We start from the raw sequence: 50731 nt of genomic DNA, 5'->3' as shown, positions 1-50731 counted from the left end.
GTGGTGAGCGCGCCGCGGGTGTGGTCGATTTCACCGTCGAGGTAGGCATGGGCCTGGCGGTGGTCGTAGGCGCGGATATTGACCTGTTTTTCGACCACCCGGTGGCTGGCCTGCAGTTGCCAGACGGCGTCCTGCTCGCCGCTGCTCAGGCCCGACGGTGACAGCAGCGGCAGTTCGAGGCCGAACTGGTAGTGGCGGGTGTCGTCGTGGAACTCGACCACTTCGATGCGCAGGCGGTCGTCGCTGCTGAAACGGTACCAGATGCCGACCTCGGCCAGCAGCCGGCTGATGAAGGCCAGGTCGCTTTCGCCGTACTGCATGACCTGTTCGCGCCGCGGGTATTCGCGGGCCAGGGTGAAGAGGAAGTCCTCGCCGCGAAAGTCGTGGCGCTCGCGCAGGATTTTTTCGACGATCTGCGGCACCGACTGGTCCTGGTAGATACGGTACTGGCGGCCGAGGCCGAGTCGGGCCAGGCGTGGTTGCAGGGTGACCTGGTAGCGGGCCTCGTCACGGGAGGCGGACAGGCGCTCGAAGGCGCCGATCACCCCGTAGCAGGTGCGCAGCGGTTTGATCTCGGGTTCGGGCAGGCCCAGGGACGGTAGCTGTTGCGGCCGCGGTTGCAAGCTGAAGCAGGCGCTGCGGCCGAGCAGTTGCTCGGCGGCCAGGTCCAGCTCGGGGCAGGTGAATTCGATCTGGTAGCGGTACGGCTGGCTCAGGTGCTCCTTGCCGTCGAAGGCCAGCACGTCGAGTGCGCTGTCGAGGCGGGAGACCTGGAGGCGGTGGCGGTTGTGGTCGAACAGCAGGCCGATGGCGGTGGACACGGTGGCGAGCCTCCCTGGCAGGCGGATTTACAGGGGGCGTGGTTTCCACCCTGGTCACGGTGCCGGGAAGCCTTGCATGGCGTTACTTTGAGTGGATATGGGAAATATCCTGTGTTGAAGTAGGGCGTTTCTTTGATGGCAATATCGACTCGAGCGTTGAAAACGGAATTCCCTTGAACCTCACAGAGAACACCACCATGGTCACCTGCTACCTGCGCTACGTCCTCGACCCCTACAAACTCGCCGAGTTCGAACACTACGGCAAACTCTGGATCCCCCTGGTCGAGCGCTTCGGCGGCCAGCACCATGGCTACTTCCTGCCCAGTGAAGGCGCCAACAATATCGCCCTGGCGATGTTCACCTTCCCGAGCCTGGCCGAGTACGAGCGCTATCGCCAGGACTCGATGAAGGACCCTGAGTGTCTGGCGGCCTTCCAGTACGCCCAGGACACAAAGTGCATTCTCAGCTACGAGCGGTCGTTCTTCCGTCCGGTATTCGGCAAGGACTGATCCACCGGCAAGGCGCTGGTGGTCAACACCACTGGCGCAGCCCCCACCGTCAGCAACCCCTCGTCGCCTTTTGACAGGATTTTTCCCACTGCGTGGGAATCCTGTTTCACCCTTTGGGAAAACCCTGTGCACCATGGTCACAAGGAGCCCAAATGAACTACACCACCCCGACCGATCGCCTGCTGCAGATTCTCGTCGCCCTCGGCCAGGCCCATGAAGCCGTGTCGGCCAAGGAGCTGAGCCTGCAGCTGGAGCAGCCCTTGAGCAGCACCTACCGGCACCTCAAGACCTTGCTGCGCTGGGGCCTGGCCGAAGACAACGGCCATGGCCGCTACCTGCCGGGGCCGGCGTGCCTGCAACTGGCGAAGAAGTTCGACCGCGAGGCGTTGCTGGTGTCGCAGGCCAAGCCCGAGCTCAAGCGCCTGGCCGAACTGAGCCAGGAAAGCGTGGCGCTGATGGTGCCGAGCAATGGCCAGGCCATCTGCATCGAGCTGATCGACAGCCCGCAACCGCTGCGCTGCTGCTATCAGAAGGGCCTGGCCCAGCCGCTGCTGGTGGGGGCTTCGGCGCGGGTGCTGCTGGCTCATATGGAGCCAGAGCGGTGCCAGGCGATCCTCAGCGAGCACGGCGTGGACGCCGAAGGCTATGAGGCCTACCAGCACAGCTTCATTGCCATTCGCGCCCAGGGCTACGCCGTGAGCCTGGGCGAAATCGACGACGGCATCTGGGGCGTCAGCGCCCCGGTGCTCGACAGCCGCAACCGCCTGCATGGCGCGATCAGCCTGATGGCCCCGGCCGTGCGCGCGGCCCAGAACAGCGAGCGCCTGACCCGCTGGACCCGTGAAGTCGCCCTGCGCGTAGGGGCGCGGCTGGACTGAATCAACCTGGAGTACCTTGCATGAGCACCAACCTTTCCTTGCCGATCTGGCAGGGCCGTATCGATGCTGCCGAAGGATCGTCCGCCCTGCGCTGGCATCAATGGGTGCAGCCCTACGATAGCGAGCAACCGGCCGGCACCGCGCTGGTGGGGCTGGCTTGCGACGAAGGGGTTACCCGCAACCAGGGCCGCAGCGGCGCCCGCCAGGGGCCGCCGGCGCTGCGCAAGGCGCTGGCCAACCTGGCCTGGCGCGGCGAGCGCCCGGTCTACGACAGTGGCGATATCGTCTGCCTCGGCACTGACCTGGAGGGCGCGCAGCACGCCTATGCCCGTCGTGTCTGCCAGTTGCTCGACCAGGGGCATCTGCCCCTGGGGCTGGGCGGCGGTCACGAAATCGCCTATGCCAGCTTCCTTGGCCTGGCCGAGCACCTGCGCAAGCACGAGGCACGTCCGCGCATCGGCATCCTCAACTTCGATGCTCACTTCGACCTGCGCCACGCCGCGCAGAGCAGCTCCGGCACACCGTTCCGGCAGATCGCCGAATACTGCGAGCAAGCGGGCATGACCTTCGACTATTGCTGCCTGGGCGTGAGCGAGCTGAACAACACCCAGGCCCTGTTCGACCAGGCCGAGCGCCTCAAGGTGCGCTACCGCCTGGACCGGCAGATGCAGCCGTGGACCATTCCGGCCCTCGAAGCCTTTGTCGATGAGTTCCTCGCAAGCATCGACCACCTGTACCTGACCCTGTGTCTGGACGTGCTGCCCGCCAGCCAGGCCCCCGGCGTCAGCGCGCCCTCGGCCCATGGCGTCGACCTGATGGTGGTCGAACACCTGGCCCGGCGCGCCAAGGCCAGCGGCAAGCTGCGCATGGCCGACGTCGCCGAACTCAACCCCGGTCTCGACCAGGACCAGCGCACCGCCCGCATAGGGGCGCGGCTGCTGGCCAGTCTGGTCGACTGAAACCCCGAACCAACGCTCACCCGTATAAAAACAAGAGTGCTTACCCATGCTGACCCTGCAACTCGATGCATTGACCACCGTCGCCCTGGCATTACTGCTGCTGGCGATGGGCGCGAAACTGAAAAAGCACAGCCACTGGCTGCGTCAACTGTGCGTACCGGCCCCGGTGATCGGCGGCTTCGGCTTTGCCCTGGCGGTGTGGCTGCTGCGTGACCAGCAGTGGCTGGACATCAAGCTCGACACCGCCATGCAGACCCCGCTGATGGTGTTGTTCTTCACCACCGTGGGCCTGGGCGGCAGCCTCGGCCTGCTGCGCCAGGGCGGCAAGATCCTGTTCATCTACCTGGGCGCCTGCTGGGGCCTGGCGCTGCTGCAGAACGTGGTTGGCGTGAGCATGGCCAAAGTGCTGGGCATCGACCCGCTGCTGGGGATCATGGCCGGTGCCGTGTCGCTGGAAGGCGGCTTCGGTGCGGCGGCGGCCTTCGGGCCGATTGCCGAAAGCCTCGGCACCGCCGGCGCCACCACCGCGGCACTGGCTTCGGCGACCTTCGGCATGGTCGCCGGCGGCCTGCTCGGCAGCCCCCTGGCGCGCTACCTGATCGACCGCAAGAAGCTGGTGGTGCAGACCGACCAGGCCGATTCCCTGCAAGCCCTGGAAAAAGCCAGCGAAACCCTGAGCGTGCCTCTGGACGCCAGCGTATTCCTGCGCCTGCTGACCTGCATGCTGGTGATCATGGTGATGGGCTTCTGGATCGGTGATGCCCTCAAGGCGCACCTGGGCATCGTTTTGCCGGTGTATGTCGGCGCCATGTTCGTCGCCATCGTGCTGCGCAACTTCAACGACCGTGCCCGCCTGATCGAGATCCCCGACAATGCGGTGAGCACCATTGGCGACATCAGCCTGGGCATGTTCCTGACCATGGCGATGATGAGCCTGAAGTTCTGGGAGCTGGAGCAACTGGGCCTGCCGCTGCTGGTGATCCTGGTGGTGCAGGTGGCGATCATGGTACTGCTGTGCGTGTTCGTGCTGTTCCGCCTGTTCGGTGGCAACTACGACGCCGCGGTGCTGTGCGCCGGCTACATGGGCCACGGCCTGGGCGCAACGCCGAACGCGGTGGCCAACATGGGCGCCATCTGTGACCACTACAAGGTGTTCTCGCACAAGGCCTTCATCATCGTGCCGCTGTGTGGCGCGGTGCTGATCGATATCGTGGCCTTGCCGTTGATTACCTGGTTCATGAACGCGTTCAGTTGATTGAAGGGTGTGGATCGCGGGACAAGCCCACCCACCAAGTTCGGGCCATGCCGAGAATCATTGTGGGAGCCGGCATCGCCGGCGATGGGCTGCACTGGCAATCGGGGATGGCGATCGCTGCGCGGTCGATCGCAGGCTTCGCCAGCTCCCACAAAGACGGTACCTCCTACCTGTGTGGGAGCGGCGGTGCGATGAATCGATTTGCCCCGCGATGGGTCATACCGGATTACGCGCCGTACGCTTCTCCAGCGCGCCGCGCGACAGGCGATCGAGCAACAGCGCCACCGCGACGATCGCCAGGCCCGCACGCAGGCCCAGGCCCATCTCCATGCGGGTCAGGCCACGGGTGACTTCCGCGCCCAGGCCACCAGCCCCCACCAAGCCGGCCAGTACGACCATGGCCAGCGACAGCAGGATGCACTGGTTGAGCCCCACCAACAGGGTGGGCATGGCGCAGGGCAGCTCGATCTTGAGCAGGATCGTCCGTGGCCTGGCGCCCGTGGCCTGGCCCAGCTCCAGCAGGTCCTTGGGCACCTGGTTGAAGGCCAGGGTGGTCAGGCGCAGCATGGGCGGGATGCCATAGATGATGGTGGCGATGATCGCCGGCACCTTGCCCAGGCTGAACACCATCACCGCCGGAATCAGGTAGACCCAGGGCGGCACGGTCTGCATGACGTTGAGCACCGGGCCGAGAAAGGCCTCAAGGCGTTTGACCCGCGCCGCGACGATACCCAGCGGGAAGGCGATTGCCACGGAGATCAGCACCGACACCGAGACCAGCGCAATGGTCTGCATCGAGGCGGTCCAGAAGCCGCTGATCCAGCAAAAACCCAGCATGCAGGCGGCCAGCAGCCCGGCGCGGCGACTGATGAACAGGGCCGTGACGCCGGTGATCAGGACGATCATGGCCCAGGCCGGCAGGGCCAGCAGCCCCCCTTCGATAGCCCCCAGCGCCGCCTCGATAAAGCGGCTGATGGCAGCGAACAGCGGGTGCAGGTTGGCGTTGAGCCAGTCGACTGCCGGGGCCAGGTAGCTGCCCGGGGAGAAGGTGATGTCAGTGAGTGTCATGGCCAACCCTCCGGGTGGTGCGCGTTGTGCTTTGTGCCAGGCGATCGAGGATCAGGGTGAGGATGACGATGGCGATCGCGGCATTGATCGAACGGGCGATATCCAGGGTGCGGATGGCGCCGTAGATCACTTCGCCCAGGCCGCCCGAGCCGACGATACCGGCGATCACCACCATGCCGAAGGCCATCATCAGGCTCTGGTTCACACCGGTCATGATGCTCGGCAGGGCGAAGGGCAGGCGGATCTTGAAGAACTGTTGCCAGGCACTGGTACCGCTGGCGTGGCCCAGTTCGAGGAAGACCTTGGGCGTCATGCTGATGCCCAGCGCGGTCAGGCGCAGCACCGGTGGCACCGCGACAATGAACGTGGCGACCAGGGCAGTGGCGGTGCCATAACCGAGCAGGGCGATGGCCGGCAGCAGGTAGATGTAGGGCGGAAGGGTCTGGATCAGGTCCAGTACCGGTTCGAAGAGGCGCTTGAGGGGCGCCGACAAGCCCGCCGCGACGCCCAGCGGAATCCCCACCGCCAGGGCCAGGAGGGTTGCGGTCAACACCAGTGCCAGGGTGCTCATGGTCTCGGCCCACAAGCCCATTACCGCGCACAGCCCCAGGGCCAATGCCGCGCCGATGGCAAAGCGCAGATGCCGGGTCAGGTACCAGGCCAGCAGTCCGATCAACAGCGCCATGACCGGGAAGGGCGCCAGGCTGAACAGCCAGTACACGGCCTGGTACAGGCCCTTGAGCAGCTCATCGAACAGGTCGAACACAGCGGCCCCATTATCCGACAGCCACTCCAGCGCGCCATCGACGTGGGCGTCGAAGGCGTCGGCAAAGTCATCAGGGTTCATAGCGACTTCTCCAGCTGCGTGACAGGCTGATCGAGCCCTTCGTGCTCGGACGAGCCCTGCACCCCGCGCAATAGGTCGCGCTGGGTGACGATGCCGACTACCACGCCCTCCTGGACGATGCCCAGGGCATCCTGGCCGCAGCGCACCATCAGGTTGATCAAGGTGTCGAGATCGCTTTGCGGGCTGGCGCTGGCGAGGCTGGCCAGATCGACCTCGGGATGCGCGGCGCGGTAATCGGCCGGCGAGGTCATGATCGAGTGCGCCTTGACCAGGTGCAGCCGGGAGATGCCGGCGACGAATTCCGCCACATAGTCATCGGCCGGGCTCAGCACGATCTGTTCGGCGGTGCCTTCCTGGATGATCACGCCATCCTTCATGATCGCGATGCGGTCGCCGATGCGGATCGCTTCCTCCAGGTCATGGGTGATGAACACGGCGGACTTGCCCAGCGACTTGGTCAACTGGCGGAACTCGTCCTGCAGTTGCCGACGGATCAGCGGGTCGAGGGCGCTGAAGGGTTCGTCCATGAGGATGACCTCAGGGTCGGAGGCAATCGCCCGGGCCAGGCCGACCCGTTGCTGCATGCCGCCGGACAGTTCGTCCGGATAGCGGGCAGCCCAGTCGCCGAGGCCGACCTTGGCCAGTGCCCGCTCGGCCACGGCGTGGCGTTCGGCCTTGCCCACGCCTTGCACCTCAAGGCCGAACGCGGCGTTTTCCAGCACCGTGCGGTGTGGCAGCAGGGCGACGCTCTGGAACACCATGCCGATGTGCTTGGCCCGTACCTCGCGCAAGGTCGCGGTATCGAGCTTGGCGATATCCTTGCCCTTGACCAGCACTTCGCCGGCGGTGGGGGTGATCAGCCGGTTGAGCAGGCGGATCAGGGTGGACTTGCCACTGCCCGACAGGCCCATGATGCAGAAGATCTCGCCGCGGCGTACCTGCAGGCTGACGTCCGAGACGCCGACCACACAACCGAAATCCTGCAGGATCTGCTTCTTCGACAATCCCTGGTCGCGGTAGGCCTGCATGGCGGCAGGGGCCCTGTCGCCAAACACCTTCCACACGGATCGGCAATCAACCAGTACTTCTTCAGCGTTATTCGTATTCATATCGCACCCGACGAACCAGAGGTTTCTGGTTTGTTCTTGTCAGTTCAAGTTCGGCAGTGGCTGTAAAAGGACAACTCAGTACTTTTTAATGTTGTTCCAGCGCTTGAGCAGCTCGGCGTGGCTGTCGGTCCAGTCCTTGATCGCCTGGTCCATGGACTTGCCATCCTTGACCGCGCCATTGATGGCGGTGATGTCGGCCAGCGGCACATACACGCCGGCAATCACTTCACGCGCCTGCGGGTTGTTCGCCGAGAAGCCTTTCTGGCCGATCCAGTAGTAGCCCTGGGGCGGGGCGAAGGCGCCCTTGGGGTCCTTGAGGAACTTGACGTCGAACTTCTGGAACATCCACGACGGTTCCCACAGGGTCACGGCGACCCATTCCTTGCGGTCAACGGCCGACTTCAGGGCGGCGGTCATGGCTGCGGTACTGCCTTCGAGCAGGTTGAGTTTCAGGCCGTATTCTTTGACGGCCGTTGCGGCTTCGCTCATCAGCCCCGAACCGGGCTCGATGCCGACGATCTTGTTGCCGAACTTGTCAGCCTGCTCGTTGAGCTGCTCCAGCGAGTCGATGGTCACGTACTTGGGCACGGCGATGGCCTGGTAGAGGCCGTGGGACACCGGTGAGATCTTCTCCAGCTTGTTCTTGTTCTTGTTCCAGTAGTCCTGGGCCACATAGTCGATCTGCGAAGCGAGGACCTGCACATCGCCCTTGCTCAAGGCGGCGTAGGCGATGCCCCATTCGGAGAAGGAGGTGACATTGACTGTGTAGCCTTGATCTTCCAGGGCTTTCTTGGTGATGCCGGTGATCGGGGTAAGGTCTTCCCAGGACAGGGTGCCCATGTTGATGACCTTTTCCTCGGCCTGTACCTGGGCGATGCCCAGGCCGACCAGTGCCAGTGTGCAGAGTGCCTTGCAAAAGCGATTCATAATGAAGCTCCTGTTGTGGTGTCGGTTGGGGCCTGCAGGCCCCGTGTTGTTATTGAATTTCACCTGCCTGCGCCGAATCCGGCGCAGGGTTCACCCCGCAGGCTTCTTGCCGCGTACCGTGCGTGACTCCTGTCGTCACCGGTTCAGAAAAAGGTGGCTGCGCTTTCAGCCAAACCTGTCATCGATCAGTGCGTCGGCATTGATGGACTCGGGCGCGATGAACATCTGCATGTTTCCCCGCGACAGTTCCCAGTGCTCGAACACCAGGTCGACCACGGCAGACTCATCGTGTTTGCCGAAGGCCTCGATAAAGGCGTCGTGATGCTCGACGGCCAGCACCAGGTGCTGTTCCATCTGTTCGTTGCGCGGGCGGAAGAAGGTATGGCCGATGCGCGCATGGTCGATCAGCAGGCGCCCCAGGCTGGGCTCCAGATAAGGGTTGCCGGACATCTCGCCCATGATCTGGTGGAAGCGGTTGTTCTCCACCACCATCGACAGCGCGTCGTGGCCCAGGCTTGCGCGACGGAAGCGTTCCTGGGTGGCCTTGAGGTCGTTGAGCTGGCCCGGCTTGAAGTTCTGCACCGCCAGCCGGCCGATCGCCGCATAGACCATGGGCGCCACCAGAAAGAAATTCCTCAGGGTCGAATGGTTCATCGGTGCGACCCGGGCACCGCGGTTCTCTTCAATGGCCAGGTAGCCTTCGCCGGCCAGGCGGCGGAACACTTCCCGTACCGGGGTGCGCGAGAGGCCGTAGCGTTCGCTCAGGCCCAGTTCGTCCAGCACCTGGTCCGGGTCCAGCTCCATGGTCAGGATCTGGCGTTTCAGATCCTCGTACAAATCGCTCTTGCCACTTCTCACCTTGGAACCTCCGTATGCGACGGACTACCCGGATTCGTTGACTTCCAGAGCAGACTCGCACGGGTTTTCGAAGCGGTCAATCGAATTGTATTCTTTGTGTATACCGATAGAATTCTGGAAAAATACACGCAGGCCGCGGTTTCTCTAGGCTTTTCATCGATCTACGCGCGGCCTGCGTAACCGGGTCGCCGGCGCGAACGGAAATGTACCTGTCGCGGGCGGACAAAAGGTTGCCAAACCCCCATAAGCAGGGGACATTCGCCAGGGAAACCGTTCATCGAATCAGCTGTAGACACATTGTCTAACGCTGCCCTATAGTCATTATACAAATTGTAGACACAGACCTATGACCACTAAGAAGGCTGCCATGAAAGCCACCGCTGATGTCCAATCGACCACCGCTGAAGTGCCCCAGGACCGCAAGGGTTTGCTGGCCGACGCCCTGCGCCGGCGCATCCTGAGCATGGAGATGGCGCCAGGCGCGGTCGTCGACGAGTTGGCCTTGAGCGACGAGTTCGGCCTGTCGCGACCGCCGGTGCGCGAGTTGCTGCGCCAGATCGCCGCCGAGGGCTACATCGAGCTGGAGGCCAACCGCGCCCCGCGGGTGGCGGCCATGAACCACGATTCGTTGCACAGCTTCTTCCTGGCCGCACCGCTGATCTACATCGCCACCACGCAGCTGGCCGCCACCCACGCGACCGCGGCCGAAATCGAGGCGCTCAAGGCTATCCAGGCCCTGTTCCGCAAGGCGATCCAGGAGCAGGACGTGGAGAACCGCGTGCTCTACAACGACGAGTTCCACCTGGAGATCGGCAAGATGGCGCACAACGACTACCTCATGCCCAGCCTGCGGCGCCTGCTGATCGACCACACCCGGCTGGGCAAGATTTTCTACCGCCACCCGACCACCGACGACATGCAGCGCGACCTGGAGCTGGCCTGCGACCAGCACGACCAGATGATCGAGGCGATCGAGCGGCGTGATCCGGAACGGGCCGGGCAGCTGGTGCGTGCCCACTTCGAGCTGTCGCGTCGACGCATGGCCGAATACGCGGCGCCGGAGGGCATGGATGTGGCGCTGGTCTTCTGAAGATTGAAATCCCGGGCCCGGGGTTTCGACCCAGGGCCCGGGGGGATTGAACGCTAACAACAATACCCAGGTTCACGATATGACTAGAGTAACCTCGCTGCCTGCCGATGATGCCACCTGTGGCTGGTTTCACCTGAGCAAGCCCCGCAAGCCCCGGCCTGCCCACTTCGGGCATACCAAGGCACGCTGGGTGGTGCTCGGCGCCGGCTTCACCGGCCTTGCCGCTGCGCGCCAGCTGGCGGTGCATTTTCCCGATGAGGAAATCGTGCTGATCGAAGCCCAGGAAGTGGGCTTCGGCACCTCCGGGCGCAATGCCGGATTTGCCATCGACCTGCCCCACGACATCGGTGCCGAGGATTACATTGGTGATATCGCCATCGCCAGGACCACCTTGAAGCTCAACCTGGGTGGCCAGTCGTTTCTCAAGGAACTGGTCGAGCGCTACAACATCGATTGCCAGTTCAAGCACTGCGGCAAGTACCAGGCGGCCGTGGAAGACCGTGGCATCGCGGTGCTGGAAGCCTACCGGCGCGGCCTCGACAAGCTCGAGCAGCCCTATGAAATGATCGAGCAGGATGACCTGCCCGAGCACATCGGCACCTCGTTCTACCGCAAGGCCCTGTTCACCCCGGGCACGGCGTTGATCCAGCCGGCAGCCCTGGTCAAGGGCCTGGCCGACAACCTGCCGGCCAATGTGACGCTCTACGAGCGCACCGCCATCAGCGATGTCGAATACGGCGAGAAGACCGTCCTGCGCCATGCCAACGGCAGCATCACCGCCGACAAGCTGGTGCTGGCCAACAACGCCTTCGGCATGAGCTTCGGCTTTCTCAAGGGCCGCATGCTGCCGGTGTTCACCTACGCCAGCCTGACCCGTCCGCTAACGGCCGAGGAGCAGGCACGCCTGGGCGGCAAGCCATACTGGGGCGTGATCCCGGCGGACCCGTTCGGCACCACCGTGCGGCGCACGCCGGACAACCGCCTGCTGATCCGCAACAGTTTCAGTTTCAACCCCGACGGGCGCAGCAATCGCAAGTACCTGGCGCGCTTTGCCAACCGTCACCACGCTTCGTTCGAACGCCGCTTCCCGATGCTTCCGGATGTGCCGTTCGAATACACCTGGGGCGGCGCGCTGGCCTTGTCGAGAAACCATATGGGCTTCTTCGGCCAGTTGGCCCCGAATGTTTATGGCGCGTTATGTTGCAATGGATTGGGCGTGACCCGCGGTACGGTCACCGGAAAACTTCTGGCCGATTGGCTGGCAGGCGAAAGTAATGAGTTGATCGACTTTCTCCTGCAAGCACCAGGGCCCTGTGCGAATCCACCGAAGCCGCTGGTTTCGCTGGGTCTGAACCTCAATCTGCTGTGGGGACAATACCGAGCCGGCAAAGAAAGCTGATCTTCCTGAGTTAGTTATTCATCGATAACTGGCTGGACAGTAATTGTCCGGCGTGTGGACCTTATTGCTCGAAATAACTGATCGGCGCGGCGTGTCGATCTGCCGGAACTGAAGTGTGTTTTCAGTTTCGCGGACTCGCTCGCCCGCCATTCAGACAGGCACTTGGTAATAGAAGGGAACAATAATGACAATTCCTAATATTTCTGTTGAAGATGTACCGCTTAATCGCTTTCACCAGTTGCTCACCCTGCGTTCCGGTGGCGGCTCTTTTGTCGACGGCTATGTCCTGAGCATCATTGGCGTGGCCATGGTGCAGATGTCCGCCGGCCTGAGCCTGTCCAGCTTCTGGCAGGGCATGATCGCCGCGTCCGCGCTGATCGGGATTTTCTTCGGTGGCTTTCTCGGTGGCTGGCTGACCGACCGCCTGGGGCGCAAGCGCCTGTTCTTCGTCGGCCCGACCCTGTTCATCCTTGCGTCCGTCGCCCAGTACTGGGTGGAATCGGCCTTGATGCTGTTCCTCTTGCGCTTTGCCATCGGTATTGCCGTCGGCATCGAATATCCGGTGGCGACCTCGTTGCTGGTGGAGTTCCTGCCCAAGAAGAACCGCGGCCCGCGCCTGGCCACCCTGACCATCCTCTGGTTCGCCGGTGCCGCCTTCGCCTATGTGATCGGTGAGTTCCTGCTGCGCCACGCTGGCGAAGATGCCTGGCGCCTGGTGCTGGCCAGCGCGGCAGTGATCGGTGCGGTGCTGTTCGTGCTGCGCATCGGCACCCCGGAATCGCCGCGCTGGCTGCTGAGCAAGGGCAGGGCGGCAGAAGCCGAAGCCATCATCAAGCAGGTGTACGGCGCGTCGTTCTCGTTGCGCAACCTGCCCGAGCAACCCGAGGTCAAGAAGCTTTCGGTCTGGAACCTGCTGCACTCCGGCTATGGCAAGCGCATGCTGTTTGTCACGGTATTCTGGACCTGTTCGGTGATTCCCGTGTTCGCCGTCTATGCCTTCGCCCCGAAAGTGCTGCAGGCGCTCAACCTCAAGGGCGACTGGGCCTCCATCGGCTCGGTGGCGATCACCTTCCTGTTCGTCGTCGGCTGCATCGTCGCCACCCGCCTGATCAACACCATGGGCCGGCGCAGCATGCTGATCTACAGCTTCCTCTGGTCGGGCCTGGCGCTGTTCGGCCTGGGCGTCTTCCACGCCGGCTCCGAGGTGCTGATCCTCGCCCTGTTCGGCGCCTACGCGCTGTTCATCGGCGGCGCCCAGGTGTTGCAACTGGTGTACCCCAACGAACTGTTCCCCACCGAGATCCGCGCCTTTGCCGTTGGCGTCGGCACCTCGTTGTCGCGGGTCGGCGCGGCGGTCGGTACCTGGCTGGTGCCCCTGGCCCTGGATCACCTGGGCATCGCCCAGACCATGTACATCGCCGCCCTGGTGACCCTGGTCGGGCTGCTGTTCGCCTGGGCCCTGGCCCCCGAAACCCGTTCGTTGAACCTGCAGCAAGCCGCGTCCCTGGGCTGAATCCTGATCCGCCGCGCCGGGCAGTCCGGCGCGGCCCGAATGACCTGTTGTCCTCATGGAGAAACCATCGTGAAATTTGAAGGCATCTATACCCCGGCAATCACCCCGCTGACCGCAGAGGGCAGCATCGACAAGGCAGCGTTCGCCGAGGTGCTGGAGTACCTGGTCGAGTCCAAGGTCCATGGCATCGTCATTGGCGGCTCCACCGGCGAATACTATGCCCACACCACCCAGGAGCGCCTCGAACTGGCCGCCCAGGCCAAGGACGTGCTGCAGGGCCGACTGCCGCTGGTCGTCGGTACCGGCGCCATCCGCACCGAAGACTCGGTTGCGTTCGCGCAAGCCGCCAAGGCCATCAAGGCCGACGCGCTGCTGGTCGGTTCGCCACCCTATGCACTGCCGACCCAGCAGGAAATCGCCCGCCATGTACTGGCCGTCGACCAGGCCGCCGGCCTGCCGATCATGCTCTACAACTACCCGGCGCGCATGGGCGTGAGCATGGGGCCGGAGTTCTTCGAGGCCGTGGCCTCGTGCAAGAACATCGTCGCCATCAAGGAAAGCTCGGGCGACCTGGCCCAGCTGCACCGCCTGGCCTGCCAATACCCGCACATCTCGCTGTCCTGCGGCTGGGACGACCTGGCCCTGGAGTTCTTCGCCTGGGGTGCGCCGAGCTGGGTGTGCGCCGGTTCCAACTTCATCCCACGTGAGCACGTGGCCCTGTACGAGGCCTGTGTGATCGAGAAGGACTTCGCCAAGGGCCGTCGGATCATGGCCGCCATGATGCCGCTGATGGACTTCCTCGAAAGCGGCAAGTTCGTCCAGTCGATCAAACAGGGCTGCGAATTCAACGGCTTGCGCGCCGGTGGCGTGCGTGCGCCGTTGCAGGGCCTGGAAGCCAGCGAGAAGGAAGCGCTCAAGGATGTCATCAGCGTGCTCAAGCGCACTGTCGCGCAGATCACCGAGGGTGCCTGAAATGACCGAACTACTGAGTAAAGAGCAATACGCGGCCATCGCCGCCAGGCTCGAACCGCGAACCCAGGCGTTCATCGACGGCGAGTTCCGCGATGCCTTGTCGGGCCGCACCTTCACCACCACCAACCCGGCTACCGGGAAGGTGCTGGCCGAAGTCGCCGCCTGTGATGTGCAGGACGTCGACGTGGCCGTGGCGGCCGCCCGCCGGGCCTTCGACGACGGTCGCTGGCAGCGCCAGGCGCCGTCGGCGCGCAAGAAGGTGCTGCTGCGTTTCGCCCAGTTGCTCGAAGACAACGCCCATGAACTGGCGGTGCTGGAAAGCCTGGACAGCGGCAAGCCGGTCAGTGAGTGCCAGAACGTCGATGTGCCGGAAACCATCCACACCCTGCGCTGGCATGCCGAGCTGATCGACAAGATCTACGACAGCACCGCACCGACCGGCGCGGGCGCCGTGACCCTGGTGGTGCGCGAGCCGATCGGTGTGGTCGGCCTGGTGCTGCCGTGGAACTTCCCGCTGCTGATGCTGGCCTGGAAGATCGGCCCGTCACTGGCCGCCGGTTGCTCCATTGTCGTCAAGCCGGCCAAGGAAACCACCCTGACCGCCCTGCGCGTGGCGGAACTTGCGCACCAGGCCGGTATCCCGGCCGGTGTGTTCAACATCGTGCCTGGTGGTGGTCGCGAGGCGGGTGAAGCCATCGGCCGGCACATGGATATCGCCATGGTCAGCTTCACCGGCTCTACCGACACCGGCCGCTTGTTCCTCAAGTACGCGTCCGAGTCCAACCTCAAGCGCGTGGTGCTGGAGCTGGGTGGCAAGAACCCGGCCGTGGTCATGAACGACTGCGAAGACCTGGACCAGGTCGCCCAGCACGTGACCGCCGGGGCCTTCTGGAACATGGGCGAGAACTGTTCGGCGTCCTCGCGCCTGATCGTGCACAAGGAGGTGAAGGACCAGCTGCTGCACTTGATCGGCAAGCACCTGCGCGACTGGAAGCTGGGCGACCCGCTGGACCCGGACAACCGCCTGGGCGCCATGGTCAGCAAGGCGCACTTCGAGAAAGTGCGTTCCTATCTGGAGTATGCCGCCGAGCACAAGCTTGATGTGGTGCGCGGCGGCGAGACCGAGGCGGGCGTGTTCGTGCAGCCGACCATCATCGATGGCGTGGCGCGCGACAACCGGCTGTTCGTCGAAGAGATCTTCGGGCCGGTGCTCAGTGTCACCAGCTTCTCGACGCTCGATGAAGCCATCGAGCTGGCCAACGACACGGTCTACGGCCTGGCCGCCTCGGCCTACACCGGCAGCCTGCGCAATGCCCTGCGCTTGTCTCGGGAGATCCGCGCCGGTGTGGTTACGGTCAACTGTTTCGGTGAAGGTGATGTTTCCACGCCGTTCGGTGGTTACAAGGAGTCCGGCTTCGGCGGGCGTGACAAGTCGGTCTGGGCCCACGATCAATACACGGAGATCAAGACCATCTGGATCGATGCTTCGTAATGTGCAACCGGTGCTGTTCTGACGGATAGCGCCCTGGCCACCGCCCCACGCAGGCGGTGGCCAACCTTGAGTACCTACCGATTGACGGTGAATAAGCAGCACGGCTCAGCAATGAGTCAGACAAGGCTGCGGCGCCGCAGGCTACCGGGTGTGCCGGTGGCTACATTGCTTCCCCGAATTCATCGAACCCGTGCACAAGACCGCTGGGGAGTGGCTGCGTGCGCCTTATTTGTAGATTGACTGCCCATGATCGCTTCAGATGTAAACCGGACTCTTCCCGCGACCCATCACCGCAACGCGCTGATCGTCGCCCACATCGCCGCGGTGCTGTTCGGCCTGACCGGTATCCTCGGCGCCTTGATCCATGCCGATGCGACCATCATCACCTATGGCCGCGCCGCCTTCGCCGTGATCGCCCTCGGCCTGGTGGCCCAGGTGCAACGTCGCGCCCTGTTCAAGGGCCTGGACGGGCGCAAGCTGGGCGTCATGCTGGTGACCGGTGCGCTGTTGGCCTCGCACTGGGTGACCTTCTTCATCGCCATCAAGGTCGGCGGCGTGGCCGTGGCGACCCTGGGTTTCGCCAGTTTCCCGGCCTTTATCGCGCTGCTTGACCTGCTGGTGTTCCGCGAGCGGATCAAGGCCGGTGAGGGCTTGCTGTTGCTGCTGGTCAGTGTCGGCCTGGTGCTGGTCGTGCCGTCGTTCGACCTGCTCGACCAGGGCACGGTCGGCCTGCTCTGGGGTCTGGGTTCCGGGCTGTCCTTCGCCTTGCTGGCGATCGCCAACCGCCGTGCCGTGCGCGGCATGGATGCCTTGCAGGTGGCGTTCTGGCAGAACGTCACGGTGGCCGTGCTGGTGGCGCCGTTTGCCCTGCAAAACTTTGTCGTGCCTGGCCTGCAGGTAGCGGACTGGGTCTACCTGGCGCTGCTGGGGGTGTTCTGCACCGGTCTCTCGCAGTACCTGTTCGTCAAGAGCCTGGAAGGGCTCGAAGCGCGCAGCGCGGGAATGATCATTGCCCTTGAGCCGGTGTACGCCATTGCCTGTGCCTGGTGGTTGTTCGGCGAACAGCCTTCGCTGCGCATGGGCGTGGGGGCGGGGCTGATCATCCTGGCGACCGTGCTGTCGGCCTGGGGCAAGGAGCGGGTGGGTTAGCGCCCATCGCGGGGCAAGCCCGCTCCTACAGGGTTTTGTAGGAGCGGGCTTGCCCCGCGATGGGGGGGAACCTCAAGCGTGATGAATCTCCCGATCCTTGGTCTCGGGCATGAAGAAAATCCCCAGGATCGCCGTCATCACCGCAATGGTGATGGGGTACCACAAGCCATAGTAGATATCCCCGGTGGCCGCCACCATGGCGAATGCCACCGTCGGCAGGAAGCCGCCGAACCAGCCGTTGCCGATGTGGTAGGGCAGGGACATGGAGGTGTAGCGGATGCGCGCCGGGAACAGTTCCACCAGCCAGGCGGCGATCGGGCCGTAGACCATGGTCACGTAGATCACCAGGATGGTCAGCAGCAACAGCACCATGGGGTAGTTGGTCTTGGCCGGGTCGGCTTTCTCGGGGTAGCCGGCGTCCTTGAGGGCGGTGCCGAGGGTGGCGACGAAGGCATCGTTCTGCGCCTTGAAGTCGGCAGCCGGCATGCCGGTGCCCTCGAAGCTCTGCAGCACCTTGTCACCGATGCGGATCTGGGCGACGGTGCCCGGCTCGGCTTTCTCGTTTGCATAGGGGATGGCTTTTTTCGCCAGCACGCTCTTGGCCAGGTCGCAGGAGCTGGTGAATTTGGCCTTGCCCACCGGGTCGAACTGGAACGAGCACTGGCCGGGGTCGGCGACCACGGTCACCGGGTTCTTCTCCTGGGCGGCGAACACATCCGGGTTGCCATACTCGGTCAGGCCCTTGAAGATCGGGAAGTAGGTCAGCGCCGCGAGGATGCAGCCGGCCATGATGATGCCCTTGCGGCCGATGCGGTCGGACAGGCTGCCGAACAGAATGAAGAACGGCGTGCCGATCAGCAAGGAGCCGGCAATCAGCAGGTTGGCGGTCTGCGGGTCGATCTTGAGCATCTGCAGCAGGAAGAACAGCGCATAGAACTGGCCGGTGTACCAGACCACCGCTTGCCCCGCAGTGCCGCCGAGCAGGGCCATGATCACCACCTTGAGGTTCTCCCAGCGGGCGAAGGACTCGGTCAGCGGCGCCTTGGACGCCTTGCCTTCGGCTTTCATCCGCTGGAACACCGGCGACTCGCTCAGTTGCAGGCGGATGTACACCGAGATGATCAGCAGCAGGATCGACAGCAGGAAGGGAATCCGCCAGCCCCAGGCTTCGAACGCCTCGGTGCCCAGGATCGTGCGGCAGGCGAGGATCACCAGCAGCGACAGGAACAGCCCCAGGGTGGCGGTGGTCTGAATCCACGAGGTGAAGTAGCCGCGCTTGCCCTTGGGCGCATGTTCGGCCACGTAGGTGGCGGCGCCGCCGTACTCACCGCCCAGGGCCAGGCCTTGCAGCAGGCGCAGGGTGATCAGGATGATCGGCGCGGCCACGCCGATGCTGGCGTAGCTGGGTAGCAGGCCGACGACGGCGGTGGACACGCCCATGATCACGATGGTGATCAGGAAGGTGTGCTTGCGGCCGATCATGTCGCCCAGCCGGCCGAACACGATGGCGCCGAAGGGCCGTACGGCAAAGCCGGCGGCGAAGGCGAGCAGGGCGAAGATGAAGGCGGTGGTTTCGTTGACGCCGGCGAAGAAGTGCTTGGCGATGATCGCTGCCAGCGAGCCGTAGAGGTAGAAGTCGTACCATTCGAACACGGTGCCCAGGGAGGAGGCGAAGATGACCTTGCGCTCCTCCCGGGTGACACCTCGGTTGGGCGCGGTGCCCGTGGACGTGTTGTCGATTGCCGCCATGGGTATTCTCCGTCTTGTTCTGGTAGGCCGGAGCACTCCACTGTCATTACCGCACCCAGGCCCTGGGGCTGATGTCATGGGGTTGCATGAAGCGTGAACACAGACTGACGGCCTCGCATCGCTGCAAGGTCTCTTGAAGCATAATCAGGTTCTTGCAGATATCCACTGTAGGAGCGGCGGTGCGACGGCTCGGCTTGCGCCGCGATTGTGATGTGACCGACACACCGCAATCGCGGGGCAAGCCCGCTCCTACCAGTATTCAAACACCAGCGAGTACTTCGCCATGGATCAGACCGGCTACGCCCCCGTCAATGACCTGCGCCTCTACTATGAAATCCATGGTGTCGCCCGGGCCGATCAGCCGCCACTGGTGCTGCTGCACGGTGGCGGCGACACCCTCCAGACCTCGTTCGCCCAGCTGCTGCCGGTACTGGCGGCGCAACGTCAGGTCATCGCCTTCGAGCAGCAGGGCTATGGCCACACGGCCGATATCGTCGAGCGTCCGTTCAGCTTCGAACAATCGGCCGATGACACCGCCGCGCTGCTGACACACCTGGGTGTCGACCAGGCCGATCTGTTCGGCTTCAGCAATGGCGGCACCATCGCCTTGCAGGTGGCGATCCGGCACCCGCAACAGGTACGCAAGCTGGTGCTGGCCTCGACCCTGGTCAATCGCGCGGGCGCCTACCCATGGCTGTGGGAGGCCATGGCCACTGCGCGCCTGGAGAACATGCCCGAGGAACTGCAAACCGCCTACCTGCAGGTCGCACCGCACCCAGAGCACCTGCGCCTGATGCACGACAAGGCCGCGCAACGCATGCGCGCGTTCAAGGACATCGCCGACGACGCCATCCGTGGCGTCGTCGCGCCGGCCCTGGTGCTGGTGGGCGATGCCGATGTCATCCGCCCCGAACATGCCGTCGAGCTGTTCCGCTTGCTGCCCGGGGCACAACTGGCCGTGTTGCCGGGCACCGACCATATGCAACTGACGACGCGCACCGACTGGCTCGCAGGCATGCTGGAGCGCTTTCTGGGCGGGTAGGCGCCCTTGATGTTGTCGCTCAGGCCGGCGCCGTTGCAGCTAGTCGTCCTGGTAGGTGGTGTCCTGGCCACCGAAAACATTCTTGCGGCTGCTGGATGAGCGCCCGTCGTTGTAGCGGGTGTCCTGGCCACCGAAGACGTTCTCGCGGCTGCTGGAGCTGCGGCCATCGTTGTAGCGGGTGTCCTGTCCGCCGAAGACGTTCTCGCGGCTGCTGGAGGTACTGCCGTCGCTGTAGCGGGTGTCCTGTCCGCCGAAGACGTTTTCGCGACTGCTGGAGCTGCGGCCATCGCTGTAGCGAGTGTCCTGTCCACCAAAGACGTTGGCCCGGCTCGTCGAGGTGGTGCCGTCATCGTGCTTGCAGTCGTAGCCGCCGAACACGTTCGATCGGCAACTGTCGCCCATCGCGTGGTACAGCGGTGATGTCATCAGGAGCGAACCTAGCAGCACGGCCTTGAGTTTCATGAACATTCCTTGAGCTGAACGTGTCGAGCGATGGATGCCGCAAACCGGCGCTAGTGCGCAATAGTGAGCCAAGGCCAGCGCGATTGGTAGCTGCGGGCTTTGTGCAGGAACAGGTCGGGTTGTGGATTTTTCGGGTTGATCCGCAGCACGCCCTGTTGGATGTCGGCCAGGCCGTAGGGGGCGTGGACTTCACCGGTCAGCACATCCAGGGCGATGCAGGTTCCGGCGATCAGGTAGCGATCGACACCCTCCCGGGCCGACTGCAGTTGCGGATAGGCCCGGCCAAACTTTTCCTGGTACCAGAGGTGCACCCGGGCCTGGTTCCTGATCTCGATGTTGGCGTCCAGGTCCTGGAACAGCTGGCGGGCGCGGCGGATGACGTCATCCTCGGCTTCCCAGGACAGGTCCGGGTCGAAGTAGAACACGTCGTAGTCCTTCACACCCCAGCCGGGCGGCAACTGCGCCTGGTGGTTCCACACCGCCTGGAACAGGCAGCCGGCGGTGAGCAGGCACTGGTCCAGACCCAGGGCGGGGAGGCGGATGGCCAGTTCACGGTTGATCGGGTTGGTCATCGCGATGCTGACCAAGGTTTCGACGGTCATTGTCATGGGCATGCCTTTGCGTTCGATCGGGTCCAGAGGGGTGACGATAGCGTTACAGTGGCCGGGTGTCATGGGCTGCTGCGCAGCCATCGCAGGCTTCGCCAGCTCCCACCCGTGTAGCCGCTGCCGAGGAACGAGGCTGCGATCGACTGTGCAGCAGTCGCAACCCGGCCATCTCGTTGCTTCCGACGGAACGGGGCAGGTTTTACGGCCGTTTCACGGCCGATCGCAGCCTGACGGCAGCGGCTACACGGTCAGGCAATCAAGACAGTTGCTCCCACAGTGATTGAGCAGTGGGAGCTGCTGCAGTCCTCGGACCGACGCTGGACCCTGTGGGAGCTGGCGAAGCCTGCGATCGACTGCGTAGCAGTCGCCAACCACGCCCATTGGCTTCCCGGGAATTTGCTGTCATCGTGCACGGACCATTCCATAGCAAGGACCGCTCCATGGCGCTGCACCTCTGGCTGACCTTTTCCCTCGCTTACCTGCTGACCTCCCTGACCCCCGGCCCGAACGTGCTGCTGACCGTGCGCAACGCCTTGCGCCATGGCCCGTCCGGCATGGGCGTGACCATGCTCGGCAACCTGCTGGCGCAATTGCTGGTGATCAGCGCCGTGGCCCTGGGCGTGGGGGCCATGCTGGTGTCGTTGCCGTCGGCATTCCTGGTGTTGAAGGTGGTGGGGGCGGGCTACTTGATCTATCTCGGCCTGCGCCAACTGTTCGCCCGCACCGCGGCCCCCGCTCCCGCGAGTGAGGTGGTTGCGCCTGCGCACCAAGGGAAGTGGCGGATCGGCGCCGAGTCGTTCCTGGTCTCGGCCAGCAACCCCAAGACGCTGATCTTCTTCTGCGCCTTCCTGCCGCAGTTCCTTGAGCAGGGCCGGTCGATCGCCGAGCAGTTCGCGGTGATGTACCTGACCATCGCCGCCATCGTCTTCGCCGTGCACTCGTTCTACTGCTACACCGCCTACCGCTTCAGCAAGCGCATGAAAGGGTCGCGGCTGGTGGCGTGGTTCAAGCGCGCCACCGGGGCGTTGTTCATCGGCCTCGGGGTACGCCTGCTCAATACCCGGGCGGTGTGAGCGGCGACCGGCCTCAGAGGTAGATCGTGCCGCGCAGGAACAGTGCGCCGTGGCCGCTGATGATCACCCGGCCATTGCCCGGCACCTCGCAATGCAGCTGCCCCTTGCGCGCCCCGCCTTGTTGCGCGCTCAGGCATTGCTTGCCCAGGCGTCCGGCCCAGTAGGGCGCAAGCGAGGTGTGGGCGGAGCCGGTGACCGGGTCTTCGTTCACGCCCACGCGCGGGCCGAACCAGCGCGAGACGAAGTCGAAGTGGCGACCCGGCGCGGTCACTGCGATGCCGCGTACCTCGAAGGCCGCCAATGCCGCGAAGTCGGGATTCAGGTCTGCGATGATGGCCTCGTCCTCGACCACCACCAGGTAGTCATCGGTGCGATACAGCGCCTCGATCCGCGCCAGGCCCAGTGCCTCCAGCAACCCGGGCGGCACCGCGGCCTGTTCGGGCTGCTTGGCGGGGAAGTCCATGGCCAGGCGCGTGCCGTCCCGGCGTACGCGCAACTCACCGCTGCGAGTGGCAAAGCGCAGCACCTCGCGGGTTTCGCCCAGTTGCTCGAACAGCACCCAGGCCGTAGCCAGGGTGGCATGGCCGCAGAGGTCGACTTCCACCGTTGGGGTGAACCAGCGCAACTCGAACACCTCGCCTTTGGGTACCACATAGGCGGTTTCGGACAGGTTGTTTTCGGCGGCGATCTGTTGCAGCGTCGCATCCGGCAGCCAGTCTTGCAGCGGACACACCGCCGCCGGGTTGCCGCCAAACGCTTCGGAAGAAAACGCGTCCACCTGGAAAATATCGAGTTGCATACTGGTCATTCCTGCCCGTTGGAGGCTTCAGTTGCCCGGATCTGCTCCAGGTAGTTGTAGATGGTGTAGCGGGTTACGCCGAGGGCGGCCGCGGCTTTCTCGATCCCGCCCTTGACGATGAACATCCCGCGGTCCTGCATTTGCCGCACCGCTTCGCGTTTCTGCGCCTTCTTCATGCCCACGACCCCGCCCGGGCATGCCGCCTCGATGATCTGCACCATCAACTGCTCCATGTCCCTGGGCTCCTCGCGGCGTGCGACGGGGGCGCCACCCAGCCCCAGCAGGCCGGCAAGCACGGCATGGGCGGCGGCCACGGCGCTCAGGTCGGCATTGATGCACAGGCTGGCGAAGGGCAGGCCGCTGCTGTCGCGATAGACCAGGGTGGAACTGCGCAGTGGCCGCCCGTCGGGCGCCAGGGTCGCGTAGTTCTCCACCAGCAGCGGCTCGCTGCTGGCGCGATCGGCCATGGCGCGCCGCACGGCCTTGAAGCCCAGGTCCCCTTGCGGCCCGCCCAGTATCGACCCCCCCACCTGGCGACCGGTGACATGGCCGTTGGCGATGGCGAGGATGGAATGTTCGGGCCGGGTCAGGTCATGCAACACGATTTCGGTGTGCGGACCTACCGCATGGCCAAGCAGTGTGAGCGTGCTGTGAAGTACACGCAGGACCTGCTGGCGTTCTGAAAAGACGTCGGGGGCTGTCATGGGGCCTTGAGGGCGATGGTTGAAGGTTTTGAAAATATCAACTGAATGTTGAATTATCAACTTTGCGTTGTTTTGTGTTCACCCCTTCGAGCGTAGCTCAAGACAATCTGCAGCAAAGACCATACGCTCTGCATCCATTCGTCTGAAGCTTCCAGCGACACTGGCAGCACATCCGATGTACTCCGCGTCGGGTTCTGGAGGCTTGATCATGAATACCTTGAATCTCGAAAACGCCAGCCTTGCCCGCGTATCCGCCCAACTGACCCTGGGCACCAGGACCATGGCCCTGGGCATCTACGCCCTCTACTTTGCATTGGCGGTCATCTACTTCTGGTTCGGCGGGATGAAGTTCACCCATTACGAAGCGCAGGGGCTGGTGCCGCTGGTGAGCAACAGCCCGCTGCTGGGGTGGGTGTACCAATTGTTCAGTGTCGATACCTTTTCCAGCCTGCTCGGTGTGCTGGAAATCTCGATCGGCGTGCTGATTGCCGGCCGGCTGCTATCGCCCCGGCTTTCACTGGTGGGCGGCGTGCTGTCGGCCGGGCTGTTCGTCACCACCTTGAGCTTCATGCTCTCGACGCCGGGCGTGATCGAGCCCGGGCTTGGCTTCCCGGCCATCAGCGTTGCCCCGGGACAGTTCCTGCTCAAGGACCTCGGCCTGCTTGGCGCCTCGTTGTTCGTGGCCGGGCATTCGCTCACAGCGCTGGAATCGCGTTGAGCCGACGATCCGCGTTGGCGAGGGCCTGAAGGCGCAGCGACCTTCAGGCCTTTTCGCCTGTGCGTGCCTTTACCCAGTCGCGGGGGCTGCAGCCGGTCTTGCGGCGAAACGCGCGGGCCAGCGCAGACGGGCTCTCATAGCCGACTTCGGTGGCGATCAGGCTGATCGAGCGTCCCTCACGCAAGCGCTTCTGCACCAGGCTGACGCGCCAGCTCAGCAGATAATCGGCGGGCGTCTGTCCGACGACCTCGCGAAAATGCGCGGCATAGGCCGCCCGCGACATGTTCGCGGCACTGGCCAGCTCGGCGATCGACCAGGCCCGCTGCGGTGCTTCATGCATCTGCACCAGTGAGCGCGCCAGGCGTCCATCGGCCAGGCCAGCCATCAGGCCGGTCTGCAATTGCCGCTGGTCGAGCAGGTGGCGCAACAGCTGGATGACCAACAGTTCGAACAAACGGTCCAGCGCGGCATCCCGACCGCAGTGTGCGCCCTGGGCCTCGGCGAACATCCAGTCCAGGGTGCCGGCCAACTGCGGCAACTCATCCAGGGCCAGCACCAGAACGTCGGGTAGCGAAGCCGCCAGCGGATTATCGACACCGCCCTCGAACAGCATCGAGGCGCACAGCAACTGCACACCCTCGGGGTCATGGACGATCAATTGATGGTGGCTTGGCCGTGGCAGGAAGACCAGGCTTGGGCGGGTGAGCCGTTGGGGCTTGCGACCGGCCCCCTGGAAGGTGAGGGTGCCCGAGCGCAGCAGATGCAGATGACCACGCAGGTCCTGTCCATCATAGGTGGCCGTGCCGCACAGCGTGCCGTTGTAGAACAGGCTGGCGCGCACACCGAACTGCGACAACAGGGTAGAGAGGCGATCCATGGGCAATGCCGTTGCGAGCGATCAACGCCCGGTATTCTATCATTGGTGTTTTGCGCCAAGCCGAGTTGCCTGCTCGCCCTGTCGATTTCGCCGTACCTCGTTCGACTACCTGTCAGGGCATGCAGCTCACTGCACCCGAGCATTGCCACGACAACAACGAACAAGGAGAAGAGCATGCGCAAGCTTACCGTTGCCGCTTTCATCAGCCTGGACAGCGTTATCCAGGCGCCGGGCGGTCCGCAGGAAGATACCGATGGCGGTTTTCGCTTCGGTGGCTGGGTGGTGCCCTATGCCGACGAAGACTTCGGCCAGGCCATGGGCGAGCTGTTCTCGCAGCCGTTCGAGCTACTGCTGGGGCGGCGCACCTACGACATCTTCGCCGCCTACTGGCCAGGGGTGCAGGCCGATTCGGAGGACCATGGCATTGCCGAACTGTTCAACAGCGTGCCCAAGCATGTGGCCACCCATCAGGTCGCAACGCTGAAATGGCAGAACAGCCGGGCATTGAAGGGCAACCTGGTCGACGCCATCCGCGCGCTCAAGCAGCAGGACGGTCCCCGGCTGCTGACCCAGGGCAGCGGCCACCTGGTGCGCCAGCTGCTTGCCGCCGGGCTGGTGGACGAGCTTCGGCTGATTACCTTTCCGATCCTATTGGGCCGCGGCAAGCGCCTGTTCGATGACAAAGGCCAACCGTCGGCCTTCACCCTGGTGCATTCGAGCAGTACGCCTGGCGGGCTGTTGATCAACTGTTACGAGCGCAGCGGCGAGGTGCGCACCGGATCGTTCATGTAGGCGCGGTGGTCTGCAAACCAATGTGTGGAGAATCAGCATGATCAGCAAAAACACTATCTGTCTCTGGTTCGACGGCACCGCTGAGGACGCCGCGACCTTCTACGCCCAAACCTTCCCGGACAGCGCGGTGAAAGCCGTACATCGCGCCCCCGGTGACTTCCCGTCGGGCAAGCAGGGCGACGTCCTGACCGTCGAATTCACGGTGATGGGCATCCCGTGCCTGGGACTCAACGGCGGGCCGATGTTCAAGCACAGCGAGGCGTTCTCGTTCCAGGTGGCGACCGACGACCAGGAAGAAACCGATCGCTTGTGGAACGCGATCGTCGGCAATGGTGGCCAGGAAAGCGCCTGTGGCTGGTGCAAGGACAAGTGGGGTCTGTCGTGGCAGATCACCCCGCGGGCGTTGACGGCCGCCTTCACTCACCCTGACCGGGCGGCCGCCAAGCGTGCGTTCGATGCCATGATGGGTATGACCAAGATCGACATCGCCACGATCGAAGCGGCCGTCAAACAATGATCGATCCACGCAGCCCGCGAAACGCTGCGCGCATTTCGCTGCAGAACAACGCCGGCTCTTCCCAGGCAGCGAAGTGGCCGCCCTTGTCGACCCGGTTGTAGTAGACGAGGTTGGGGTAGGCCCGGGTCAGCCACTGGCGTGGTGGGCGGTAGACTTCGCCGGGGAAGATGGTCACGGCCACCGGCACCTTCACCGGCTCGGGCTTTGCCATGGCCGTGCTGGTTTCCCAGTAGATGCGGGCACTGGAGGTGCCGGTGTTGGTCAGCCAGTAGAGGGTGATGTTGTCCAGCATCGCCTCGCGACCCAGGGCCCGCTCCGGGTCGCCGCGGCTGAAGACCCAGTCGGCCTGCTTGTCGTAGAGCCAGGCGGCCAGGCCCACCGGCGAGTCCGCCAGGCCGTAGCCCAGGGTCTGTGGCCGCGTCTGCATGATCGCGGCGTAGCCGAAGCCCTTGTTCAGGAAATCCCGGGCCTGGTCGAACACCTCACGTTCTTCGCCGCTCAGGTTGTCCGGTGGCGGGTCGCCATTTTTCAGGGCCCTGGCCAGTTCAGGGGGCAGGGTGGTGGCCCGTTCGATGCGATTGACGTGGATGCCCAGCAGGCCGGCAGGGGCCTGGCGGCCAAGGCTGTCGCAGATGATCGCACCCCAGTCGCCACCCTGGGCCACGTAGCGCTGGTAGCCGAGTCGTTTCATCAGCGTGCCCCAGGCCCTGGCAATGCGCTCGGGGTTCCAGCCGGCCTCGGCCGGCTTTTGCGAAAAGCCGAAGCCGGGCAGTGACGGCAGGACCAGGTCGAATGCCTCTTCGGCCTGTCCACCGTGGGCGACCGGGTCGGTCAAGGGGCCGATGGTAGCCAGCAACTCGAACACCGAGCCCGGCCAGCCGTGGGTCATGATCAGCGGCAAGGCATTGGCGTGGGGCGAGCGCACATGGATGAAATGAATATCCAGGCCGTCGATGCGGGTCACGAACTGCGGCCAGGCGTTGAGCCGCGCCTCGGCACTGCGCCAGTCATAGTCCTGTTCCCAATAGCGCACCAGGGCTTGCAGGCGATCCAGTTCGACGCCCTGGCCGCTGGCGGTCTGGGCATCTGGCCAGCGGGTGGCGGCCAGGCGCAGGGCAAGGTCATCCAGCGCCACCTTGGGCACGTTGGCCTGGAACGAACGTATCGACTCGCCCGGGTCACCCTGCGCGGCAGCGGAACTGGCCGGCACGGCGGCCCGCAATGCACCGGGCAGTACCGACAGCCCGGCGCTTGCCGCGCCACCGAGCAGCAAGGTGCGGCGGGAGAGGGCGGGCAGGGCTGTATCGACGGGCGGTTTCATCGGGGTCACCTCGCATCACAGAGCATAGTCCGGTTGCGAGGTCCAGGTGCCTGGCTCATTGAATCAGACGGTCCACCTGCGCTTGCAGGCGCGGGCCGATCAGCAGGATGGCCGGGATCACGATCAGGTAGGCAAGGCCCCAGGAGCGCAGCCAGACCAGGGCGAAATCCTTGGTAAAGCCCAGGTTCAAGGCCAGCAGGGAGAAGGAGATGATCCCGGTGGTCACAACCCCCATCGACAGCGCGAAGGCGATCTTGCGTTTCAGTTGGATGCTCATTTCACGTTACCTCGAAGGTTTATACCGATCGGTATATTTCCACCCAAAAAAATTCACGACAGGTCGTGAACGGTTTTCTCCAGCGTCAGCATGACGCCACTGCTGTGCTTGCGTTGCCCGGTGAGCCGGGAAATCATGATGGCCCCTTCGATCAGGGCGATCAGGGTAACGGCCGTCTGCTCGGCATCCACCTCGCGGCGAAACTCCCCGGCCTCGATGCCGGCTTCGATCACCGTCACCAGTTGCTGCTTCCAGCTGGCGAAGGCCGCCATGGCCTTGTCACGCAGCGCCGGGTGGGTGTCGTCGGCCTCGATGGCGGTATTGAGCAGCGGGCAACCCCCTTCGGGGAAACCTGGCGGCAGGTCGCGGTAGGTGGCGGCCAGGGCCAGCAGCCTGGCCTTGTTGCTTGGCTCGCGCGCCATGATCGCCCGGACCGTGGTTTGCGCTTGCTGCCAGTTGTAATCGAACGCCGCCAGCGCCACCGCCTCCTTGTTGGCGAAATTGCCGTAGACACTGCCCTTGGTCAGGCCCGTGGCTTCGGTCATGTCGGCCAGTGACGTCCCGGCATAGCCCTTGGTGTTGAAGAGCGGTGCGGTCTTTTCGACGATCAGTTGGCGGGTACGCTGTGCTTTGTCCATGGGAAGAAAATATACCGATTGGTATTTTATCGTCAAGCGGGTGGGCGACCGGTGGTCGAGGGGCCGCCGGCCTGCCGCTCACAGCGTGTACTGGGCAACCCCGTTGCCGAACGACCAGTTCTCCTTTTTCACCTCGACCAGGTTGATGAACACGTCTTCCCGCCGCACGCCGACCTCCTTGTGCAGCCCTTCGGCAATCAGCTGGAAGAGCAGCTTCTTCTGCTCGAGGGTGCGCCCTTCGCTGATGGTGATCTGGATGAATACCTGCCTGTCCGTGCGTTCGATGCTCAGGTACTGGCGGTCGTTCACCAGGCGGTCGTCGGCATGTTCGGTCAGGACCTGGAAGTTGTCGTGGTCGGGGACGTTGATCGCCTGTTTCAGGCAGGCATAGACGACCTGGCCGAGCTTGTTGATGTGGGTGGGGTCGGGATGTTTTCTGATATCGATACGTACGAGGGGCATGGGTTTCTCCTGGCGCTGGGATGCACCAACACGATAGCAGCCTGTAGGAGCGGGCTTGCCCCGCGATGCGATGTGGCTGACCGACCGCAATCGCGGGGCAAGCCCGCTCCTACAAGGGCACGACTTATGCGCCAGGGCTATAGGTATGTATCGAACTGATCTTGCCCCGCCAACCGCAGCCCTTGCCGGTCGGCAGGGTTAGCGTTTAGCTGGTCGCTGCTGAACACTCCAATCCATTCAAAGGCGCGTCGATCGTCGGGAGGGGACGGTCACGCGGACACATCAGGTGCAGACGATGAGCACACCCCTGGATTTGAACGCGTTGAAGGCTCGCCAGCAGGCAGCCTGGGCCAGCGGCGACTACGCGGTGATCGGCACGACCTTGCAGCTGGTCGGCGAGCGCCTGGCCGAGGCCTGTGACTTGCGCTGGGATGAAAAGGTCCTGGATGTGGCCGCCGGCAACGGCAATGTCACCCTGGCCGCCGCACGGCGCGGTTGTCAGGTCACCTCAACGGACTACGTGCCCGAATTGTTGAAACGCGGTGAAGAGCGCGCCCGGGCCGAACGCCTGAGCGTGGTGTTCCAGACCGCCGACGTCGAAGCCTTGCCGTTTGCCGATGGCGCCTTCGACGCGGTGGTCTCGACCTTCGGCGTGATGTTCGCCCCCGATCACGCGCAATCGGCCCGGGAACTGGGCCGGGTCTGCCGCTCGGGCGGGCGCATTGGCATGGCGAACTGGACGCCGCAAGGTTTCATCGGGCAGATGTTCAAGACCCTGGGCCGGCATGTGCCGCCACCTGCCGGCGCGTTGCCGCCCTCGCGCTGGGGCGATGAAGAGCAGTTGCAGCAACTGTTCGCCGACATCCGCGGACCGATGAAGGTCAGCCGCCAGCATTTCAATTTCCGCTATCGCTCGGCGGCGCATTTCATCGAGGTGTTCAGGACCTGGTACGGCCCGGTGCACAAGGCCTTTGCCGCGCTCGATGGTGAAGCCGCCAGCGCGCTGGAACGAGACCTCACCCAACTGCTGAACGACCACAACGTGGCGGGCCCGTCGTCGCTGGTGGTGCCCAGCGAATACCTGGAAGTGGTCATCAGCCGTCGCTGAGGGCAAGCCTGCACGTGCCGGGCTGGCTCAGACGAGTACCGGCTGGTGCGTGCAGGCGTGCAGGTCTTCGAGAAAGGCCTGCAGGATCGGCGGCGGCGATACCCCGCGGCGGGTGATGACATCGAAGGGCGAGGTCAGGTCCAGGGTGCTGGCGCCCAGGCGCCGCATGTCGCCGGTCTTGACCCATTGCTCGGCGAAGTGCACCGGCAAAAAGCCGATGTAGGCGCCGGAAATGATCAGGATCGCCGCCGCCTCGATGTTCTCCACGGTTGCAGCGGCCTTGGTGATACCCAGTTGCTCCAGGTCGAACTGGTGCATATAGCCGCGCACGACGATATGGCAGTCGCGGACCTCTTCGAGCAGGCGACCGTTCGCCGACTTGCTCGCGTACAGCGGATGGCGGCGGCCACAGTAGAGCCCCAGGGCCTCGTTGTAGAGCGGCAGGTACGACAGCCCCGGCACATGCAGGGGAAAGTGGCCGATGGCCAGGTGCAGGCGACCGTCGAGCACCCGCTCTTCCAGCTCCGCCGGGGCGCCGATGTAGATATGCAGGTGGGCGTCGTGCCCGCGCGAGACAAAGCGCTGGGTGGTGCGCGGCAGCGGCGAGGCGGAATCGGTCAGGGTGGAGTCGATGATGCCGAGGTTGAGCTTGCCGCTGATGTGCTGCTTGAGCACGTCGGCATCCATGCAGAAACTCTCCACGGCACTGAGCAGGCGCAGGGTGGCTTCATGGATCGCCACGCCCTGTTCTGTGAGGCGAAAACCGCTGCGCCCCCGCTGGCAGAGCTTGACCCCCAGGCGGGTCTCCAGGTGTGTCATCTGTTCGCTGATGGTCGACTGGCCGGCATTGAGCGCGGCCTGCGCCGCAGAAAAGCCACCGCACTTGACGATGGTGGTGAAGACCCTGAGCAGCTTCAGGTCGACATCGTGGAGCTGGATCACCGTAGCCTCCCGGCCGGGCGTCACATCGTGCACGCTGATATGAACGTCCGGGCATTGTTTTTTTTCCCAAGCTAATCATGGGCGTGTGATCACTGCAATGCCTGAGGTTGGGAAATGTCATCAGCGGCACTGGCGGATCTTCGTCAACGGCTGACACTCAAGCGGATACTTCGGATCCGGCGATGTATGCATCTGCACTTGCGCATTTTTCCCTGTCCGGGCTGCCGCCATAGTGGCTGCAACGGTGGTCGAGCAGTCGCCCCGTCTCCTGACCAGAACAATAAGTGGAGAAACTCGAACATGGCTAAGCACGGTTATGAATCCGGCCGCCTGAACCTGCCTTTCGTAGGTCATTGCACCTTCGCCAAATCGCCCATCTGCACCGACTGGGCGGCCATCGATGCCGACGTGGCGATCCTCGGCGCCCCCAACGACATGGGCACCCAATGGCGTTCCGGCGCACGTTTCGGACCGCGCGGCATCCGCGAGGCATCGACCCTGTTCTCCTTCGGCCACTCCGGCGCCTACGACTTCGAAGATGACGCCACCTACCTGACCGAAGACCAGCTGCGCATGGTCGACGTCGGCGATGCCGATATCGTCCACACCGACATGGCCACCAGCAACGCCAACATCGAATCGGCCGTGCGCCAGATCCTCGCCGCAGGCGCCATGCCGGTGGTACTGGGCGGTGACCATTCGATCCACGCCCCGGTGATCAAGGCCTTCGAAGGGCACGATCCGATCCACATCGTGCATTTCGACGCCCACCTGGACTTCGTCGACGAGCGCCATGGCGTGCGCTACGGCCACGGCAGCCCGCTGCGCCGCGCCTCGGAGCTGGACCACATCGTCGGCATGACCCAGCTGGGCATCCGCAACGTGTCGTCCTCCAACCGCGACGACTACGACGCCGCCCGCGACGCCGGCTCGCAGATCCTCTCGGTGCGCGACGTGCGCCGCCTGGGTTGCGAAGGCGTGCTGGCGAAGATCCCCGAAGGCCGCGACTACTACATCACCATCGACATCGACGGCTTCGACCCGTCCATCGCCCCGGGCACCGGTACCCCGAGCCATGGCGGCTTCCAGTACTACGAAGTGCTGGAAATCATCCAGGCGCTGGCCCGCCGCAGCAAGGGCCGGATCGTCGGCATGGACCTGGTGGAAGTGGCCCCGGCCTACGACCCGGCGGGCGTCACCTCGATCCTCGCCGCGCAGCTGCTGATGAACAGCATCGGCTTCATCTTCCACGCGCGCGCCCAGGCCCGCTGATCCGGAGACTCCACAGTGGACAACAAGGTAAAAGCCTACCTGCAGGCCTTCGGCGTCTCCGAAGCGACCCAGCGTTTTCTCTCCAAGCCCCAGCGCATGTTCATCGGCGGGGCCTGGCTTGAGGCCAGCGACGGCGTCAGTGCCGAGGTCATCGAGCCTTCCACCGAGGGTGTGCTGACGCGCATCCCGATGGGCACCCGCGAAGACCTGGACCGTGCAGTACAAGCCGCCCGTGCGCAGTTCGACGGCGGCCCCTGGAGCCAGCTCAAGCCCCTGGAGCGCGAGCGCCTGATCCATCGCCTGGCCGACCTGATCGAAGCCAACGCCGACGAACTGGCCCAGATCGAGTCCATCGACATGGGCAAGTCGGTGGCCCAGGCCCGCGCCGTGGATATCCAGGGCACGGTCGATACCCTGCGCTATTTCGCCGGCTGGGCCAGCAAGATCCACGGCCGCACCGTCGAGCCTTCGCTGCCGGGCAACTACCTGGCCTATACCCGCAAGGAAGCGGTGGGCGTGGTGGGGGCCATTGTGCCCTGGAACTTCCCGCTGCAGACCATGGCCTGGAAGCTGGGTGCTGCACTGGCCACCGGCTGCACCGTGGTGGTCAAGCCGGCGGAGCTGACCTCGCTGTCGGCCCTGCGTTTTGCCGAGCTGGTACAGGAGTCGGGTATTCCTGACGGCGTGCTGAACATCGTCACCGGCCGCGGCAGCGTGGTGGGCGAAGCGATGTCCAGCCACCCGGGCATCGACAAGCTGAGCTTCACCGGCTCCACGCCAGTGGGCACTTCGGTGGGCAAGGTAGCGATGGACCAGATGAAGCGCCTGACCCTGGAGCTGGGCGGCAAGTCGCCGGTGATCGTGTTCGCCGATGCCGACATCGAGGCGGCGGCCGAGGCGGTCGCCAACGGTGTGTTCTTCAACTCCGGGCAGGTCTGCGATGCCGGTACCCGTGCCTATGTCGAGCGCAGCGTCTATCCGCAGTTCCTGGAGGCGCTGGCCAAGTACACCGCGACCCTGAAGATCGCCCCGGGCCTGGATCCGGACTGCTTCATCAGCCCCATGGTGTCGCGCCAGCAACAGCAGCGGGTGCTGGAGTACATCGCCCTGGGCAAGGCCGAAGGGGCGCAGGTGTACTACGGCGGCGAGCCGGTCGAAGGCCCGGGCTTCTTCGTCCAGCCGACGATTTTCGCCAACTGCAACAACGACATGCGTGTGGTGCGCGAGGAAATCTTCGGCCCGGTGCTGGTCACCGCGCCTTTCGATACCCAGGAGCAGGCCCTGGCGTGGGCCAACGATTCGGAGTTCGGCCTGGCGGCGGCGATCTACTCCAACGACCTGGGCAAGGTCCACGGCCTGATTCCGCGCCTGCGCGCCGGTACCGTCTACGTCAACGCCCACAGCACCCTGGATCCGTCCATGCCGTTCGGTGGCTACAAGCAATCGGGCTACGGCAAGGACATGGGCGCCGAACAACTGGAGTTTTTGCTGGAGACCAAGGCGGTCTGGATCACCTTGCCCTGAGGTACAGGGTTGACCGGTGTCGCTGACCGTTGGTGAGCGGCGCCGGCTCATTGGAAGCATCGTATCTACAAGAACAAGAACCCATCGAGGTGATGCCCATGAACAGCCAAGTGGATGTCGAGCGAGCGCAAGACCTGGAAAGGCGCCTGCGCGCCTATGAAGAACTGGAGAAGAGGGCGGACTGGCCGGGCGCGTTGAGCGCGGCTGACTTTGTCGCGCTGACCCTGCTGACGCTGGTGATGGTGGCCGGCGCTTACTTTCTCGGAGGCCAGCCATGAGCGGGTCCAGAGAGCAGGAGTTTCGCCTCGGCGCCGAGCGTGGCGATACCCCCCTGTTGCCGGGTGAGCGGGTCTGGGGCTTCTGGGGCTACGCCTACGCCAACACGGCGCTGGCAGTGGCCACCTGGGTGTTCCTGATCGGCGGCGCCACCGCGCTGTTCGTCGGGCCCTTGCAAGGGATCGCCGCGATCGTCATCGGCAACATCATCGGCGTGATCCTCGCCGCCTCGTCCGCCTGCCTGCCATGCGGCAAGTACGGTGTCGAGCAGTTCACCTTCCTGCGCAGCATGTTCGGTATCAATGGCAGCCGCCTGGTCTACATCCTCTCCGTAGTGGTGTTGACCATGGGCTGGCTGGCGGTGCTGGGGCTGATGTGCGGACGGGCACTGGACAACCTGGAAACCCTGGTACAGCAGACCCAGCCCGACGGCGACGGCTGGATGGTAACCGCCGGCGCCTTGCTGGCCATCGTCCTGGCAGCGCTGGTGGCCATGCGCGGACCCGAGCTGATGAGCCGCCTGAGCGCGGTGATCGCACCCAGCCTGATCCTGATCATGCTGGCGCTGATGTACTTCATTTCCCAGCGCTACAGCTTCGCCGAGCTGCTGGCCATGCCGCCACTGCAGCCACCGTTCGAGAACCCCCATGTCAACTTCATGGTCGCGGTGGAGATCAACATCGCCGCGGGTTTCTCCTGGTGGCCCTACATCGGCAACCTGTCGCGCCTGTGCAGCAACCAGCGCACGGCCTTCTGGCCGAACCTGGTGGGCATCTTCGCAGCCGCGTCGCTGGGCGAGTCGGTCAGCCTGTTCGCCGCCACCACCCTGGGCAGCAGCGACCCTACCGCCTGGATGCGCCTGGCCGGAGGCATGGCGTTCGGCGTGATTGCCCTGAGCTTCCTGGCGCTGGCCAACCTCACCGGCATGGTCAACATCCTCTACACCGCGGTGATCGGCCTGCGCCAGCTGGCCGGGGAGCGTATGCGCAGCATGGGCTGGGGGGTATTGATCGGGCTGTTCTGCATCATCCCGGTGGTCATCGTGGTGTTCCTCCCGGGTATCTACGATGGCTTCTTCATCTTCCTGGTGTGGACCTCCGCACTGAACAGCGCCCTGGCCGGTATCGGCATCGCCGATTACTTCTTCCTGCGCAAGCAGCGCCTGAACCTGCGCCACCTGTATGCCGAACAGCACGGCTCGCCGCTGCGCTTTTGCAAGGGCTTCAACCCCATCGCGCTGGTGGCGCTGGTGGCGGGTTTCGCGATCTACGTGGTGGTGTTCAACCCGCAGACCCTGGCCCACACCGACTTCTTCACCTTCGCCACCGCCTCGCTGCCGTCCTGCCTGCTGGCCGGGCTGGTGCACTACGGCCTGACCCGACTGCTGGCGGCGCGCCTGGGCTGGGGCGGCTACCCAAAGGGCAATGAACGCAACATCGAGGCCGCCGGCCTTCGAGTACAGGACTAGAACAATGAACAACAAACGATACGACTACATCATCATCGGCGCAGGCTCTGCCGGCTGCGTCCTGGCCAACCGCCTGAGCGAAGACGCCGGTACCTCGGTGCTGGTCCTGGAATTCGGCGGCAGCGATCGCAGCGTGCTGATCCAGATGCCCAGCGCGTTCTCCCTGCCGATGAACACCAAGAAGTACAACTGGCGCTACGAGACCGTGGCCGAGCCGCACCTGGACGGCCGGCGCCTGCACTGCCCACGGGGCAAGGTGCTCGGCGGTTCGTCCTCGATCAACGGCCTGGTCTACATCCGCGGCCATGCCTGCGACTTCGACGAATGGGAAAGCCTGGGCGCCAAGGACTGGAGCTATCGCAACTGCCTGCCGTACTTCAAGCGCGCCGAAAACTACAAGTTCGGCGGCGATGACTACCGCGGTGGCGCTGGGCCGCTGTCGACCAACAACGGCAACAACATGCAGAACCCGCTGTACGGCGCCTGGGTGGAGGCCGGTGCCGAGGCCGGCTACATCAAGACCGACGACTGCAACGGCTACATGCAGGAAGGCTTCGGCGCCATGCACATGACGGTCAAGGACGGCGTGCGCTGGTCCACCGCCAATGCCTACCTGCGCCCGGCCATGACCCGCCCGAACCTCACGGTCATCACCCATGCCATGACCCGGCGCATCCTGCTCGATGGCAAGCGCGCGGTGGGCGTGGAGTACGACGAGGGTGGCCAGACCCACAAGGTCTACTGCAACCGCGAAGTGCTGGTGTCGTCCGGCCCGATCGGCTCGCCGCACCTGCTGCAGCGATCGGGCATCGGCCCGGAGGCGGTGCTGAAAAAGGCCGGCATCGAGGTGCGTCACAACCTGCCGGGTGTTGGCGAGAACCTGCAGGACCACTCGGAAATCTACATCCAGTACGCCTGCAAGGAGCCGGTGACGCTCAACGGCAAGATGAGCCTGCTGGGCAAGGCGATGATCGGCCTGCGCTGGCTGCTGTTCAAGGATGGCCTGGGCGCCAGCAACCACTTCGAGGCCGGTGGCTTCATTCGCTCGTCCAAGGGGCTGCGCTGGCCGGACATCCAGTTCCACTTCCTGCCGGCGGCCATGCGCTACGACGGTGACAAACCGTTCAAGGGCCACGGCTTCATGGTGCTCACCGGGCCGAACAAGCCCACCAGCCGTGGCCATGTGCGGGCGCTGTCGGCCGACCCGTACCAGCATCCGGAAATCCGCTTCAACTACCTGGAGACCGAAGAAGACCGCGAGGGCTTCCGCCGCTGCGTGCGCCTGACCCGGGAAATCATCGCCCAGCCGGCCATGGACCGCTTCCGTGGCGAAGAACTGGCGCCGGGGCCGCAGGTGCAGACCGACGAGCAGATCGACGCCTTCGTGCGCGCCAACATGGAAAGCACCATGCACCCCTGCGGTTCCTGCCGGATGGGCGAGGACGACATGGCGGTGGTCGACTCCTCGCTGCGTGTGCGTGGTGTGCAGGGGCTGCGGGTGATCGACTCCTCGGTGTTCCCGAGCGAGCCCAACGGCAACCTCAATGCACCGACCATCATGCTCGCCGAGCGTGCGGCGGACCTGGTGCGCGGGCGTCAGCCACTGGCACCGGCCGATGTACCGGTCGGCCTGGTGGGTGGCTGGGAAGAACAACAGCGTAGCCGCGAACCGCTGCGCAAGGTCCGCGCCTGACGACTGGCAACTGGCAACTGTGGGAGCTGGCGAAGCCTGCGATGGATTCACACTGGCCTCATCGCAGGCTACGCCAGCTCCCACGGGGCCGCGTTTGACATCCGGTGGGAGCGGGCTTGCCCCGCGATGCGATCTGGCTGACAGAACGCAATCGCGGGGCAAGCCCGCTCCCACAGGAAAGAATGCGTTCCATTGGAGCGATATCGATACAGGTGGCCCGAGGGCACGGATTACGACGCTTTCCTACGTATGAGCGACCGGATTAACCCTATTTTCTGGAGTGACTTCATTACAGCCAAAACCCCATAACGCTCGACAAAACCGCGATTTCAGCGGTCTTCAGCGCTTGGCACAGGCCTTGCTATTTCCCTTGCGTCCGGCCGGATAAGCACGTGGTGTGTTCGGTTCAGGTGTTTGAACTTGTGACGTTATAAAAACAATTAAACTAGCAAGGTAAATAGAATGAAAAATTCGCCCCTCGGTCACTGTCCGCCCGATAGTGAAGAGCACGAACTCAAGCGCAATCTATCCAACCGCCACATCCAGTTGATCGCCATCGGCGGTGCCATCGGCACCGGCCTGTTCATGGGTTCCGGCAAGACCATCAGCCTGGCTGGGCCGTCCATCATCTTCGTCTACATGATCATCGGCTTCATGCTGTTCTTCGTCATGCGGGCGATGGGCGAGTTGCTGTTATCCAACCTCAAGTACAAATCCTTTATCGATTTCTCCGCCGACCTGCTCGGCCCCTGGGCAGGTTTCTTCACCGGCTGGACCTACTGGTTCTGCTGGATCGTCACCGGCATTGCCGACGTTATTGCCATCTCCGCCTACTCACAGTTCTGGTTCCCGGATATTCCACAATGGTTGCCGGCACTCAGTTGCGTGGGCCTGCTGCTGTCGCTCAACCTGATGACGGTGAAGATGTTCGGCGAACTGGAGTTCTGGTTCGCCATGATCAAGATCGTGGCCATTTGCGCCCTGGTCTGCACCGGGCTGTACATGGTGGTTTCGGCTTATCAGTCGCCGACCGGCAACGTCGCGGCGCTTTCCAACCTGTGGAACGACGGCGGAATGTTCCCCCATGGCGCCATGGGCTTCTTCGCCGGCTTCCAGATCGCGATCTTTGCCTTTGCCGGGATCGAGCTGGTGGGCACCACCGCCGCTGAAACCAAGAACCCTGAACGCAACCTGCCGCGGGCGATCAACTCGATTCCGCTGCGCATTATCGTGTTCTACGTGTTCGCCCTGGTCGCCATCATGGCCGTGACCCCCTGGCGCGATGTGGTCGCCAACAAGAGCCCCTTCGTCGAACTGTTCGTTCTGGCAGGCCTGCCGGCCGCGGCCGGGATCATCAACTTCGTGGTCCTCACCTCGGCGGCGTCGTCTGCCAACAGCGGCGTGTTTTCAACCAGCCGCATGCTGTATGGCCTGGCGGTGGATGGTGATGCACCCGGCAAATTCAAGGCACTGTCCAGCCGCGCAGTACCTTCCAATGGCTTGATCTTCTCTTGTGTCTGCCTGTCGGCCGGGGCGCTGGTCATTTACCTGGTGCCGAACATGCTCGATGCCTTCACCCTGATCACCACGGTGTCGGCGATCCTGTTCATGTGCGTCTGGTCGATGATCCTGCTGTCCTACCTGGCCTATCGCAAGCAGCGTGCCCACCTGCACCGCGCCTCGAAATACCGGATGCCGGGCGGCATCTTCATGAGCTGGGCTTGCCTTGCCTTCTTCGTGGCCATGCTCGCCTTGCTGGCGCTGGAACAAGACACCCGCCAGGCGCTGTTGTTCGTACCGGTGTGGTTCGCCGTGCTGGGCTTGTCCTACCGTTCCATCCGCCAGAAAAAACAGGAGGGCGTGCAGTTGTCCTTCGACGCGGATTGATCGCCACGTTCACGTTTTACCCAGGGGGACGGCGCAGGGTGCGCCGGCCCCCTGTTGTCGTTTGCCAAGCAGGAGTCCACGATGCGCATCCACGTCACCTTCATTGACCGCGTCGGCATCACCCAGGAGATCCTGGCACTGCTGGGGGCGCGCAACCTCAACCTCGACGCGGTGGAGATGATTCCGCCCAACGTCTACATCGACGCCCCGGCGCTGTCGCAGGTCGTATTGAACGAGCTCCACCATGCCTTGCTGCGGGTGGTCGGCGTGCAGGCGGTGGAGCTGGTCGACTTCCTGCCCGGTCATCGCCGGCGCCTGCAACTGGAGGCGCTGCTGGCGGCGATGAGCGACCCGGTGCTGGCGGTGGACCCCTGCGGCCATGTGCTGCTGGCCAACCCCACCCTGGTCAGCCTGGTGGGCCGGGAGCCTGCCGGTGAGCCTTTGTCCCGGTTGTTCGCCGAGCCGGACCTGGCTCAGACCCTGATCGACAAGGGCTTTCGCCTGCCCATGTGCGAGGTGGGCTTCCAGGGCCAGGCCTTGTTGCTGGAGGCCACGCCCATCAGCGGCGGGGCCGACGCCCTGGTCGGTGGCCTGCTGACCCTCTATCCGCCCAGCCGCATCGGCGAGCGCCTGGCGTCGTTGCTGCATGACCACACCGAGGGCCTGCAGGCGCTGCTGGGTGAATCGACGGCGCTCAAGGAGCTCAAGGTGCGCCTGCACAAAGTGGCGAGCCTGGAGGCGCCGCTGTTGATCCAGGGCGAAACCGGTACCGGCAAGGAACTGGTGGCCCGCGCCTGCCATGCGCTCAGTGCCCGGCGCGATGCGTCGTTCCTGGCGCTCAACTGCGCGGCGCTGCCCGAGAGCCTGGCCGAGAGCGAGCTGTTCGGCTACGCCGCCGGAGCCTTCACCGGCGCCCAGCGCGGCGGCAAACCGGGGCTGCTGGAACTGGGCGACGGCGGTACGGTGTTCCTCGATGAAGTGGGCGAGATGTCGCCTTACCTGCAAGCCAAGTTGCTGCGCTTTCTCAACGACGGCAGCTTTCGCCGGGTGGGGGGCGCCGGCGAGGTGCGGGTCAATGTACGGGTGGTCTGCGCCACCCACCGCGACCTGGAAAGCATGGTGGTCGAAGGCAGTTTTCGCGAAGACCTCTACTACCGCCTCAACGTGCTCAACCTCAAGGTGCCGCCGCTGCGCGAGCGCGGCAAGGACATCCTGCTGCTGGCTGAGCACTTCCTGCACCAGGCCTGCACGCAGATCCAGCGCTCGCCCTGCCGGCTGGCCCTGGCCACCCATCCGCTGCTGCTGGGCAATCGCTGGGCAGGCAACGTGCGCCAGTTGCAGAACGTGATCTTCCGCGCCGCCGCCATCAGCGAAGGGGAGGTGATCGACTGCGACGACCTGGAACTGGCCGGCACCGCCTTGAACAGCCAGCAGCCCGACGCCCAGGAGGTCATCAGCCTGGAAGCGGCGGTGCAGAATTTCGAGAAGTCCCTGCTGGAGAAGATGTACGCGACCTATCCCTCGACCCGGCAACTGGCCGTGCGCCTGCAGACTTCGCACACGGCCATCGGCCAGCGCCTGCGCAAGTACGGCATTGCCAGCCGGGTCTCGTAGTCGGCCTGGTTCGAATACGCTCCACTGGAGTGAATACGCTCCAGTCGGGCGTGGGGCGCGGGTTCATTGGCCTTTCCTGTAAGTGGTGGCAAGCGGGTTCACGCAGCGGAGCGATTTCGCTCCAGCGCAAAGGCTTGAGATTTACCGGTTTTTCAGTGCAAGGCCTTGAAATACAAGGCTTTTAACAAGTTGGCATCACCCTTGCTCTGGTATCAATCAGTCCTGCATCGGGACCCCACTGATAACAAGAGAGGAAGATCCATGAGCACGCTGCGTTTTACTCCCGAACACGAATGGCTGCGTCTGGAAGCGACTGGCGAGCTGACCGTCGGCATCACCACCTACGCCCAGGAGGCCCTGGGTGACGTGGTGTTCGTGCAGCTGCCGGAGCCGGGCGAGTACGGGGAGGGCCATGAAGTCGCCGTGCTGGAATCGGTCAAGGCCGCCAGCAACATCAGCATGCCGCTGAACGGCACCGTGGTGGCGGTGAACCAGGCCCTGGCCGACGACCCCGAGCTGGTCAACGCCTCGCCCATGCAGGACGGCTGGTTCTTCCGTATCCAGGTCAGCAACCCGGCCGACCTCGATACCCTGATGGACCAGGACGGCTATGACCGCTTCCTGGCCGAAAACGCCTGAGCCAGGGTGCCGCCATGACTAACGCATCCATTCCGCTGGGCACCGACAACGAGTTCATCGCCCGTCATATCGGCCCGCGCGAGGGCGATATCGACGCCATGCTGGCGCTGACCGGGCATGACTCGCTCGACGCCCTGATCGACAGCGTCATCCCCGCCAGCATCAAGGGCACCAGCGTGCTCGAACTGAGCAAAGGGCAGGGCGAGACCGAAGCCCTGGCCGCACTCAAGGCCATTGCCGCGCAGAACCAGCTGTTTGCCAACCACATCGGCCAGGGCTACTACCCGTGCCACACGCCGACGCCGATCCTGCGCAACCTGCTGGAGAACCCGGCCTGGTACACCGCCTACACGCCGTACCAGCCGGAGATTTCCCAGGGTCGCCTGGAGGCGCTGCTGAACTTCCAGACCCTGGTCAGCGACCTGACCGGCATGGAAATCGCCAACGCCTCGCTGCTCGATGAAGCCACCGCCGCAGCCGAGGCCATGACCTTCTGCAAGCGCCTGGCGAAGAACAAGGCACCGGCATTTTTCGCCTCCCGCCATTGCCACCCGCAAACCCTCGACGTATTGCTTACTCGCGCCCGGCCGCTGGGCATTGAAGTGGTCATCGGTGATGAAGCGGCGCTGGAAGACCAGAGCCTGGACGCCTACTTCGGCCTGCTGCTGCAATACCCGGCCAGCACCGGCGCCATCGGCGACCACCGCGCCCTGGTCGAGCGCGCCCATGCCGCTGGCGCCCTGGTGGCGGTGTCCGCCGACCTGCTGGCCCTGACCCTGCTGACCCCACCGGGTGAGTTCGGTGCCGACGTGGTGCTCGGCAGCGCCCAGCGCTTCGGCGTCCCCCTGGGCTTCGGCGGCCCGCACGCGGCGTACTTCGCCACCCGCGATGCGTTCAAGCGCGACATGCCCGGGCGCCTGGTCGGGGTGTCCATCGACCGCTTCGGCAAGCCGGCCCTGCGCCTGGCCATGCAGACCCGCGAGCAGCATATCCGCCGCGAGAAGGCCACCAGCAACATCTGCACCGCCCAGGTACTGCTGGCCAACATCGCCAGCATGTACGCGGTCTACCACGGCCCACAGGGCCTGACCCAGATCGCCCGGCGCGTGCACCGCCTGACCGCGATCCTGGTGCAGGGGCTGCAGCAGCTCGGGCACCAGGTCGAGCAGCAGTACTTCTTCGACACCGTCAGCGTGGTGACCGCACAGCCTGTGGCCCAGGTGCTGGCCGCGGCCAACGGCGCGCGCCTGAACCTGCGTGTAATCGATGATCTGCGCGTCGGCCTGTCGCTGGATGAAACCTGCGAACAGGCCAGCGTCGAGGCCCTGTGGCAGGTGTTCGCCGCACCAGGGCAGACGCTGCCGGACTTCACCGCCCTGGCCGCCGACACCACCGATCGCCTGCCACTGCCGTTGCTGCGCGAAACGCCGTTCCTGCAGCATCAGGTATTCAACCGCTACCACAGCGAAACCGAGCTGATGCGCTACCTGCGCCGCCTGGCCGACAAGGACCTGGCCCTGGACCGCACCATGATCGCCCTGGGCTCGTGCACCATGAAGCTCAACGCCGCCAGCGAGATGATCCCGATCACCTGGCCGGAGTTCGGCGCCCTGCACCCGTTCGCCCCGGCCGAGCAGTCGCTGGGCTACCGCCAGCTGACCGACGAACTGGAAGCGATGCTCTGCGCGGCCACCGGCTATGACGCCATGTCCCTGCAGCCCAACGCCGGCTCCCAGGGCGAGTACGCAGGCCTGTTGGCCATCCGTGCCTACCACGCCAGCCGTGGCGAGGCCGGGCGCGATGTGTGCCTGATTCCGTCGTCGGCCCACGGCACCAACCCGGCTACGGCGCAGATGGCCGGCATGCGTGTGGTGGTGGTCAACTGCGACGAGCGTGGCAACGTCGATGTCGACGACCTGCAGCGCAAGGCCGAGCAGCACAAGGATCAACTGGCCGCGCTGATGATCACCTATCCCTCGACCCATGGCGTGTTCGAGGACGGCATCACCCGCATCTGCGACATCATTCATGAGCACGGCGGCCAGGTGTACCTGGACGGCGCCAACATGAACGCCATGGTCGGCCTCTGTGCCCCGGGCAAGTTCGGCGGCGACGTGTCGCACCTGAACCTGCACAAGACCTTCTGCATCCCCCACGGCGGTGGCGGTCCGGGCGTCGGCCCGATCGGCGTCAAGGCGCACCTGGCGCCGTTCCTGCCCGGTCACGGGCACATGGAGAACAAGCAGGGTGCCGTCTGTGCAGCGCCCTATGGCAGCGCCAGCATCCTGCCGATCACCTGGATGTACATCCGCATGATGGGCGGCGAAGGGCTCAAGCGTGCCTCGCAGCTGGCGATCCTCAGCGCCAACTACATCGCCCGGCGCCTGGAGGAGCACTACCCGGTGCTCTACACCGGCGAGAACGGCCTGGTTGCCCACGAGTGCATTCTCGACCTGCGCCCGCTCAAGGACAGCAGCGGCATCAGCGTCGAGGACGTGGCCAAGCGCCTGATCGATTTTGGCTTCCACGCCCCGACCATGTCGTTCCCGGTGGCCGGCACGCTGATGGTGGAGCCGACCGAGAGTGAGTCCAAGGAAGAGCTGGACCGCTTCTGCGACGCCATGATCTGCATCCGCGAAGAAATCCGCGCGGTGGAAGACGGCACCCTGGACAAGCTCGACAACCCGCTGAAGAACGCACCGCATACCGCCGCCGAGCTGGTGGGCGAATGGCCGCATCGTTATGGCCGGGAGCTGGCGGTGTACCCGCTGGATGCGCTGCGCGAGAGCAAGTACTGGCCGCCGGTGGGGCGCGTGGACAACGTCTACGGCGACCGCAACCTGGCCTGTGCCTGCCCGCCGATGTCGATCTACCAAGACGCTTGACCCTGTAGGAGCGGGCTTGCCCCGCGATGCGATGTAACTGATTGCGCACCATCGCGGGACAAGCCCGCTCCCACAGAGACAATTGCTCCCACAGACAGTTGCCCTTTGGTTGAACGCTAATAACAAGGAAAACCACCATGTTCCATAAAAGCCTGACCCTGTCCGATTTCGACCCGGCGCTGGCCGAAGCTATCCGCCGCGAAGCGCAACGCCAGGAAGACCATATCGAGCTGATCGCCTCGGAAAACTACACCAGCCCGCAAGTGATGCAGGCCCAGGGCACCGAGCTGACCAACAAGTACGCCGAAGGCTACCCGGGCAAGCGCTACTACGGCGGTTGCGAGCATGTCGATGTGGTCGAGCAGCTGGCCATCGACCGCGCCAAGCAACTGTTCGGCGCCGGCTACGCCAACGTCCAGCCACACTCCGGCTCCCAGGCCAACGCAGCGGTCTACCTGGCCCTGCTGCAGGCCGGCGACACCATCCTGGGCATGAGCCTGGCCCACGGCGGTCACCTGACCCACGGTGCCAAGGTCAGTTCTTCCGGCAAGCTGTACAACGCCGTGCAGTACGGTATCGACGCCAACGGCCTGATCGACTACGACGAAGTCGAGCGCCTGGCCGTGGAGCACAAGCCGAAGATGATCGTCGCCGGCTTCTCCGCTTACTCCAAGACCCTGGACTTCCCGCGCTTTCGCCAGATCGCCGACAAGGTCGGTGCCTACCTGTTCGTCGACATGGCCCACGTCGCCGGCCTGGTTGCCGCTGGCCTGTACCCGAACCCGCTGCCCTATGCCGATGTGGTCACCACCACCACCCACAAGACCCTGCGCGGTCCGCGCGGCGGCCTGATCCTGGCCAAGGCCGATGCGGAGCTTGAGAAGAAGCTCAACTCGGCGGTGTTCCCGGGCGGGCAGGGCGGTCCGCTGATGCACGTGATCGCAGCCAAGGCGGTGTGCTTCAAGGAAGCTTTGGAGCCGGGCTTCAAGGACTACCAGTACCAGGTCATCAAGAACGCCCAGGCCATGGCCGAGATCTTCAAGCAGCGCGGCTATGACGTGGTCTCCGGTGGCACCGACAACCACCTGTTCCTGGTCAGCCTGATTCGCCAGGGCATCACCGGCAAGGACGCCGACGCCGCCCTGGGCCGGGCGCACATCACCGTGAACAAGAACGCGGTGCCCAACGATCCGCAGTCGCCGTTCGTGACTTCGGGCCTGCGCATCGGTACCCCGGCGGTGACCACCCGTGGCTTCCAGGTACCGGAATGCCGTGCCCTGGCGACCTGGATCTGCGACATCCTCGATCACCTCGGCGATGCCGACGTCGAGGCCCAGGTGGCCCGGCAGGTGGGCGAGCTGTGCAAACTGTTCCCGGTTTACCCGGCCTGATCACCGGGTGCGATGGCGGAGGCTTGTATGTCGCTGAGTGTTTTTGATCTGTTCAAGGTGGGCATCGGCCCGTCCAGCTCCCACACGGTCGGGCCGATGCGCGCTGCGGCGCGCTTTGTCGAAGGGCTCAGGGACCAGGGCCTGCTGGCCCAGGTGGAAAGCGTGCGCGCCGAGCTGTACGGCTCGCTCGGCGCCACCGGCAAGGGCCACGGCAGCGACAAGGCGGTGCTGCTGGGGCTTGAAGGCGAGCACCCGGATACGGTCGAGACCTCGATGGTCGCTGACCGCCTGGGGATGATCCGTCAGAGCGGGACGCTGGCGCTGCTGGGTGAGAAGCGCATTCGCTTCGTCGAGAAAGAACACCTGGCGATGATCCGCAAACCCTTGCCCTACCACCCCAACGGCATGATTCTGCGTGCCTTCGACGCGGCCGGCCTGCAGCTGTGCAGCCGCGAGTACTACTCGGTGGGCGGCGGTTTCGTGGTGGACGAGGCGGCGATCGGCGTCGACCGCATCGTCGAGGACCGCACGCCGCTGCGCTTCCCCTTCCTGACCGGCCGTGAGCTGCTGGCGCAATGTGCCCAGCACGGGCTGTCGATCAGCCAGTTGATGGCCGAGAACGAAACCGCCTGGCGCAGCCCGCAAGCGACGCGCCAGGGCTTGCTGCATATCTGGCAGGTGATGCAGGACTGCGTCACGGCCGGTTGCCGCACCGAAGGCATCATGCCCGGCGGGCTCAAGGTCAAGCGCCGCGCCGCGGCCTTGCACCGGCAGTTGAGCGGTAGCCCCGAAGCCAACCTGCGCGACAGCCTCTCGGTGCTCGACTGGGTCAACCTCTACGCCCTGGCGGTGAACGAGGAGAACGCCAGCGGCGGTCGGGTGGTCACCGCGCCGACCAATGGCGCGGCCGGCATCATCCCGGCGGTGCTGCATTACTACACGCGCTTCGTGCCGGGGGCCAACGAAGACGGGGTGGTGCGCTTTCTGCTCACCGCCGCGGCGATCGGCATCCTCTACAAGGAAAACGCCTCGATCTCCGGCGCCGAAGTCGGCTGCCAGGGCGAGGTCGGGGTGGCCTGTTCGATGGCGGCCGGGGCCCTGTGCGAAGTGCTCGGCGGCACCGTGCAGCAAGTGGAGAACGCCGCTGAAATCGGCATGGAGCACAACCTCGGGCTGACTTGCGATCCGATCGGCGGGCTGGTCCAGGTGCCCTGCATCGAGCGCAACGCCATGGGCTCGGTCAAGGCCATCAACGCCGCGCGCATGGCCCTGCGTGGCGACGGGCAGCACTTCGTGTCTCTCGACAAGGTGATCCGCACCATGCGCCAGACCGGCGCCGATATGAAAAGCAAATACAAAGAGACTGCCCGCGGCGGGCTGGCGGTCAATATCATCGAATGCTAGGAGTCACCCATGTCCACAGAACAACTACAACAAACGCCGCTGCACGCCCTGCACCTGGAACTGGGGGCACGCATGGTGCCGTTCGCCGGTTACGCCATGCCGGTGCAGTACCCGCTGGGGGTACTCAAGGAACACCTGCACACCCGTGATCAGGCCGGCCTGTTCGACGTTTCGCACATGGGCCAGATCCGCCTGCGCGGCGCCGGTGCCGCCAAGGCCCTGGAAGCGCTGGTGCCGGTGGACATCATCGACCTGCCGGTGGGCATGCAGCGCTATGCCCTGTTCACCAACGACGACGGCGGCATCCTCGACGACCTGATGGTCGCCAACCTGGGCAACGATGAGCTGTTCCTGGTGGTCAACGCCGCCTGCAAGGACCAGGACCTCACCCACCTCAAGCAGCACCTGGAAGGGCAGTGCGAGGTCGAGTCGCTGTTCGACAGCCGCGCCTTGCTGGCCCTGCAGGGGCCGGCGGCAGCCAAGGTACTGGCGCGCCTGGCGCCTCAGGTCGCCAGCATGACCTTCATGCAGTTCGCCAGTGTGCGCTTGCTGGGTGTCGACTGCTATGTCAGCCGTTCGGGCTACACCGGTGAGGATGGCTATGAAATCTCGGTGCCGGTAGAGGCTGCGCAAATGCTCGCCCGCTCGTTGCTGGCCGAGTCCGAGGTCGAGGCCATCGGCCTTGGCGCCCGCGACTCGCTGCGCCTGGAAGCCGGATTGTGCCTGTACGGCCATGACATGGAGCCGCGCACCACGCCGATCGAGGCCAGCCTGACCTGGGCGATTTCCAAGGCCCGGCGTGCCGATGGCGTGCGTGCCGGTGGCTTCCCCGGTGCCGAACGCATCTTTGCCCAGCAGCGCGAAGGCGTGGTCAGCAAGCGCGTCGGCCTGTTGCCCAAGGAGCGGGTGCCGGTACGTGAAGGGACGCTGATCGTCGATGCCCGGGAGCAGGTGATCGGCCGTGTCACCAGTGGTGGCTTCGGTCCGAGCCTGGGCGGGCCGCTGGCGATGGGGTATGTGCAGAGCGAGCATGCGGCGCTGGAGAGCGAAGTCTTCGCCCAGGTGCGCGGCAAATTGGTGCCGATGCAGGTGGTGCGCACGCCGTTCGTGGCGCAACGTTATTACCGTGGCTGAAGACGTGAGTGCCGGAGTATGAGCATGAACCAAACCCAGTCTGTCGCCACGCGCCCGCAGCCCCTGCAGGCCGGGGTGAAACTGCGCGGCGCCGAGAAGGTGGCGCGCATTCCAGTAAAGATCCTGCCCACCGAGGAGGTGCCACGCAAACCCGACTGGATCCGCGTGGAAATTCCTACCTCACCGGAGGTGGCGCGGGTCAAGGCATTGCTGCGCAAGCACAAGCTGCACAGCGTCTGCGAAGAAGCCTCGTGCCCGAACCTGGGCGAGTGCTTCTCCGGCGGCACGGCGACCTTCATGATCATGGGCGACATCTGCACCCGGCGTTGCCCGTTCTGCGATGTCGGCCATGGCCGGCCCAAGCCGCTGGATGTCGATGAGCCGAAGAACCTGGCCATCGCCATCGCTGACCTGCGCCTGAAGTACGTGGTCATCACCTCGGTGGACCGCGACGACCTGCGCGACGGCGGTGCCCAGCACTTCGTCGACTGCCTGCGGGAAATCCGCAAGCTGTCGCCGGGCATCCAGCTGGAAACCCTGGTGCCGGACTACCGCGGGCGCATGGACGTGGCCCTGGCCATCACCGAGCAGGAACCGCCGGATGTGTTCAACCACAACCTGGAAACCGTGCCGCGCCTGTACAAGGCGGCACGGCCGGGGTCGGACTTCGAGTGGTCGCTGGATCTGCTGGAGAATTTCAAGAAACGGGTGCCGGGGGTGCCGACCAAGTCCGGGCTGATGCTCGGCCTGGGCGAGACCGATGAAGAGGTGATCGAGGTGATGCAGCGCATGCGCGAGCATCAGGTCGACATGCTGACCCTGGGGCAGTACCTGCAACCGTCGCGCAGTCATTTGCCGGTGCAGCGTTTCGTCCATCCGGATACCTTCGCCTGGTTTGCCGAGCAGGCCCTGGCGATGGGCTTCCGGAACGTGGCGTCCGGGCCGCTGGTGCGTTCGTCCTACCATGCCGACCAGCAGGTCGCGCAGGTAGCCCTGTAGGGCGGGCCCTTGCGGGCGCTGGCGATGGTTGCGACCGCTTTGCGGTCGTTCGCAGGCTTCGCCAGCTCCTACGGTCGGCAGGCGATTGCCGGGTATCTGTGGGAGCTGCCGCCAGGCTGCGATCGGCCGTGAAACGGCCGCAAAACCTGACGACGCAATTCCTTCAGACCCACTGAGCTGAACCGATTGCGACTGCTGCGCAGTCGATCGCAGGCTTCGCCAGCTCCCACGGTCGGTAGGCGATTGCCGGGTATCTGTGGGAGCTGCCGCCAGGCTGCGATAAGCCGTGAAACGGCCGCAAAACCTGACGACGCAATTCCTTCAGACCCACTGAGCTGAACCGATTGCGACTGCTGCGCAGTCGATCGCAGGCTGCGCCAGCTCCCACGGTCGGTAGGCGATTGCCGGGTATCTGTGGGAGCTGCCGCCAGGCTGCGATCGGCCGTGAAACGGCCGCAAAACCTGTCGACGCAATTCCTTCAGACCCACCGAGCTGAACCGATTGCGACTGCTGCGCAGTCGATCGCAGGCTTCGCCAGCTCCCACGGTCGGCAGGCGATTGCCGGGTATCTGTGGGAGCTGCCACCAGGCTGCGATCGGCCGTGAAACGGCCGCAAAACCTGACGACGCAATTCCTTCAGACCCACCGAGCTGAACCGATTGCGACTGCTGCGCAGTCGATCGCAGGCTTCGCCAGTTCCCACGGTCGGTAGGCGATTGCCGGGTATCTGTGGGAGCTGCCGCCAGGCTGCGATCGGCCGTGAAACGGCCGCAAAACCTGTCGACGCAATTCCTTCAGACCCACCGAGCTGAACCGATTGCGACTGCTGCGCAGTCGATCGCAGGCTTCGCCAGCTCCTACGGTCGGTAGGCGATTGCCGGGTATCTGTGGGAGCTGCCGCCAGGCTGCGATCGGCCGTGAAACGGCCGCAAAACCTGTCGACGCAATTCCTTCAGACCCACCGAGCTGAACCGATTGCGACTGCTGCGCAGCCGATCGCAGGCTGCGCCAGCTCCTACGGTCGGTAGGCGATTGCCGGGTATCTGTGGGAGCTGCCACCAGGCTGCGATCGGCCGTGAAACGGCCGCAAAACCTGTCGACGCAATTCCTTCAGACCCACCGAGCTGAACCGATTGCGACTGCTGCGCAGTCGTTCGCAGGCTGCGCCAGCTCCTACGGTCGGCAGGCGATTGCCGGGTATCTGTGGGAGCTGCCGCCAGGCTGCGATCGGCCGTGAAACGGCCGCAAAACCTGTCGACACAGTTCCTTCAGACCCACCGAGCTGAACCGATTGCGACTGCTGCGCAGCCGATCGCAGGCTTCGCCAGCTCCCACGGTCGGTAGGCGATTGCCGGGTATCTGTGGGAGCTGCCACCAGGCTGCGATCGGCCGTGAAACGGCCGCAAAACCTGACGACGCAATTCCTTCAGACCCACTGAGCTGAACCGATTGCGACTGCTGCGCAGTCGATCGCAGGCTTCGCCAGCTCCCACGGTCGGCAGGCGATTGCCGGGTATCTGTGGGAGCTGCCACCAGGCTGCGATCGGCCGTGAAACGGCCGCAAAACCTGTCGACGCAATTCCTTCAGACCCACCGAGCTGAACCGATT

General features: G+C 64.5%; 46 protein-coding genes. 29 read left to right on the top strand and 17 right to left on the bottom strand.

What is annotated here, in order from left to right; translation table 11 throughout:
• On the bottom strand, positions 1-821 hold an 821-nt coding region (locus tag M2D63_RS21995; protein WP_285865141.1), incomplete at its 3' end, for a type VI secretion system Vgr family protein.
• A gap of 197 nt (positions 822-1018) precedes the next feature.
• Between M2D63_RS21995 and M2D63_RS21990 the strand changes: the two genes are divergently transcribed.
• From M2D63_RS21990 to gltS, 4 genes are all read left to right on the top strand, one after another.
• The gene (locus M2D63_RS21990) at positions 1019-1330 is read left to right on the top strand and encodes an NIPSNAP family protein (protein WP_285865142.1); all 312 of its coding nucleotides are present in this window, start codon (positions 1019-1021) and stop codon (positions 1328-1330) included.
• Between the two features lie 152 nt (positions 1331-1482).
• Positions 1483-2208 (top strand): IclR family transcriptional regulator, encoded by a 726-nt coding sequence (locus M2D63_RS21985; RefSeq protein ID WP_285865140.1) that lies wholly within the window; start codon positions 1483-1485, stop codon positions 2206-2208.
• Between the two features lie 20 nt (positions 2209-2228).
• The gene (hutG, locus tag M2D63_RS21980) at positions 2229-3167 is read left to right on the top strand and encodes a formimidoylglutamase (protein WP_285865139.1); all 939 of its coding nucleotides are present in this window, start codon (positions 2229-2231) and stop codon (positions 3165-3167) included.
• Between the two features lie 46 nt (positions 3168-3213).
• Positions 3214-4422, top strand: a complete 1209-nt coding sequence (gltS, locus tag M2D63_RS21975; RefSeq protein WP_285865138.1) for a sodium/glutamate symporter — start codon at positions 3214-3216, stop codon at positions 4420-4422.
• 216 nt (positions 4423-4638) lie between these two features.
• Here gltS and M2D63_RS21970 read toward each other — a convergent pair whose 3' ends face one another.
• The 5 genes from M2D63_RS21970 to M2D63_RS21950 all read right to left on the bottom strand — a co-directional run bounded on the left by M2D63_RS21970 (position 4639) and on the right by M2D63_RS21950 (position 9231).
• Positions 4639-5490, bottom strand: a complete 852-nt coding sequence (locus M2D63_RS21970; RefSeq protein WP_285865137.1) for a proline/glycine betaine ABC transporter permease — start codon at positions 5488-5490, stop codon at positions 4639-4641.
• A complete protein-coding gene (locus M2D63_RS21965; protein WP_285865136.1) occupies positions 5477-6337 on the bottom strand; it encodes a proline/glycine betaine ABC transporter permease in 861 nt (286 codons plus the stop codon). The genes M2D63_RS21970 and M2D63_RS21965 overlap by 14 nt, the downstream gene beginning before the upstream one ends.
• Positions 6334-7446: a glycine betaine/L-proline ABC transporter ATP-binding protein gene (locus M2D63_RS21960; RefSeq protein ID WP_285865135.1), complete on the bottom strand. Its 1113-nt coding sequence runs from the start codon at positions 7444-7446 to the stop codon at positions 6334-6336. Before M2D63_RS21960 ends, M2D63_RS21965 begins: the two co-directional genes overlap by 4 nt.
• A gap of 75 nt (positions 7447-7521) precedes the next feature.
• Entirely contained in the window at positions 7522-8373 is an 852-nt protein-coding gene (locus M2D63_RS21955; protein WP_285865134.1) for a glycine betaine ABC transporter substrate-binding protein, read from the bottom strand.
• Between the two features lie 165 nt (positions 8374-8538).
• Positions 8539-9231, bottom strand: coding sequence for a GntR family transcriptional regulator (locus M2D63_RS21950; RefSeq protein WP_285865133.1), 693 nt, complete (start codon positions 9229-9231; stop codon positions 8539-8541).
• A gap of 367 nt (positions 9232-9598) precedes the next feature.
• Here M2D63_RS21950 and M2D63_RS21945 point away from each other — a divergent pair, with 367 nt between their 5' ends.
• The 6 genes from M2D63_RS21945 to M2D63_RS21920 all read left to right on the top strand — a co-directional run bounded on the left by M2D63_RS21945 (position 9599) and on the right by M2D63_RS21920 (position 16846).
• A complete protein-coding gene (locus tag M2D63_RS21945; RefSeq protein ID WP_285865132.1) occupies positions 9599-10321 on the top strand; it encodes a GntR family transcriptional regulator in 723 nt (240 codons plus the stop codon).
• 79 nt (positions 10322-10400) lie between these two features.
• Positions 10401-11720, top strand: coding sequence for an FAD-binding oxidoreductase (locus M2D63_RS21940; protein ID WP_285865131.1), 1320 nt, complete (start codon positions 10401-10403; stop codon positions 11718-11720).
• 184 nt (positions 11721-11904) lie between these two features.
• The gene (locus tag M2D63_RS21935) at positions 11905-13233 is read left to right on the top strand and encodes an MFS transporter (RefSeq protein WP_285865130.1); all 1329 of its coding nucleotides are present in this window, start codon (positions 11905-11907) and stop codon (positions 13231-13233) included.
• A 69-nt stretch (positions 13234-13302) separates the two neighbouring features.
• On the top strand, positions 13303-14205 hold the full coding sequence (locus M2D63_RS21930; protein ID WP_285865129.1) for a dihydrodipicolinate synthase family protein: 903 nt from the start codon (positions 13303-13305) through the stop codon (positions 14203-14205).
• Between the two features lies 1 nt (position 14206).
• Positions 14207-15697: an aldehyde dehydrogenase gene (locus M2D63_RS21925; RefSeq protein WP_285865128.1), complete on the top strand. Its 1491-nt coding sequence runs from the start codon at positions 14207-14209 to the stop codon at positions 15695-15697.
• Between the two features lie 246 nt (positions 15698-15943).
• Complete coding sequence (locus M2D63_RS21920; protein ID WP_285865126.1) at positions 15944-16846, top strand: DMT family transporter; 903 nt, start codon at positions 15944-15946, stop codon at positions 16844-16846.
• Positions 16847-16918: 72 nt separating this feature from the next.
• On the opposite strand, the gene M2D63_RS21915 is transcribed toward M2D63_RS21920, so the two are convergent.
• Complete coding sequence (locus M2D63_RS21915) at positions 16919-18595, bottom strand: MFS transporter (protein WP_285865125.1); 1677 nt, start codon at positions 18593-18595, stop codon at positions 16919-16921.
• A 283-nt stretch (positions 18596-18878) separates the two neighbouring features.
• On the opposite strand from M2D63_RS21915, the gene M2D63_RS21910 reads away from it, so the two are divergent.
• Positions 18879-19637 (top strand): alpha/beta fold hydrolase, encoded by a 759-nt coding sequence (locus M2D63_RS21910; protein ID WP_285865124.1) that lies wholly within the window; start codon positions 18879-18881, stop codon positions 19635-19637.
• A 39-nt stretch (positions 19638-19676) separates the two neighbouring features.
• Here the strand turns inward: M2D63_RS21910 and M2D63_RS21905 are convergent, their stop codons facing one another.
• Positions 19677-20099: a hypothetical protein gene (locus M2D63_RS21905; RefSeq protein WP_285865123.1), complete on the bottom strand. Its 423-nt coding sequence runs from the start codon at positions 20097-20099 to the stop codon at positions 19677-19679.
• Positions 20100-20149: 50 nt separating this feature from the next.
• Positions 20150-20707, bottom strand: a complete 558-nt coding sequence (locus tag M2D63_RS21900) for a nucleotidyltransferase family protein (RefSeq protein WP_285865122.1) — start codon at positions 20705-20707, stop codon at positions 20150-20152.
• Between the two features lie 440 nt (positions 20708-21147).
• On the opposite strand from M2D63_RS21900, the gene M2D63_RS21895 reads away from it, so the two are divergent.
• Positions 21148-21780, top strand: a complete 633-nt coding sequence (locus M2D63_RS21895) for a LysE family translocator (RefSeq protein WP_285865121.1) — start codon at positions 21148-21150, stop codon at positions 21778-21780.
• A gap of 13 nt (positions 21781-21793) precedes the next feature.
• On the opposite strand, the gene M2D63_RS21890 is transcribed toward M2D63_RS21895, so the two are convergent.
• Positions 21794-22579 carry a PhzF family phenazine biosynthesis protein gene (locus tag M2D63_RS21890; RefSeq protein ID WP_285865120.1) on the bottom strand — a complete coding sequence of 262 codons (786 nt, stop codon included), beginning with the start codon at positions 22577-22579 and terminating at the stop codon, positions 21794-21796.
• Positions 22580-22584: 5 nt separating this feature from the next.
• Complete coding sequence (locus M2D63_RS21885; RefSeq protein ID WP_285865119.1) at positions 22585-23283, bottom strand: transcriptional regulator; 699 nt, start codon at positions 23281-23283, stop codon at positions 22585-22587.
• Between the two features lie 208 nt (positions 23284-23491).
• Here M2D63_RS21885 and M2D63_RS21880 point away from each other — a divergent pair, with 208 nt between their 5' ends.
• Entirely contained in the window at positions 23492-24001 is a 510-nt protein-coding gene (locus tag M2D63_RS21880) for a YkgB family protein (protein ID WP_285865118.1), read from the top strand.
• Positions 24002-24044: 43 nt separating this feature from the next.
• Here the strand turns inward: M2D63_RS21880 and M2D63_RS21875 are convergent, their stop codons facing one another.
• On the bottom strand, positions 24045-24878 hold the full coding sequence (locus tag M2D63_RS21875) for an AraC family transcriptional regulator (protein WP_285865117.1): 834 nt from the start codon (positions 24876-24878) through the stop codon (positions 24045-24047).
• Between the two features lie 174 nt (positions 24879-25052).
• Between M2D63_RS21875 and M2D63_RS21870 the strand changes: the two genes are divergently transcribed.
• Positions 25053-25670 (top strand): dihydrofolate reductase family protein, encoded by a 618-nt coding sequence (locus M2D63_RS21870; protein ID WP_285865116.1) that lies wholly within the window; start codon positions 25053-25055, stop codon positions 25668-25670.
• A 37-nt stretch (positions 25671-25707) separates the two neighbouring features.
• Positions 25708-26187, top strand: a complete 480-nt coding sequence (locus tag M2D63_RS21865; RefSeq protein ID WP_285865115.1) for a VOC family protein — start codon at positions 25708-25710, stop codon at positions 26185-26187.
• Here the strand turns inward: M2D63_RS21865 and M2D63_RS21860 are convergent.
• The 4 genes from M2D63_RS21860 to M2D63_RS21845 all read right to left on the bottom strand — a co-directional run bounded on the left by M2D63_RS21860 (position 26177) and on the right by M2D63_RS21845 (position 28885).
• Entirely contained in the window at positions 26177-27508 is a 1332-nt protein-coding gene (locus tag M2D63_RS21860; protein ID WP_285865114.1) for an epoxide hydrolase family protein, read from the bottom strand. The two genes, M2D63_RS21865 and M2D63_RS21860, sit on opposite strands and share 11 nt — an antisense overlap.
• A 55-nt stretch (positions 27509-27563) precedes the next feature.
• Positions 27564-27785, bottom strand: coding sequence for a DUF2798 domain-containing protein (locus M2D63_RS21855; RefSeq protein WP_285865113.1), 222 nt, complete (start codon positions 27783-27785; stop codon positions 27564-27566).
• A gap of 53 nt (positions 27786-27838) precedes the next feature.
• A complete protein-coding gene (locus M2D63_RS21850) occupies positions 27839-28423 on the bottom strand; it encodes a TetR/AcrR family transcriptional regulator (protein WP_285865112.1) in 585 nt (194 codons plus the stop codon).
• A 78-nt stretch (positions 28424-28501) separates the two neighbouring features.
• Positions 28502-28885, bottom strand: coding sequence for a tautomerase family protein (locus tag M2D63_RS21845; RefSeq protein ID WP_285865111.1), 384 nt, complete (start codon positions 28883-28885; stop codon positions 28502-28504).
• A gap of 295 nt (positions 28886-29180) precedes the next feature.
• Between M2D63_RS21845 and M2D63_RS21840 the strand changes: the two genes are divergently transcribed.
• Positions 29181-29993 (top strand): class I SAM-dependent methyltransferase, encoded by an 813-nt coding sequence (locus M2D63_RS21840; RefSeq protein WP_285865110.1) that lies wholly within the window; start codon positions 29181-29183, stop codon positions 29991-29993.
• 27 nt (positions 29994-30020) lie between these two features.
• Here M2D63_RS21840 and M2D63_RS21835 read toward each other — a convergent pair whose 3' ends face one another.
• Positions 30021-30935, bottom strand: a complete 915-nt coding sequence (locus M2D63_RS21835) for a LysR family transcriptional regulator (RefSeq protein ID WP_285865109.1) — start codon at positions 30933-30935, stop codon at positions 30021-30023.
• A 300-nt stretch (positions 30936-31235) separates the two neighbouring features.
• On the opposite strand from M2D63_RS21835, the gene speB reads away from it, so the two are divergent.
• The 13 genes from speB to lipA all read left to right on the top strand — a co-directional run bounded on the left by speB (position 31236) and on the right by lipA (position 49121).
• Positions 31236-32207 carry an agmatinase gene (gene speB / locus M2D63_RS21830; protein WP_285865108.1) on the top strand — a complete coding sequence of 324 codons (972 nt, stop codon included), beginning with the start codon at positions 31236-31238 and terminating at the stop codon, positions 32205-32207.
• Between the two features lie 15 nt (positions 32208-32222).
• Positions 32223-33731: an aldehyde dehydrogenase gene (locus M2D63_RS21825; RefSeq protein ID WP_285865107.1), complete on the top strand. Its 1509-nt coding sequence runs from the start codon at positions 32223-32225 to the stop codon at positions 33729-33731.
• A gap of 98 nt (positions 33732-33829) precedes the next feature.
• A complete protein-coding gene (locus M2D63_RS21820) occupies positions 33830-34009 on the top strand; it encodes a hypothetical protein (protein ID WP_285865106.1) in 180 nt (59 codons plus the stop codon).
• A complete protein-coding gene (locus tag M2D63_RS21815) occupies positions 34006-35475 on the top strand; it encodes a cytosine permease (protein WP_285865105.1) in 1470 nt (489 codons plus the stop codon). The genes M2D63_RS21820 and M2D63_RS21815 overlap by 4 nt, the downstream gene beginning before the upstream one ends.
• Positions 35476-35479: 4 nt before the next feature.
• A complete protein-coding gene (gene betA / locus M2D63_RS21810; protein ID WP_285865104.1) occupies positions 35480-37168 on the top strand; it encodes a choline dehydrogenase in 1689 nt (562 codons plus the stop codon).
• A 462-nt stretch (positions 37169-37630) separates the two neighbouring features.
• Positions 37631-39055 carry a D-serine/D-alanine/glycine transporter gene (gene cycA / locus M2D63_RS21805; RefSeq protein ID WP_285865103.1) on the top strand — a complete coding sequence of 475 codons (1425 nt, stop codon included), beginning with the start codon at positions 37631-37633 and terminating at the stop codon, positions 39053-39055.
• An 81-nt stretch (positions 39056-39136) separates the two neighbouring features.
• Positions 39137-40669 (top strand): sigma-54-dependent transcriptional regulator, encoded by a 1533-nt coding sequence (locus M2D63_RS21800; RefSeq protein WP_285865102.1) that lies wholly within the window; start codon positions 39137-39139, stop codon positions 40667-40669.
• Between the two features lie 261 nt (positions 40670-40930).
• Positions 40931-41308, top strand: coding sequence for a glycine cleavage system protein GcvH (gcvH, locus tag M2D63_RS21795; RefSeq protein ID WP_285865101.1), 378 nt, complete (start codon positions 40931-40933; stop codon positions 41306-41308).
• 14 nt (positions 41309-41322) lie between these two features.
• Positions 41323-44193, top strand: coding sequence for an aminomethyl-transferring glycine dehydrogenase (gene gcvP, locus M2D63_RS21790; protein ID WP_285865100.1), 2871 nt, complete (start codon positions 41323-41325; stop codon positions 44191-44193).
• 137 nt (positions 44194-44330) lie between these two features.
• Positions 44331-45584, top strand: coding sequence for a serine hydroxymethyltransferase (gene glyA / locus M2D63_RS21785; RefSeq protein ID WP_285865099.1), 1254 nt, complete (start codon positions 44331-44333; stop codon positions 45582-45584).
• 27 nt (positions 45585-45611) lie between these two features.
• On the top strand, positions 45612-46988 hold the full coding sequence (locus M2D63_RS21780; RefSeq protein WP_285865098.1) for an L-serine ammonia-lyase: 1377 nt from the start codon (positions 45612-45614) through the stop codon (positions 46986-46988).
• A 9-nt stretch (positions 46989-46997) separates the two neighbouring features.
• Complete coding sequence (gene gcvT / locus M2D63_RS21775) at positions 46998-48122, top strand: glycine cleavage system aminomethyltransferase GcvT (RefSeq protein ID WP_285865097.1); 1125 nt, start codon at positions 46998-47000, stop codon at positions 48120-48122.
• Positions 48123-48146: 24 nt separating this feature from the next.
• Positions 48147-49121: a lipoyl synthase gene (gene lipA / locus M2D63_RS21770; RefSeq protein WP_285865096.1), complete on the top strand. Its 975-nt coding sequence runs from the start codon at positions 48147-48149 to the stop codon at positions 49119-49121.
• Positions 49122-50731: the final 1610 nt, after the last annotated feature.

This window comes from Pseudomonas sp. BJa5, assembly GCF_030272875.2.
In the GTDB taxonomy this organism is placed as follows: domain Bacteria; phylum Pseudomonadota; class Gammaproteobacteria; order Pseudomonadales; family Pseudomonadaceae; genus Aquipseudomonas.
Note: the sequence above shows the minus strand (reverse complement) of the source record. Positions and strands in the feature narration are given on the sequence as shown.

Coding starts and splice junctions, on each gene's coding strand:
- M2D63_RS21990 (WP_285865142.1), top strand. CDS start 1,019: ATGGTCACCTGCTACCTGCGCTACGTCCTCGACCCCTACAAACTCGCC.
- M2D63_RS21985 (WP_285865140.1), top strand. CDS start 1,483: ATGAACTACACCACCCCGACCGATCGCCTGCTGCAGATTCTCGTCGCC.
- hutG (WP_285865139.1), top strand. CDS start 2,229: ATGAGCACCAACCTTTCCTTGCCGATCTGGCAGGGCCGTATCGATGCT.
- gltS (WP_285865138.1), top strand. CDS start 3,214: ATGCTGACCCTGCAACTCGATGCATTGACCACCGTCGCCCTGGCATTA.
- M2D63_RS21970 (WP_285865137.1), bottom strand. CDS start 5,490: ATGACACTCACTGACATCACCTTCTCCCCGGGCAGCTACCTGGCCCCG.
- M2D63_RS21965 (WP_285865136.1), bottom strand. CDS start 6,337: ATGAACCCTGATGACTTTGCCGACGCCTTCGACGCCCACGTCGATGGC.
- M2D63_RS21960 (WP_285865135.1), bottom strand. CDS start 7,446: ATGAATACGAATAACGCTGAAGAAGTACTGGTTGATTGCCGATCCGTG.
- M2D63_RS21955 (WP_285865134.1), bottom strand. CDS start 8,373: ATGAATCGCTTTTGCAAGGCACTCTGCACACTGGCACTGGTCGGCCTG.
- M2D63_RS21945 (WP_285865132.1), top strand. CDS start 9,599: ATGAAAGCCACCGCTGATGTCCAATCGACCACCGCTGAAGTGCCCCAG.
- M2D63_RS21940 (WP_285865131.1), top strand. CDS start 10,401: ATGACTAGAGTAACCTCGCTGCCTGCCGATGATGCCACCTGTGGCTGG.
- M2D63_RS21935 (WP_285865130.1), top strand. CDS start 11,905: ATGACAATTCCTAATATTTCTGTTGAAGATGTACCGCTTAATCGCTTT.
- M2D63_RS21925 (WP_285865128.1), top strand. CDS start 14,207: ATGACCGAACTACTGAGTAAAGAGCAATACGCGGCCATCGCCGCCAGG.
- M2D63_RS21920 (WP_285865126.1), top strand. CDS start 15,944: ATGATCGCTTCAGATGTAAACCGGACTCTTCCCGCGACCCATCACCGC.
- M2D63_RS21915 (WP_285865125.1), bottom strand. CDS start 18,595: ATGGCGGCAATCGACAACACGTCCACGGGCACCGCGCCCAACCGAGGT.
- M2D63_RS21910 (WP_285865124.1), top strand. CDS start 18,879: ATGGATCAGACCGGCTACGCCCCCGTCAATGACCTGCGCCTCTACTAT.
- M2D63_RS21905 (WP_285865123.1), bottom strand. CDS start 20,099: ATGAAACTCAAGGCCGTGCTGCTAGGTTCGCTCCTGATGACATCACCG.
- M2D63_RS21900 (WP_285865122.1), bottom strand. CDS start 20,707: ATGACAATGACCGTCGAAACCTTGGTCAGCATCGCGATGACCAACCCG.
- M2D63_RS21895 (WP_285865121.1), top strand. CDS start 21,148: ATGGCGCTGCACCTCTGGCTGACCTTTTCCCTCGCTTACCTGCTGACC.
- M2D63_RS21890 (WP_285865120.1), bottom strand. CDS start 22,579: ATGCAACTCGATATTTTCCAGGTGGACGCGTTTTCTTCCGAAGCGTTT.
- M2D63_RS21885 (WP_285865119.1), bottom strand. CDS start 23,283: ATGACAGCCCCCGACGTCTTTTCAGAACGCCAGCAGGTCCTGCGTGTA.
- M2D63_RS21880 (WP_285865118.1), top strand. CDS start 23,492: ATGAATACCTTGAATCTCGAAAACGCCAGCCTTGCCCGCGTATCCGCC.
- M2D63_RS21875 (WP_285865117.1), bottom strand. CDS start 24,878: ATGGATCGCCTCTCTACCCTGTTGTCGCAGTTCGGTGTGCGCGCCAGC.
- M2D63_RS21870 (WP_285865116.1), top strand. CDS start 25,053: ATGCGCAAGCTTACCGTTGCCGCTTTCATCAGCCTGGACAGCGTTATC.
- M2D63_RS21865 (WP_285865115.1), top strand. CDS start 25,708: ATGATCAGCAAAAACACTATCTGTCTCTGGTTCGACGGCACCGCTGAG.
- M2D63_RS21860 (WP_285865114.1), bottom strand. CDS start 27,508: ATGAAACCGCCCGTCGATACAGCCCTGCCCGCCCTCTCCCGCCGCACC.
- M2D63_RS21855 (WP_285865113.1), bottom strand. CDS start 27,785: ATGAGCATCCAACTGAAACGCAAGATCGCCTTCGCGCTGTCGATGGGG.
- M2D63_RS21850 (WP_285865112.1), bottom strand. CDS start 28,423: ATGGACAAAGCACAGCGTACCCGCCAACTGATCGTCGAAAAGACCGCA.
- M2D63_RS21845 (WP_285865111.1), bottom strand. CDS start 28,885: ATGCCCCTCGTACGTATCGATATCAGAAAACATCCCGACCCCACCCAC.
- M2D63_RS21840 (WP_285865110.1), top strand. CDS start 29,181: ATGAGCACACCCCTGGATTTGAACGCGTTGAAGGCTCGCCAGCAGGCA.
- speB (WP_285865108.1), top strand. CDS start 31,236: ATGGCTAAGCACGGTTATGAATCCGGCCGCCTGAACCTGCCTTTCGTA.
- M2D63_RS21820 (WP_285865106.1), top strand. CDS start 33,830: ATGAACAGCCAAGTGGATGTCGAGCGAGCGCAAGACCTGGAAAGGCGC.
- M2D63_RS21815 (WP_285865105.1), top strand. CDS start 34,006: ATGAGCGGGTCCAGAGAGCAGGAGTTTCGCCTCGGCGCCGAGCGTGGC.
- betA (WP_285865104.1), top strand. CDS start 35,480: ATGAACAACAAACGATACGACTACATCATCATCGGCGCAGGCTCTGCC.
- cycA (WP_285865103.1), top strand. CDS start 37,631: ATGAAAAATTCGCCCCTCGGTCACTGTCCGCCCGATAGTGAAGAGCAC.
- M2D63_RS21800 (WP_285865102.1), top strand. CDS start 39,137: ATGCGCATCCACGTCACCTTCATTGACCGCGTCGGCATCACCCAGGAG.
- gcvH (WP_285865101.1), top strand. CDS start 40,931: ATGAGCACGCTGCGTTTTACTCCCGAACACGAATGGCTGCGTCTGGAA.
- gcvP (WP_285865100.1), top strand. CDS start 41,323: ATGACTAACGCATCCATTCCGCTGGGCACCGACAACGAGTTCATCGCC.
- glyA (WP_285865099.1), top strand. CDS start 44,331: ATGTTCCATAAAAGCCTGACCCTGTCCGATTTCGACCCGGCGCTGGCC.
- M2D63_RS21780 (WP_285865098.1), top strand. CDS start 45,612: ATGTCGCTGAGTGTTTTTGATCTGTTCAAGGTGGGCATCGGCCCGTCC.
- gcvT (WP_285865097.1), top strand. CDS start 46,998: ATGTCCACAGAACAACTACAACAAACGCCGCTGCACGCCCTGCACCTG.
- lipA (WP_285865096.1), top strand. CDS start 48,147: ATGAACCAAACCCAGTCTGTCGCCACGCGCCCGCAGCCCCTGCAGGCC.